We start from the raw sequence: 45,254 nt of genomic DNA on the forward strand, positions 1-45,254 counted from the left end.
AAAGACAAGTTTTTTATTCATTTTCAAAAATAGGGGTTAAAGCCTTATACTATAAGGCTTTAACCCACTTTATAGCAACTATTTTGTCTATTACACCGCAAATTTTTCATTACATCAAAACAGGCGAAACTCAGCGGGGTTCAAAACCAAAGAAGCGGTAAACGCAATGCTGCGGAAAATGCAGATCGCTATTTAGGGCTATTCGCCAACATTTGGTCCGCGTTTTAAATTAAACCCTTTACCGATCATATAAAATTGTCCGCCGGCAACATAATGCACGGTTTTTAATTCATCGGGAGCGTCATCAAAATGCCAATACCCATTACGGAAAATACGATCATCCGCCCACGCAGCCAAGACTTCGCCGATAAATAAATCGTGCTTTTGATGGTTTTCCGGCTCAGGAATCACTTTACAAATGATCCAAGCGGCACAATTTTTTACTAATGGCACATCGAAACCCTGTTGATAAAACAGTTCTACTCTATCTAATTTATTCGGCACATCTTTGCGGCTTTCCCCCATATCCAGCACCAATTCCGCTTGTTGTACGGTAGGCAACTGCACGGCAAAATAGCCGCTTTGTTCAATTAAGCCGCGGGTATATGCCCCTTTATCCACCACAATGGTTAATTTAGCGGTGGGTTGATAATCCAAGGCACAGACCCAAGATGCAGACATCACATTTTCAATGCCATTATGCTTTGCCGAAATCATTGTGGTCGGTCCGTGATTGATTAAACGATAAAATTTTTCTAATGCAACAGGTTGGATTGCCATTTTTTCTGTCCTTATATGCTAAAAGGCGGTTCACGCCGCCTTTGGAATTGATTTAATAATGTGCGTAGAAAATTTTGCTCACGATAGTCCATTTTCCGTTGATTTTCAATAGCTATGGGATTTGCTTATAGAGACAGCAAGAACGAATGGGCGGTAAGATTCGATGAAAAAATCCGTTTGAGCGAATAAAGATGAAATAGAAAAAAGTGCGGTCGTTTTTGCCGTAAAATCTCAAAATTCACGAAAATCCGACCGCACTTTTCAATTTATGCGGCTTTATTCCCCATTTGCACCATCCACACGCCGCCAACCATTAGGGCAATGCCTAGAATTTTCATTAGATTGATTGGCTTTTGAGCTAAAGCGAACAAGCCGAAATGATCGAGCAGTAACGCCATTATTGCCTGCCCTAAGATTATCAACACGGTAAACTGGGCAATGCCGATTTTCGGGGCAAGTACCACTGCTGCCCCAACAAACACTGCGCCACTTAATCCACCAAACCACGCCCACCAAGGCAAACTACCCAGCCCGCTTAAATTCGGCGATGGAGCCTTAAATAGCAGTAATAATGGCAATACCAATAAAATACTGACACTCAATGACACTATTGTCGCCCATAAGGGATGCCCCAAGGATTTGCCTAGCACGGCGTTGATCGGTGCTTGAATCGGCATAACCATACCGATCAGTAGGACAAGAATTAAACTATATTGAAACATCATTGACTCCTGCGTAATGAATTAGAATGGCATTATGCTAATTTATTCATTAAAATAATACTAATTCTTTGTTTTTATAATCTCTATTCGTAAAATGAATAAACTGCGCCAACTTGATTTAAATTTACTTTTAACGCTCCACGTGCTATTACGCGAAAAACATATCAGCAAAACTGCCGAAATGTTGCATAAAAGCCAGCCGGCGATCAGCCACGCCCTTGATAAATTACGCACATTTTTTAATGATCCTTTACTGATGCGGGCAGGCAATAATATGGCATTAACCGCCACCGCTCAAAATTTACAAACGCCATTGGCAGCTGTGCTGGATGAATTAAACTGTCTGCTTGGGGGAAGTGAGTTTAATCCTCAAACCTATGAACACACTTTCCGCCTTGCAATGTCCGATTATGCCAGCAGCGTAATTTTACCGATGATTACCGCGAAATTAAGGCAGATCGCCCCACGGGTTCGTCTGATTATCAGCCAACCGCCAAGCCGTGAAAGCCTGTTGGAAAAATTGGCGAATAGTGAAATTGATTTGGCGTTCGGGGTATTTTCCCACTTGCCGGAAGGTATTTCGGTCAGCCATTTATTTGATGAACAGTTCGTTTGTGTTAGCGACAAGAAAAACGGCTATGAACAGGTGGATTTGGCAACCTGGGCAGCACTGCCCCATATCGCCTTATCCTTGCGACCACAAGCGAATGAAGAAATGGAAAAAGCCTTGTTTTCTCAAGGGTTTAGTTTAAATAAAACCGTTACAATGCCCCATTGGAATGCGTCTTTGGATATGTTGACCGGCACGGACTTAATGCTGACAATATCGGCACGCCTTGCGGACAAATTGCCCCATTACCCCGATTTAGTGCAATTTGCCCCACCGCTTGCCTTACCCCAAATTGAATATTTAATGCTCTGGCAGGAACACAAAACGCGGGATAGCGGTATTTTATGGCTTCGGGAGTTGATTATGGCTTTTTTCAATGAATCGTAGGTGTAGATACCATCTCAACTGTCACGTTACTTGTTTTATGCCTTTGCTACATAATACCGATTAATTATAAAAAAGCACCGCACTTTTTTCCATTTTTGGGAGCAGGATCACAAAAAAGTGCGGTGCTTTTTGATTTTGTTTTTAATCTCATCATAAAATTGCTAGATTAATGAGCCCGAAACCAGTACAATCCACGCTCAATTTTAGTACGGTAATTCTGCCGCAATGTGTAATAACGAGGCATCATAAATGTTAGAACAAACTCAAACAGTTGAAACAGCAACAAACAAAATCAATTTAATGAATTTAACCCGTCAGCAGATGCGTGAATTTTTTACCGAATTGGGCGAAAAACCGTTTCGTGCGGATCAGTTAGTGAAATGGATTTATCATTTTGGCGAAGATAATTTCGACAATATGACCAATATCAATAAAAAACTACGGGAAAAACTTAAAGCCGTGGCGGAGATCAAAGCTCCTGAAGTGGCGGTGGAACAACGTTCCAACGACGGTACGATAAAATGGGCAATGCAGGTGGGCGATCAGCAAGTGGAAACCGTGTATATTCCGGAACCGGATCGAGCAACCTTATGTGTGTCATCGCAAGTAGGCTGTGCTTTGGCTTGCACCTTCTGCTCTACGGCTCAACAAGGTTTTAACCGCAATTTAAGTGTATCGGAAATTATCGGTCAAGTGTGGCGTGCCTCTAAAATTATCGGCAATTTCGGTGTAACCGGCATCCGCCCGATTACCAACGTGGTTATGATGGGAATGGGCGAACCGTTGCTCAATGTAGCAAATGTCGTTCCAGCAATGGAAATTATGCTGGATGATTTTGCTTACGGTTTATCCAAACGCCGCGTAACCCTTTCCACTTCCGGCGTGGTGCCTGCATTGGATAACCTGCGGGAGAAAATTGATGTAGCATTAGCCATTTCATTGCACGCGCCAAACGATGAATTGCGTGATGAAATCGTACCGCTCAATAAAAAATACAATATCAAAATGTTGATTGATTCAGTGAACCGTTATTTATCCGTATCCAACGCCAATCACGGCAAGGTGACCATTGAATATGTGATGTTGGATCACGTGAATGACAGCGTGGAACACGCACATCAGTTGGCTCAAGTGTTGAAAAATACCCCTTGTAAAATCAACCTGATCCCGTGGAATCCGTTCCCGGAAGCCCCTTATGCAAAAAGTTCCAACAGCCGCACTGATCGCTTCCAGAAAACTTTAATGGAATATGGCTTTACGGTAATTGTGCGGAAAACCCGCGGAGACGATATTGATGCCGCTTGCGGACAGTTGGCGGGCGATGTAATTGACCGAACAAAACGTACCGCACAAAAGCGTCAATTCGGACAACATATTGATATCAAAATGCAATAATCAATTTAAAGGATAACATAATGAAAACTCAACAAATTTTGACCGCACTTAGTGTAATATTGTTATCGGCCTGTGTGTCTAAAACCTTATCACCGGAAGATTTAAAAAAACAAGCAGCAGCAAAAGCCCGCGTTGAGTTAGGCATTAGTTATCTCTATCAGGGTGACACAGCACAAGCCAAGTTAAACTTGGATAAAGCACTCGCCCATGCACCGAATTATTATTTGGTTCATTCCGGTTTGGCTTATTATTACCAAGCCCGCGGCGATGTAGAAAAAGCAGAACAAGCATATCAAACCGCCATTAAATTAGATAATACACAGGGGGATACTTACAATAATTACGGTACCTTTTTATGCTCTCAAGGTAAATTCGAGCAATCTTACGCGCAATTCCAACGGGCATTGAAAGCACCGAATTATTATCGTCAAGCGGACACTTTAGAAAACTTTGCAATCTGTGCATTATCCGCAAAAAATACCGCACTTTATGAACAGAATTTGGCAGAGTTAACTAAAGTGGATTCCGCACGTGCCGAAAAATTGAAAAAAACGGTCGCAACAACACAAAAATAACACTAAATCCATCATTCTAAACAATAACAGTTGCAAAACGGCTATAGGAAATTTAAACTTTGCGTTTTAAGTTTAGCTAAAATAACGTTTTTAAAATATGACTGAAAATACCACTGCAACAGAAAGTGCACTAACACTTGGTGCACAATTACGCCAAGCTCGCGAAGCCTTGAATTTAACTATGGATGATGTAGCGGCAAAAATTAATTTGCGTCCGTCAATCCTAACCAAACTTGAAAACAACCAATTTGTTGATCCTAATACGCCGCCTGCCTTTATGCGTGGCTATATTCGTAGCTATTTGAAATTCTTACGTTTACCGGAAAATTTAATCTCCGACTCAGGATTAAATTTCGGCGAAACGCAAAAAAATGATCTTGGCAAAAACGCTCGTGCTAAAAAGGCAGTAAACAGTTATTCTTCCCATAATCGCTGGGTAAGTTGGTTAACATGGTTAATTATATTAGTTGCCATTGCAATGACCGTGCTTTGGTGGTGGGAGAATTATCAGCAATCCAATGCAGAGCGGGATAATTTAGTCGAAAATTATGTCGCGACCAATGTCATTGAGGTAAAATCGGTAGAAAATGCAAATAGCACGGAGATGACACCTGCTTTAACCGTGGTAGAAAATAATAACAGTACAAATACTGAAATTCAACCGACAGTATCCGGTGCTGCCATTCCGGAACAAACTGCGGTACAGGCGGAACCGATAACCGTTTCATCAGTTGAAGCGACAACACAACCTGTTGAAACACCTGTGATTCCAGCAACTAAGACTGAAAATAATGAAACCGAAAATAGTGAAACAAACACAACAAACGCTGCAGAATCCGCGGACTTGCGTATTGAGGTCACCGGTTCGAGCTGTTGGATCAGTGTGAAAGATGCCAATAGTAAAGTTTTAGCCCAAAAAGAATATCGTCAGGGCGAAATATTGACCTTTAATGAAGGTTCGCCATATTCCTTGATTATCGGTGCTCCGGGCAATGTGAAAATCACTTATCAAGGCAATGATTTCCCATTAAAAGTTGACGGTAAAGTGAAAAAATTTAAATTACCGCAATAATTAGATTAGGGCAGAATAATGTTAGAATTACCAAAAATCAAACGTCGTGAATCCACCAAAATCTATGTGGGCAATGTGCCTATCGGTGGTGACGCCCCTATTGCGGTACAATCAATGACTAACACCCGCACTACCGATGTGGAAGCCACGGTGGCACAAATTAAAGCCTTAGAACGTGTCGGGGCGGACATAATTCGTGTTTCCGTCCCCACAATGGAAGCCGCAGAAGCCTTTAAGCTGATTAAACAACAAGCCGGCGTGCCATTAGTAGCCGACATTCACTTCGACTATCGTATCGCCTTAAAAGTGGCGGAATACGGTGTAGATTGTCTGCGTATCAACCCGGGCAATATTGGCCGTGAAGACCGTATTCGTGCGGTGGTAGATTGTGCCAAAGATAAAAATATTCCTATCCGAATCGGGATCAATGCCGGTTCTTTGGAAAAGGATATTCAGGAAAAATACGGTGAACCGACACCGCAGGCTTTACTAGAATCCGCCTTACGCCACGTAGAAATTTTAGATCGTTTCAACTTCGATCAATTTAAAGTGAGCGTGAAGGCATCGGATGTTTTTTTAGCGGTAGAATCTTATCGTTTATTGGCAAAAGCCATTAAACAGCCATTGCACCTAGGTATTACGGAAGCGGGCGGTGCTCGAGCCGGTGCGGTGAAAAGTGCGGTTGGTTTGGGAATGCTTTTATCTGAAGGCATCGGTGATACCTTGCGAGTATCATTAGCCGCCGATCCTGTGGAAGAAATCAAAGTCGGCTTTGATATTCTGAAATCCTTGCGTATTCGTTCCCGCGGCATTAACTTTATCGCCTGCCCGACCTGTTCCCGTCAGGAATTTGATGTCATCGGTACAGTCAATGCCTTAGAACAGCGTTTGGAAGATATTATCACACCAATGGACGTATCTATTATCGGCTGTGTGGTGAACGGCCCTGGTGAAGCCTTGGTATCCGATTTAGGCGTAACCGGTGGCAATAAGAAAAGCGGTTATTATTTAGACGGCGAACGCCAAAAAGAGCGGTTCGATAATGAACAAATTATTGACCAGCTGGAAGCAAAAATTCGTGCTAAAATCGCAATGCAGGATCCGGCAAATCGAATTATTTAAGAATTAATAAAAGGATAAACAGTGGCAAAAACAATTCAAGCAATTCGTGGTATGAATGATTGCCTGCCGACGGAAACCCCGTTGTGGCAGTGGGTGGAAAATAAAGTGCGGTCAGTTTTGGCAGGTTATGGTTATGCGGAAATCCGTATGCCGATAGTGGAAAATACCCCACTCTTTGCCCGTGCTATCGGTGATGAAACCGATGTGGTGAGCAAAGAAATGTTCACCTTTGAAGATCGCGATAAAGAAAGTTTAACCTTACGTCCGGAAGGTACGGCAGGTTGTGTGCGTGCCGGTATCGAACACGGTTTGCTGTATAACCAAGAACAGCGTTTATGGTATATGGGTCCGATGTTCCGTTACGAACGTCCGCAAAAAGGCCGCTATCGCCAATTCCACCAAGTAGGTGTGGAAATTTTCGGTATCCCGAATGCGGAAATTGATGCAGAATTGATTATGCTGACGGCTCGTTTATGGAAAGATCTCGGCATTTTCGAACACGTGACTTTGCAATTAAACTCTATCGGTTCTTTGGAAGCGCGCAAAAATTACCGTCAATCCTTAGTGAATTTTCTACAAAATCACCTTGATGTAATCAATCAAGACGAAGACTGCAAACGCCGTTTGGTGACGAATCCCCTTCGCATTTTAGACAGTAAAAATAAAGCGGCACAAGCTGTCTTAAATAATGCGCCGAAACTGCACGATTACTTAGATGACGAATCCCGTGAGCATTTTGCCAAACTCTGCGGTTTGCTTGATGCCGTCGGTATTAAATATGAAATCAACCAAAAATTAGTACGCGGTTTGGATTACTATAACAAAACCGTGTTTGAATGGGTGACATCGGCATTAGGTGCACAGGGGACGGTGTGCGGCGGCGGTCGTTACGATGGTTTAGTGGAACAATTAGGCGGACACGCAACCAGTGGTGTAGGCTTTGCAATGGGTTTAGAACGTTTGGTATTATTGGTGCAAGAAGTCAATAAAAACATCGAATTAGTGAAACCTGTCGATATCTATATTGTCTATACCGGTGAAGGTACAACCATTCCGGCATTCCAATTAGCGGAAAAACTCCGTTCAGAATTACCGCACTTACGCATAATGACACATTGCAGCGGCGGTACATTCAAGAAACAATTTAAACGTGCTGACAAAAGCGGGGCAAAATTCGCTTTAGTGATCGGCGAAACGGAAGCTCAAGAAAATCAAGTTGTCGTTAAAGACTTATTGAGCGGTGCAGAACAAGTTTCCTTATCGGTTGCTGATGTTGCCGCTTATCTTGAACAGAATATTTAACAGGAGAAAAAAATGGCTTATACAGCAGAAGAAGAACAAGAGATTGAAGACATTAAAAGTTGGTGGCACGAAAACTATAAAGTGATTATCGCAGCTTTAGTGTTAGGCTTCGGAGGTGCTTGGGGCTGGCATTATTGGCAAGGTTACCAAGTTACGCAAACACATAAAGCATCATCGGAATACGAGCAAATCGTGATGATTCAAGATGCCACGCAACGTGACAGCCGCTTGGCAGAATTTGTGAAAAATAACGATAAAACCACTTATGCTGTGTTTGCCTTATTAGATCAAGCCAAAGATGCTGTGGCAACAAAAGATTTTGCTACTGCGGAAAATGCGCTAAAACAAGCAACTGCTCAAGCACAGGATGATGTGTTACTTTCAGTGAGTGCTTTGCGTTTGGCTTCCGTACAATATCAGCAAAAACAATACGATGCCGCACTGGATAGTCTTAAATTGGTAAAAAACAGCAGTTGGGATAATCAAAAGTCTATTTTAACCGGTGATATTCAATTTACCAAAGGCGATAATGCCGCGGCTAAAGCCAGTTATGAACAGGCTCTGGTCAAAGCAACACCGGTCGAACAACAATGGTTACAATTGCGTTTAAATAATCTTTAATTGAAATAACGCCCTGATGATTCAGGGCTTTTTTACATTTAAAAAATCGAAAAGAAGGGCAACGATGAGTATACTGACAGAATTCTCCCTATTACATACACAAGCCTATATTAACGGTGAATTTATTTCTGCTAAAAATGACCGCACTTTTGATGTTATCAACCCGGCTAACGGTAAGGTGATTTGTGCCGTGGCAGATTGCAGTGCAGACGATACGGAAATCGCCATTCAAGCGGCCAAAATTGCTCAGCAACAATGGAAACAATTAACCGCAAAGGCACGATCAATCATTCTAAAAAAATGGTATGAGTTAATTTTAGCAAACCAAGAACAACTGGCTCAATTACTCAGTTTGGAACAAGGTAAACCGCTGGCGGAAAGTCGCGGTGAAATTGCTTATGGTGCCAGTTTTATCGAATGGTTTGCGGAAGAAGCCAAACGTGCTTACGGCGATATTATTCCGCAAGATAAACCACATCGTCGATTGCTCATAATCAAACAGCCTATCGGTGTCGTGGGGGCGATTACCCCGTGGAATTTTCCAAATGCGATGATTACCCGCAAAGCTGCTCCCGCATTGGCTTCCGGCTGTGCTATTGTGATCAAACCCGCACCGGAAACCCCGCTTTCGGCTCTGGCATTGGCGGCTTTGGCAGATCAGGCCGGCTTACCTAAAGGTATCTTTAATGTAGTGCCGTCAATGCAAGCCGCAGAAGTGGGACTTGCACTCACGCAAAGCAACGATGTACAAAAAATTACATTCACCGGTTCAACCCGTGTAGGTAAAATTTTAATGGCACAATCCGCCGATACTGTGAAAAAACTGGCGTTGGAATTAGGCGGTAATGCCCCTACCCTGATTTTCAATGATGCTGATTTGGATAATGCGGTCGATGAAGTGATCGCGTCTAAATATCGTAATTCCGGGCAAACTTGTGTGTGTACCAATCGCATTTACGTGCAATCCGGTGTATATCGTGAGTTTGCTGATAAACTCGCGGCTAAAGTACGGCAATTTGTGGTGGGCGATTATACCAATCCACAATCTGTTATTGGTCCGTTAATCACCGAAAGTGCGGTGCAAAAAATGGAAAAACATATTAATGATGCAGTAAGCCTTGGGGCAAAAATCACCGTGGGCGGACATCGACACGCATTAGGCGGCACATTCTTTGAACCGACAATTTTAGAAAATGTCACTCAAGATATGCTTGTTTGCCACGAAGAAACCTTTGCCCCGCTCGCCCCGTTAATTTCTTTTGACACGGAAGAACAAGGCATCACACTTGCAAACGACAGCGAATTTGGTCTGGCAGCTTATTTATACACTCAAGACATCAGCCGTATTTGGCGAATTTCAGAACAGCTTGAAGTGGGGTTAGTCGGCATTAACGAAGGTGTTGTATCCAACGAAATGGCTCCGTTCGGCGGCGTGAAACAATCGGGCTTAGGCCGGGAAGGATCTCGTTATGGTTTGGAAGAGTTCTTAGAAATTAAATATTTATGTATGCGGGTGTAATTTTCCAGTGTTACCTATGTAATCTTATTTGCAGCAAGGCAAGCGAAATTATTGCCCGACATTCCTAAGCTGCAATGACCGGTATATGCTTATCGCCCGCAACAAACCATCATACCGGCACGCGTAAAACTCGTAATTGATTTATTGGTAGAAATCCTGCAAAGAAAATTTATCTTAACAAATCAATATGTTGCGTTGCATACTCGCTCTATTTTCCGATACAAAACGAACTAAAAATATTGCTTAATAAATCATCGGAAGTAAATTGTCCGGTGATTTCACTGAGTTGATTTTGTACCATTCGCAATTCTTCCGCAAGCAATTCGCCTGCGTGAAATTGGGTGAGTTGGATATAACCGTTATGCAAATGTGCGGCGGCGTGTTCCAACGCCTGTAAATGGCGGCGGCGAGCCAAGAATCCACCTTCGCTGCCGGTTTCAAAACCCATAGATTGTTTTAAATGCTCTCGCAAAAGCTGTACGCCTTCTTGGGTTTTGGCAGATAAACTGATAATCGTGTAGCCGTCTTTTTCGCTGATGCTTTCCGTTTCACCGCTAAGGTCTGCTTTATTGCGAATAATGGTCACTGGCATATTGTGCGGTAATTTTTGCAGAAATTCCGACCGCACTTTATTGAGATCTTGATTATCCGCTTCGGTACTGTCAAGCATTAATAAAATACGATCCGCTTGCTCAATTTCATTCCACGCACGATTAATACCGATACGCTCTACCTCGTCGGTAGCTTCACGCAAACCTGCCGTATCAATAATATGCAACGGCATACCGTCAATATGAATGTGTTCACGCAGCACATCACGGGTTGTGCCCGCAATATCCGTCACAATCGCGGCTTCGCGACCTGCCAACGCATTCAGCAAGCTGGATTTACCCGCATTCGGACGGCCTGCAATTACCACTTTCATCCCTTCACGCAAAATAGAACCTTGCTTAGCTTCCTGACGAACGCGATCTAATTGACTGATAATATCATTCAAATGCCCTTCGATTTTACCGTCTGCCAGAAAATCAATTTCCTCATCAGGGAAATCAATAGCGGCTTCCACATAGGTACGCAGGTAAATCACTTGATCCACCAACTGATTTACTTTATTAGAAAATTCACCCTGCAACAATCTCAAAGCAGAACGAGCCGCTTGTTCGGAACTGGCATCAATTAAATCCGCAATGGCTTCGGCTTGAGCTAAATCCAATTTATCGTTTAGGAACGCTTGTTCGGAAAATTCGCCCGGGCGAGCTAAACGCACGCCGTCCACCTGCAAAATCCGTTTAAGCAACAAATCCAACACCACTTGTCCGCCGTGGCCTTGCAACTCCAAAACATCTTCACCAGTGAAAGAATTCGGCGATTGGAAAAATAATGCAATGCCTTGATCCAACACCGTGCCATCGCTATCTTTGAAAGGCAGATAATTGGCTAAACGGGGTTTTAAGGTTTTGCCCACTACCTGTTCTGCCACGGTTGCAGCCAAAGGGCCGGAAATCCGTAAAATGCCCACCCCGCCACGACCGATTGGTGTAGCTTGAGCAACGATAGTTTCTTTTACTGCAAAACTTTCTTTTGAATCGAACATAAGCTCTCTCGGATAATATTTTGTTGATTTGTGCTATTTTAACGCGTTCCCGACACACAAAAAATCTATTTTTCAACCGCACTTTTGAGAAAAGAGCGGTTAATTTTAATTAAATTTCTTCAATCACAGATTCACCGGATTCGCGGCGACCGTCCAGCCATTGCCAGGCTTCATGCAAGCGAATTTTACCTGACGGCAACACTTCCACTTCACTAATACATTGACCGATACGGTTTTCCATTTGCCGGTTAAGATGTTGATAGGTAATTCGAATGCGGGTCGGTTCAATGAATTTGCCGATTAGCAAACCTTTTTTAATATTACCGCCGGCATACTCGCCCCAAATAACATCGTCTTGTTGAAAATAACGAAATACTGTTTCTGTGCCGGCTTCACCGACTTCAGTGTTGTTTAATAACGCAAATACACGATTATTTAATGATAAAACCATATTGCTTTCCTTATAGATAAAAATAAAATTACAGATAAAAAAGGCATCTTTCGATGCCCTTGTTTCAGTTAATGAATCGGAATTATTTCTTACGGGAATGTAATCCTTTTTTCTCTAATCCGCGATAAATTAATTGTTGTTGGACGATCGTAATTAAGTTCGATACTAACCAATATAATACCAGACCTGCCGGGAACCATAAGAAGAAGAACATAAACATCAATGGCATAAAATTCATGATTTTTTGCTGCATTGGGTCAGCGACCGGGGTCGGTGACATTTTTTGCAACAAGAACATGGAAGCCCCCATTAAAATTGGCAAGATGTAATACGGGTCTTGTGCCGATAAGTCTTGAATCCAACCAAAGAACGGTGCGTGGCGTAATTCCACCGCTTCCATAAAAGTCCAATATAATGCGATGAAAATCGGCATTTGTAATAAGATTGGTAAACAACCGCCTAACGGGTTTACTTTTTCTTCTTTATACAATTTCATCATTTCCTGGCTCATTTTTTGACGGTCGTCACCGAAACGTTCACGCATTTCCTGCATTTTCGGTTGTAACATACGCATTTTCGCCATGGAAGTATATTGTGCTTTGGTGAGCGGATATAAAATCGCTTTTACCACTAAAGTTATGCCGATAATCGCCAAGCCCCAGTTTTGTACGATGCCTTGAATGAAAGTTAATAACCAGAACAACGGTTTTGCAATAAACCACGCCCAACCATAATCTACGGTTAAATCTAAGTTATTGGCCGCTTTTTCCATTTGGTTTTGTAATTTAGGGCCTGTCCATAAAGAACTGGTAATAGTTTGTGTGCTACCCGCCGGAATAGTCGCTACCGGACCGCGATAACCGATAAAACCTAAACCGTTCGCTGTATTAGTATAAAGTTGGTTATCCGCATCCTGATTCGGGATCCAGGCAGACACAAAATAATGTTGTAACACCGCAGCCCAACCTGCTTTGGTATCAATGGAAAGATCCGCTTTTTTCATATCTTCAAAGCTGTATTTTTTATAGTTGGTTTCTGCGGAAGAATAAGCACCGCCGGTATAAGTCGGCATAGCCATATTACCGGAACTTTCCACTAAAGTATGTTTTAACTGACCGTAGGGCTGCACTTCAATAGCATTATCAGTTTGGTTTTGAATTTCAAAATTGACGCCGACATCGTAACTATCGCGTTTTAAGGTGAATACTTTACGATAAATCACACCGTTTTGTTCAACGGTAAACGGCACGACCAATTCGTTTTGACCGTCGGCTAATTTAAAGCTGTCGCCATCTATTTGATAGTTGGCACGGCCGGCTCTGCTATCGATACCGTCTTTACCGATCAAACCGCTTTGTGCAACATAAACATGATTCGCCTGCTCTTTTAATAAAACAAACGGCGTATTGGAATTAAGTTCCGCATCATATTTTAATAATTCAGACTCAACGACATCACCGCCTAAAGTATCAATTTTCAAACGAAGTACATCATTTTCCAGTGTCACTACACGACCTTTGGTTTGTCCGTCCACAGCGGTTAATGCGGCAGATGAACTTGCCGGCGTGTCGGAAGATTGGGAAAGTCCTTGTGTTTGTGCGGCTACTTCCGGCTTCGGCGTATGATAATCCGCTTGCCATTGCAAATACACAAGAAAGGAAACGAGAAATAAAGCAATGACTAATAAACTGCGTCTTGAATCCATTTTGTTGTTCTCTTTGTTGTTAGTTAATTGTTATTCGTATTTTTCGGCGGAACAGGATCGTCGCCACCGGGGTTTAAAGGATGACATTTTAATATACGTTTGACCGTTAGCCAACTGCCTTTTAACGCACCGTGCGTTTTTAATGCTTCAATACCATATTGTGAACAAGTAGGATTAAAACGGCAGTGAGGGCCAAGCAAAGGACTCAGCACAAGTTGATAGAGCCGAATTAATCTGATAAGGATTTTCGAACCAAACGAATATGACGACGCCATAGCTTGTCCAATATACTGTAAAACGTTTCGTTATCAAGTTTATCAATACCTTTTTTCGCCACAATCACAAAATCATTGGTGGGAAGTTCGTGTTGCAACAAGCGAAAACTTTCACGGCATAAACGTTTAACGCGATTACGTTCGTGTGCTCTCTTCAGATTTTTTTTTGCAACAGTTAGACCCAGACGAGGAATATCAAGATTGTTAGGACGGGAAAGGATTGTTATTTCGGGCGTGCTGGCACGCAGCGGCTCTTGAAAGACGAATTTGAATTGATCAGGGGTCAACAAACGTGACCCCCTTGCAAAGTTTAGCTTAACCACACGGAGAATGGTGTAATTAATTAAGCACTTAAACTTTTACGACCTTTAGCACGACGACGAGCTAAAACCTGACGGCCGTTTTTAGTTGCCATACGAGCACGAAAACCGTGAGTACGGCTACGTTTTAATACAGATGGTTGAAATGTACGTTTCATTCTAATCTACCTAATCTAATTTGTTTGTATTCAAACAAGAGTTACTATGGAAATAAGGAACGCAATTTTAACGATAAATCCTGCGTTCGTCAAATAAGAATACGCACTGTCGATCACTTTTTCGTAAGTTTAAATTAAAGTGCGGTTTATTTTCGTCAAAAAACGGTGGAATTATACTCTGTTTAAGGAAAATCTCAAGCATTAAAAGTTGGTAATATGTGCAACAGTATTATTATGGACAGCAAATGTTTCTGGTGTCCAAGCACTGACTACATCAATGATTGCCTCGTATCCTGCTATATCATCAGAAGTGAGATTTAAATACAATAATTTTCATATTTATTCCTCGTGCTCTTCAAAATCATCGGAAAATCACCGCACTTTTTGCAAAGTGCGGTTGAAAATCCGCTTATTTTAAAAAGCCTTGAATATCCGCCACAATTTGTGCGGTGCCGGTGCCGTTTTCTTTTAATAATTCAGCTGCATCATATCTGTCGTGGAAGGCTTTGGCGATACCGTAGTTTTTCACTTTCACTGCGGATGTACCGAAAAAAGCCGCCACTTTTTGTCCGAATCCGCCTTCAATTACACCGTCTTCAAGAGTGACAACCACTTGGTGATCCCTTTCGAGATTTTTCAACAAGGTTTCATCTAACCCCGTGATAAATTTCGGATTGATAACAGTGGCTTGAATGCCTAATTTTGCCAGTTCGTCCGCCACTTCATTGGCTAACCGGAAGAAATTGCCTAAGCCTAAAATTGCAACCACTTTACCTTGGCGAGTAATGTCAAATTTGTTCAATTGACTGTAATCAGTGGTATCTGCCTTGCCGGAGGAAACCAATTCCCCCACAGGCACACGAATCACAACAGGGTGACTGTTTTGTTTCACTGCCCAATCAAGCATCGCAAGGTGTTCTTCTTTGTTGGTCGGGGCGAGATAAACCAAATTCGGAATGTTGGATAACATCGGAATATCGAAAAAGCCTAAGTGCGTGACATCGTTAAAACCATACACGGAAGCGGAATAATTCAAAATTACTGCGCTGTTGTTATTCACGCAAAGGTCTTGCACCAGTTGGTCGTAAGTGCGTTGAATAAAGGTGCTGAACACCGCAAACACAGGTTTGCCTCCACGTTTTGCTACGCCTGATGCCATTGCCACCGCGTGTTCTTCCGCAATACCCACATCAACATATTGTGAACCAGCTTCTGCACGCCACGCCGGATTAAAGCCAAATCCGCCCGGTGTACCTGCATTAATCACCACCACTGAAGGATCCGCTTTAATGGTCTGCATTAAATAATCGGCGGTAATGCCGGTGTAGCTTTCCGCCAGGAATTGCATTTTCACTTCTCCGGTTTCTAAATCGAACGGGAAATTCCAGTGCCAAGGTTCACGGTTTTCTTCCGCTAATTTATAACCTTTGCCTTTTTGGGTTGCTACGTGTAATACAATCGGGTGGTCAATGTCTTTCACTTCTTGCAACACACTAATCAAGGTGGCTAAGTCGTTGCCTTCTTTTACAAAGCGATAATCCAAGCCCATGGCTTTGAAATAATTGTTCGGACTTTCGCCGTTGGTTTCACGCAATTCACGGAAACCTGCGTAAATACCGCCGTGATTTTCCGCAATAGATTGGTCGTTATCGTTGGCGATGATAATCATATTAGAACCGAGTGTAGCGGCATAATCCAAGCCTTCAAAGGCTTCACCGCCTGAAAGCGCACCATCGCCAATCACGGCAATAATGTTTTCTTTTCCGTCCAGCAAATCACGCCCTTTTGCCAAGCCTGAAGCTAAGCTCACGGAAGTCGAGGTATGCCCGATATTGAAGAAATCGTGCTCGCTTTCCGTTGGGTCGGTATAACCCGTTACATCATCATATTTGGCAGGATCAAGGAAGGCATCTTTGCGTCCTGTAAGCATTTTGTGAATATAGCTTTGGTGGGAAACATCAAAAATAATTTTATCTTCCGGGGAATTAAACACATAGTGCAAGGCGATGATCAATTCCGCCGCACCAAGGTTCGGACCGATATGCCCGCCGTGTTCAGATACTTTTTTCAACAATGCCGTACGCGTTTCATCCGCCAAAATGTGCATTTGAGCCAATGATAATTTTTTCAAATCCTGTGGAGAAGAAATAGATTCGAGTAACATAATTTTATCCTTTGCTTGTTCAAAATTGCCTTTATTTTACTGCCTTCAAAAAATGAAATTTTTGACCGCACTTTTACTTCATGAGTCGCTCAATTAACTGCTTTTGGTAATTCGGAATTTGTGAATTGCTGATTCCTTCAAAAGCAAGGGGTGGTAAATAGGTCATTCCGCAGTGCATTGCAGTGGCACGCATCGGCTCGAACAAATCCGCCAAACGCACGCCTACACGCCCTGATTTGCCATAGGTAGAATTGCCCCCGGAAGCTGTGGCTTGAATAAATTCTCTGCGTGTTTTTGCCATTTCAGCCCCCTTTATTGACGTATTTTTGTTCACTATACGCCTATTCGTTATGAAGAAAAAGCAAATTAAACTCACAACACTTGTGAATAAAAGTTGAAAATCAACCGTATTTGGGGCTAAGATACAGGCTTTTGATAACAACGTACTTGTACCTGCAGCACTGAATTTTGTAACATAAAACTATCATTTTTGATTTGGTTTGATTGGAATAATATCAATTTTTACATAGTGTTAAGGTTAATCTATGATGATATCCGGTCTTTTTATCGGCGGGCTTTTGGTCGGTGTGATTTTACAACGCGGACAATTTTGTTTATCCCGTCATTTACGCAATATCATTTTTCAATGAAATCTAACCGCACTTTATTGGAAGTGCGGTTATTTTTTAGAAAATTTAATCAATTATCGTTGAATCAAATAACGTAATTTAGTGCCGTCTTGTTCAACGCTGAGCAAGGTATAACCATGGTTTTTAGTATCCACCGAGATATTATTAATTGATTGTGCACAATCGCTGAGTAACTCAAGGATTTCACCTTCTTTTAATTGAGGCATGGTTTCAAGCATTACGATTGCAGGATACGGACAAGGTTCACCCAATGTGTCCAAGGTATAATCAGGTGTAATATCTTTCGGATCTTTGTCTTTCTTTTGAATAACGGTAAAAGCCATAATATTTTCCTTATTTGTTGATTGAATGTTGATTAAGCTAAATTCACTTGAACCGCTGCAATTTTTGCTTTCGCTTTTGCTAAGAAACGTTTTTCCCACCACACTACGGCAATGAGGGAGAGAATAAGTAAACCATAATTGACGAATAAGCCGCCGACCGGACCGAATTCTTTTAATAAATTAAGTTTTTCATAATCCAGAGCCAATGCCGGAGCAAGATTATCCCACATATAAGCCAATAGTGTTGAACCGATGACATTACCTACACCAACCCACATAAAGTGTACCTGACCTTCCATTGAACGATACATCCAACCGGTTTCACATCCTCCCGCAAGCACAATTCCCAAACCGAATAATAAACCACCGATAATGGCATTTGGACCTGCCCACATAATTTTCGGTGCAACACCTAATTCAATATAACTGAATACGCCGATTGTGCCTGCCAGAATACCGAAAATAATCGCTTTTGCCATATAAGAACGACCACTAACCCAGAGATCACGGAATGCCGAAGTAAAACAAATTTGTGCACGTTCAATCAATAAACCGAAAGCCAAACCGCACAACATGGAAAAGCCTAATTTAAGGGAAAATTGCATGACATAAAGTGAAGCAATAAAGTAGGCTGTAAATATGACCATTCCAATCCAAAAACGGTGAGTCGCCTGTTTAGGATTAGTTTCTTGTAATTTAGCGGCTCCTTTTTTCAATTCAAATTTGATGCGAAACATCGGTAACAAGGTGATTTTTACCCCTAAATATGTCCCAATAGCCGTTGCGAGAGTAAAAAACCACGCGTGAACGGAAAATTGCGGAATACCGGTAAATAATGAAGCAAGGTTACATCCCATAGCCAAACGAGCGCCAAAACCGGCTAATGCCCCGCCAATCAAAGCCTGGACAATACGCTTTTTATGGGGTTGATTACGCCATTTTACATTGTTCGCCCAAAGTGCAGCCGAAATACAGCCGGCAAACATGCCTAAGATCATTACACCGTCGATACGGGTAAAGATCGTGCCGTCCATGCCGATTATTTTGTAATAGCTCCAGTCGGACACATTTACGCCTAGGGCTTGTAAGGCGTGTCCGCCCCAACGGGTAAATTCACCCGTTACCGCCCAATAAGTGCCTGTCACACCGAAATAATAAGCAGAAATTAATCCGGCAGCGATAACCGCAATTATCGGATTCCAATATTTGATTAAATAATCTTGTTTGAATTGTTGCAAAATCTCTTTCATGGAGTTTCCTTTTCTCTAAGTGAAAGATTTCGCAAGTTGAAGGTATATATGATGAGAATACTGAAAACGGGAATTATTCCAGTGATTGTCCATTTCCTACACACAAAACTTGCAATATCAGTAAATGAAATACAGTTCATATTTTATGCGAAAAAATGAATTCGTGCAAAAAGTTTTCAACAATTCTGACAAATGATCTAAATAGAACAAACAAACCGCACTTTATCCAAAGTGCGGTTTGTTTTTTAACAATTTACCCTACCAATTCCAATGCAAGGTTTTTCGCACCTTTGAAATCTGCTTTGCCGCTGGCGAGGGTTGGCAGTTCATCCAATTGGAAAATATAGGACGGCTGCATTATCGAGATTAAATCCGAGCCTTTTAAGCGGCGTTGGATTTCATCTGCGGTTAGTTGGCTTTTCACCAATAGCACAATGGCTTCACCTTTTTTCTCATCAGGTATGTTTACTGCGATAAATGCGGTGTTGCCGTCATTGAGCACTTTGGCAATATTTTCTTCCACCGCTCCCAGACTGATCATCTCGCCGCCGATTTTGGCAAAGCGGGAATAGCGATCTACAATGGTGATAAAGCCTTCGCTATCGATATGGCCTTTGTCGCCGGTTTTGTAATAACGAATGCCGTCGATTTCACAAATCACGTCAGCGGTTTTTTCCGGATCATTGAGATAGCCTTTCATCACTTGTCCGCCGCCGATGACGATCAAGCCGTCTTCGCCCGTCGGCAATTCAGCTAAGGTTTTCGGATCCACGATTTTAATCACCGTACCAGGCAAGGGCAAACCCACCGTACCTAATTTGTTGAAGGTAAGTTCTTTTAAGGTTTCCCGCTCTAAAATATTCGGCATATTCACCGCCGCTACCGGTGCGGTCTCCGTTGCCCCGTAGCCTTCGTAAATTTCAATACCGAATTTCAAACGAAATTCGTCTTTCACTTCCACTTTCAGTTTTTCCGCTCCGGCTACTGCCATACGCACACTTTGGAACATTAACGGATGTAGTTTTTTATTACGCACATACAAACGGAAAAATGTGGATGTGCCGAATAAAATGCTCACATTATGCCGGGCTGCCATTTTGCCAATAGCCGCACCGTCGGTCGGATCTGCCACGCTGACCATTTCAATGCCTTCGCATAGCGGCATTAATACGGTTACGGTGAAACCGAAGGAATGGAAAATCGGTAATGAATTTAACACCACATCATCTTTGCGGAAATTCAGCAAATCACTCACTTGTTTGATATTGGATAATAGGTTTTTATGCGTTAATTCAATGCCTTTCGGTTCGCCTTCGCTACCGCTGCTAAACAAAATCGTTGCCGTATCCTGCAAGCGGGAATGACCGAAATAACGGGCCTGAATCAAACTTGTCGGCATAAAAAGTGCGGTCAATAATGTACGAATTTTTTCGCTTTTAGCGATAGTTTTGCCGACATCTTCGGCAAAAATCGTTTTATCTTGCAATAAATTGTTAAAACTAAATCCTTTGCTTTCTAATTTTTGCAGGAATTTTTCCGATGTAATCACGTGCTTAATATCCGCTTTGTTCAACGCCGCACTCATTGCCTGTTCGCTTAAAGTGTAATTCAGATTAATCGGCACTTTACCTAAAGCCAACAATGCCATATTCACAATAGCACCGGCCGCGGAACTTGGCAGCAACACGCCGATATGTTTTTCCTCTTTCACTAATGCCGTGAGTTTTTTCATAAACAGCAAGACACCGGTGATAAAACTCAGATTGTTTAATCTTGTTCCTTGGCTGTCGGAAAGACAAGGCTTCAACAAGTTACTTTTTGCCGTGTTAAGCCATTGATTAGCAATAGGTTCTTGGCGGTTGATAAAGCTTTCCCAAGATGAAAAACTAAGTTCCACCACTTTTTGTTTCATCGCCACACGATCAATCGGTTCATAAATCGGTTTGCCGAAAGCCACCAAAATATCCCGTTTGCCGCTACGTTTGGTGAGTTCTTTATAATAGGTGTCGGCACGCGAAAAAGTGGAACCCCATAAACCACGCAAATAAAACGGTACTATGGCGACATTTTCCAAATCTTGCATAATCAGCTCGAATCCCCGTTGAAATTCATTGATTTGACCGTTATAGCTGATATGCCCTTCCGGGAATAAAGCGACCACTTCACCACGCGCCAAACATTCACGCACCACTAAAATCGATTCTTTGCTTGAACCTTTGCCGATAGGAATGATTTTAAAGAATTTGAAAATCCAAGTGAGATACCATTTTTCATAAATCCCGCGATACATCACAAATTTGATACCGCGCGGGCTGGCCACTTGTAACACCAGCCAGTCAATCCAACTGATATGGTTACCCAATAGCAATACGCCGCCGGTTTGCGGCAGGTTTTTCAGGCCTTCCACATTAAAACGATAGCCGGTTTTCAGGAACGGCAGCAATAAAATACGAGTGAATAAATGCGGTAGCTGCAAAATGGAATATAAACTGCCCGCAAAGCACACTACCGCGGCAAAAATAAACAAGCCGACGGTGGACACGTTAAAATGAACTAAAGCAATGCTGACAAGTAGGAATAAGGTCATTGCAATATTTTGTACGAAATTATTCCCCGCCATAATTTTACCCGTGTCTTTTTCCGGTGCTAAGAATTGGATGGTGGCATTCAGCGGTACAATGAACATCCCGCCGAAAAAGCCAAAAGCAAAGGAACTTATGGTGACTACGGTAAAATTCGATGTGCTGCCAAAGGTCAGCACAGCCAAGAACATCCCTAATGCACCGATAGGTACAATACCGTGTTCGATATGCACTTTCGACATCGTACCGGCTACATAAGAACCGGCGATAATCCCGATGGCACTCATCGCTAAAATTGCTTGAATAGACAGCGCGTTATCATCGTTAAATATCGCTTTATAATGTGCCGGAAATGCGGCAACAATGACTTGCGAAATTCCCCAGAAAATACTTAATCCGATAATACTCAGCCAAATATTGCGGTTTGCTTTCAAAAGCTGCATATTTTCCCGCAGATAGTGTAAGTTCAAGTATTTTTTCATCTCAAATTTAAGATTTCCATCATCTTTTGATGGCGCGAAATACGGCAGTTTATAAGTGCATAATGCTTCCGCTAAACTTAACACCACCAGCAAAATTCCGATAGGGTACATCACCGAAATAATGTCTGACGGTGCTTTGGCTCCGGCATACAGACTTTCAAATACATAAGAAAACACAAAAGAACTGGTAAGAATGGCGACAATAGTCAACGCCTGAATAATCCCGTTTGCCGTACCGAGTTTTTCCACGCCCACAATTTGTTTGATAATCCCATATTTTGCCGGCGAATAGACCGCACTTTGAGCGGCTAAAATAAAGGTAAGTGCAAAGGCAATTTCAAACTGTCCCAATAAATACGCCCCCAATACCGCCGCACTAATGGCCACACCGCACCATGCGGCAATACGGATGATTTTGGTTTTGGCATATTTGTCATTGAGAAATCCGGATGGGGAAAATAAAAAGATAAACGGCAGCAATATCATAACATTGATCAGTGCAGTGAACGTCACCAGCATATCGCCGTCAAAACTTTTTACCAATACATTCTGAATTGTAATTTTATGTGCCAAATCCACTGATGCATTTAAAAACGCTATGGCTAAATAGGCTAAAAATCCCGGTACAGCAAATAACTTATTCATATTATTCCTTAAATTTAAATTAGGATTTTGGCATTATAACAAAATGTGGGGGGACAATATCAACACTTCCCATAAAATTAAAAGGTTGCGGTATACAATAAGTTCATTCGCAATATTTGAACTTGGTCTTTGAGAACTAAAAAATAGTATTAATACGAGATGTTTTCCGCGTTCTTTATTCAAGCGCCCTTAACTCTCTTGGACATATTTGAAATTCTTGTTTGAAACAAGTAGAAAAATAGGCACTGTCATTAAAACCACTGTTATATGCGATATCTGTAATCGAATGATCTGTATAACGAATTTGATAATAAGCATAAGATAAACGCAATCTATTCAGATAGTTCTGTGGCGTTTCACCTGTTTGCTCTTTGATATAACGATGGAGGCTACGAAGTGATAATGAAAATTGTGCGGCAAGCCGTTCCCAATCAACAGGCTCATTAAAATTATGGGCAAGATAGCGTAATAATTGCGTACATTTTTCTGCGACCGTGCCGATACCTTGATCACTAAATTGGTTTTGATGTAGCAAAGATAATAATTGAAAAAAGTGACTTTCCTGTTCCAAGCTATTATTTGAAGAATCAGATAAGGCATCAATCAAGGGTAAGGCATTAGTGAGTTGCTTTTTATTAATAACCTGATAGTTTGATTTTTCAGGTTTAATTGATGTAAGTAACGGATTAATGTTGTGTAAAAACTGAAAATTATCCACCGAGCGAAATAAAATATTCGTTAAATGTAAGTCGTTAACATTTTCATATAAATGATAATCTTTTGCCTCCACATATAAAATCATACCCGCATATAATTCTTGTGGGTAACCGTTAAAAATATGACGCCCCTTACCATTAGTAACAATCACAATTTCATCAAAATCGTGATGTGTATGCTCAGGAAAATTATCTTGCGGCGCACGAGGTTCAATGCTAAGTGGTTGTGCACTTTGATGAAAAAATTCTTTTGCATATAATTTCATTATCATTACTGCCTCCCGACAAATTAGCCTGATTTACATCCTTGTGATGAATTATGACATTATCCACCTACTGCTCAAACTCATTTTACGGTTAATGTTAGAGTAATTTTCAAATTTGTGATCCTCTGCACACCGACTTTTAATATTTTGCCAAAGTTTCTTAAACTTGGCAGTCACATTAATGTTCATAAATTCCTCTTTATCTAAACTGCTTACCCTATCAACAAGGAGGAATACATGCCGAATTTAAATATTGCCGCTATTGATTTGGGGGCTTCAAGCGGACGAGTGATGCTTGCCACCTATCAAATAGAAAATCAACAAATCAGTTTGCAAGAAATTCACCGTTTTAAAAATCCGCTTCATCATAGAAATGGACACGAATGCTGGGATTTGGCTTATTTAGAAAACGAAATTATCACCGGACTAAATAAAATTATTGCCGAAAGTACCGCACTTCATAGCGTTGGCATTGATACCTGGGGTGTCGATTATGTATTACTTAATAAAGAAGGTGAAATTCTTGGTGATAGCTATTCATATAGAGACGCAAGAACCGAAGGCGTTATGCAACAAGTTCAACAGGATTTAACCAAAGAACAAATTTATCGCAAAACCGGCATTCAATTTCTGAGTTTTAATACACTTTATCAACTTAAAGCAATGATGAATGAAAAACCGGACTGGTTAAATGATGTCACCGATTTTGTCATGATTCCGGATTATTTGAATTATCGTTTAACGGGTGTGCTTAATCGAGAATATACCAATGCGACAACGACACAATTAATCAATGTAAATACTGATAGTTGGGATACCGAACTGTTAAATTATCTTGGTATTCCGGTAAGTTGGTTTGGTCAAATTCGTCACCCCGGTCATAAAGTTGGCGACTGGAGCCAAGTAAATCAGCGTGTATCGGTTATGTCTGTTGCAAGTCACGATACCGCCAGTGCAGTAATCGCGAGCCCCTTATCAGATGAATATAGCGCTTATCTTTGTTCCGGAACCTGGTCATTAATGGGATTGGATCGCAAACAAGTGCGTAATGATGCAACTGCAATGAATGCGAATATTACCAATGAAGGGGGAATTGATGGACATTACCGTATTTTAAAAAATATTATGGGTTTATGGTTATTCCAACGTCTATGTGCTGAACGTCAAATTACCGACATTCCGGAATTAATTCAACAAGCCGGCCAGGAAGAAGCCTTTAGAAGTTTAATTAATCCAAATAATGAAGCATTTTTAAATCCCGCTTCAATGGTGGAAGCGATTCAACAATATTGTCAATCACATAATCAACCCATTCCTACCACTACCTCGCAATTGGCACGTTGTATTTTTGATAGTTTAGCAATGTTATATCGTCAAGTTGCCGAACAATTATCCGAATTGCAACATCACCCAATTTCATATTTACACATCGTAGGTGGCGGCAGTCAAAATGAATTTTTAAATCAACTATGTGCAAATCTTTGTGGCGTAGATGTGATAGCAGGGCCTATTGAGGCTTCCGTTTTGGGCAATGTAGGCTGTCAATTAATGGCATTAGATCAACTTCATACCGCACAGGAGTTTCGTCAAATTGTGGCGAAAAATTTCCCACTAAAACATTTCAAATTTCAACCGCACTTTGCTGATTCCGATTTAGTGAAAAGCAAATGGCAAGAATTTTCTCAACTTAATTAACAAGAGGGTTTTATGATGAGTATTCAACAAGCATATGAATTAGCCAAACAACAATTTGCTGATCTTAGCGTAGATACAGAAGCGGCAATGAAATTATTAGATCAATTGCCGGTTTCTATTCATTGCTGGCAAGGTGATGACGTTGGCGGTTTTGAAAAACAAAGCGGTGATCTAACCGGTGGTATTCAGGCAACGGGGAACTATCCCGGTAAAGCGACGACACCGGAACAATTACGCGCCGATTTAGATTTAGCCATCAGTCTTATTCCCGGCGCAAAACGTTTGAATTTACACGCTTCTTACCTGGAAGCCGATCACAAAGTAGAACGTAATGAAGTGAAACCCGAACACTTTAAAAATTGGGTTGAATGGGCGAAAAAAAATCAAATGGGCTTAGATTTTAATCCAACTTATTTCTCACATCCATTAAGTGCGGAAGCGACGCTCTCTCACGCCAATAAAGAAATCCGTGATTTCTGGATTGAACACGGTAAAGCGAGCCGTAAAGTCTCTGAATATTTTGGTAAAGCGCTTGGCACTACATCTGTAATGAATATTTGGATTCCGGACGGCAGCAAAGATCTTGTGGTGGATAAAGCGGCTCCTCGTCAACGTTTAGTTGAATCATTAGATGAAATCATCAGTGAAAAAATTGATCCGAAATATCATTTAGATGCCGTTGAAAGCAAATTATTCGGTATCGGTTTGGAATCTTATACCGTAGGTTCAAATGAGTTTTATGTGGCGTATGCGACTTCTCGTAAAACCGCACTTTGTTTGGATGCCGGTCACTATCATCCGACAGAAGTGATTTCCGATAAAATTTCTGCCGTAATGCCCTTTGTCGAACATTTATTATTGCACGTAAGCCGCCCCGTTCGTTGGGATAGTGACCACGTAGTGTTACTTGATGATGAAACTCAAGCTATCGCGAATGAAATTATTCGTAATGAATTATTTAACCGCGTACACATCGGTTTAGACTTCTTTGATGCTTCCATTAACCGTATCGCAGCTTGGGTTATCGGTACCCGCAATATGAAAAAAGCACTATTGAGAGCGTTATTAGAACCGATTACAGCACTTCGTCAAGCAGAAGAAAAACGCGATTTCACAACACGTTTGGCATTGCTTGAAGAAGAAAAATCACTTCCTTGGCAAGCCGTATGGAATATGTATTGTGAACGTCACAATGTACCGGTAGGCGGTCGCTGGTTGGATGATGTTCGTCATTATGAAGACACCGTGTTAAGCCAACGTTAATTAGGGAGAAAAAGATTATGCAAAATATTCTCTCATCTTGGTTTGTGCAAGGAATGATCAAAGCCACCAATGATATGTGGCTAAAAGGTTGGGATGAACGTAATGGCGGTAATGTAAGTTTGCGTTTACTCAATAGTGATGTGGAACCTTATAAATCCGAATTTAATGCAGCACCACGGTACATTCCGTTAACGCAAGATGTGTCTGCTCTGGCAGGACAATATTTTATCGTGACCGGTTCCGGTAAATTTTTCCGCAATGTGATTTTAGATCCTGCGGATAATCTTGCGCTGGTTCGCGTAGATGAACAAGGCAAAGGCTATTATGTTGAATGGGGTTTAGTCAATGGCGGCGTTGCAACCTCAGAACTTGCCGCACACCTACAATCGCATATTGTTAGGATTCAGAAAACAGGCGGAAAAGACCGTGTAGTAATGCATTGTCACGCCACCAACCTCATTGCGCTAACCTATGTATTACCGCTTGATGCAAAAGTATTTACACACGAATTATGGCAAATGAGTACCGAATGTTTAGTCGTATTCCCGGATGGCGTAGGTGTATTGCCTTGGTTTGTGCCTGGTAAAGATGAAATTGGTTATGCCACGGCGGATCAAATGAAATCACATTCTTTGGTGCTTTGGGCATTCCACGGTGTATTTGGTACCGGACCGACCTTAGACGAAGCATTTGGTTTAATTGATACGGCTGAAAAATCAGCGGAGATTCTAGTTAAAGTAATGTCAATGGGTGGGCGTAAACAAGGTATTACAAATAATGAATTTAAGCTATTAGCCGAACGATTCGGTGTAACGCCAATGGACGGCGTACTGTAAATCTTTTCTAAAATTAACCGCACTTTAATGAGGCTATTCTCAAGTGCGGTACAAAATCAGACTCTTTTGAGGAGAAATCGTATGGGTAGTTCAATTTTATTAGGTATCTTTTGGCACTTTATCGGCGCAACTTCAGCGGCTTGCTTCTATGCCCCTTTAAAAAAAGTGACTAATTGGTCTTGGGAAACCATGTGGGCGGTTGCCGGTTTGTTTTCTTGGATCATTTTGCCTTGGAGCATTAGTTATTGGTTATTACCGGATTTTTCAGCTTACTATACATCATTTGGTGCGAATATATTGGTGCCGGTGTTCTTATTTGGTGCAATGTGGGGGATTGGTAATATCGGTTACGGTTTAACAATGCGTTATCTTGGAATGTCTATGGGAATCGGTATCGCCATTGGTATTACGTTGATTTTTGGTACGTTAATGACCCCTATTTTACAAGGTCGCTTCGGTGAATTGTTAGCTTCTACCGGTGGACAAATGACATTATTAGGTGTTGTTGTCGCCTTAGTCGGGGTTGCAATTGTTTCCTATGCCGGTTTATTAAAAGAACGCGTAAGCGGCATTACAGCGGAGGAATTCAATTTGAAAAAAGGCTTAGCATTAGCAGTAATGTGCGGTATTTTTTCTGCCGGTATGTCCTTTGCAATGGCTGCCGCCGTGCCAATGCACGAATCCGCCGCTCAATTAGGCGTGGATCCGCTTTATGTTGCTTTACCAAGCTATGTTGTCATTATGGGTGGCGGTGCAATTATTAATTTAGGCTACTGTATTATCCGTCTGATTATCAAACCTGAATTATCTTTCCGTAAAGATATGGGGATTACGAAAGGTTTATTAATCAGTAATGTCTTATTTGCCGCTCTCGGCGGTATTATGTGGTATTTCCAATTCTTTTTCTATGCTTGGGGGCATGCCAATATTCCAGCGGATTATGGTTTTATGAGTTGGATGTTACATATGAGTTTCTACGTGCTTTGTGGTGGTATTGTCGGATTAATTCTCAAAGAATGGAAAAACACCGGTACCAAACCTGTTCGAGTGCTATGTATCGGCTGCTTGGTGATTGTATTAGCCGCCAACATCGTAGGTTTAGGTATGGCAAATTAACGGATATTAACGCTCTATTGGTTAAGAGGTAAATTATGATTAGAAAAGGTGTATTAATGCAGGTTAATCCTGATTGTCACGCGGAATATAAAAAACGTCACGATGAGATTTTTCCTGAATTGGTAAAAGAGTTAAAAGCACAGGGTTCGCATAATTATTCTATTTTTCTTGATAAAAAACGCAATTTATTGTTCGGTTATGTGGAAATAGAATCGGAGGAACGCTGGAATCAAATTGCTCAAACCGCGGCTTGTCAAAAATGGTGGTCGTTTATGAAAGATATTATGCCTTCCAATCCGGATAACAGTCCGATTTCAGAGGAATTAGAGCAAGTATTCTATCTTAAATAACAATTCATTCTGACTCTAAAACTGTATTTAAAAGTCTGTTCAGTCTATTAAGTACGGTTTTTCTTATTTTAAATGAGCCTCTCAATAAAATGCTAACCCACTTTTTAGTTAGTGAGAAACCACCAATAAGCTGTTATAATCAGCCGTTAATTATTTTGAGATTAGAGAACAAAAACTATGGCCCGCCAGAAAAAAACACGTAAAATCAGCGATATTATGCCTATCCGCAAAACGGATAAACGGCCGGAAGCCCCGAAAAGCCGTAAGGGTAAGAAATTAACCCGCTACGAATTGGATGCCAAGGCACGTGAAGATAAGAAAAAACGCAAGCATAAAGGCTTGGCTTCGGGTTCCCGTCATAGTGCGGCGGATGCCGATCAGGCAAATCAAAGTGCGGTGAAAAAAGATCCGAGAATCGGCAGCCGTAAGAAAGTGCCGTTGGTGGTGGAATTTGTGAATAAACCGGAAAAAGGCCAATTTATCGAACCGGTGCAAGCAAAACCAAAAGTCACGAAATTAGATCCGGCGATAGAATTAGAGCGTTTGGAAAACAACGAAATTTTGAACGAATTATTGGATCAATTAGAAGCAGGTAAAACGTTAAGCAAAGAAGATCAGAAATTCCTTGATGATTGTTTGGCCCGTATCGAAGAACTAATGGAAGAATTAGGCCTTGAAGATGAAGAAGAAAACGACGACGATTTATACCGCACTTTTGAGAAAATCGATATTAACCAATTCCGTTAACGGTTCCGATACCTGATGATAACTTATATTTTATTGTTAGTAGGCGGTGTGATTGTGGCGGCAATGGCAGGTTATGCCGGTTGGTTATTACTCGCATTGCAAAAACAGAAAAAAGCCTTGGCAAATGCCCGCCAAGCCCGTGTGGAACGTTTGAAAGAGAGCATTATCATTATTGCCAAAGCAATGCAGACCGGTGAATGCAATCATTCCGAAGGAGTGATCCGTTTGCGGATGTTGCTCGATCCGCTTGGCAAGCGATTGCGTGCTTATTCTGCCATGTGGGAATTATATGAAGTGGTGCAAAATATGCCCACTCATGAAGCCCGCGGCAATCAACCGAAACAAGAGCGGATGAAGCAAGATCTGACACGAATGAAATCAGAAACAAAATTAGAAGCCAAAATAAAATTAGAACTACATCAATTATTAAACGATATTGAAATGCTTTAAACAGATTTTTCGGGGGAAAAATGTCAGCAATTAATGAAGTAAAATGGGATTTAGCGTTAATCCAAAAATACAATCATTCGGGACCGCGTTATACATCCTACCCGACGGCATTGGAATTTAACGAAAATTATACCGATGCTGATTTCAAACTGGCGGCAGAACGTTATCCGAACCGCCCCCTTTCCCTGTATGTGCATATTCCCTTTTGTCACAAATTGTGTTACTTCTGCGGCTGCAATAAAGTGATCACTCGACATCAGCATAAAGCGGATATCTATTTGGATTATCTGGAAAAAGAAGTAAAAGTGCGGTCGGAATTATTTAAAAATCGTACAGTCACGCAAATTCACTGGGGCGGTGGCACACCGACTTATTTGACCGAAGCACAATCTGCCCGTTTGATGGCAATGCTGCATGCTCATTTCCGTATTTCCCCTGACGCGGAAATCAGTATCGAAATGGATCCGCGGGAAATCGAATTGTCCATGCTGGCACATTTACGCCAAATTGGGTTTAACCGAATCAGTATGGGCGTGCAGGACTTCAATAAAGACGTGCAACAAGCCATTAACCGCGAGCAGAACGAAGCTTTTATTTTCGCTTTGATGAAACGGGCGAGAGAGCTGGGCTTTGTGTCCACCAATATCGATTTGATCTACGGCTTACCATTACAAAATGTGGACAGTTTTATGTTCACATTACAAAAAGTCATTGAGTTAAATCCGGATCGAATGAGTGTGTTCAACTATGCTCATTTGCCAAGTCGTTTTGCCGGACAACATAAAATCAAAGACGATATGCTACCTGCACCGGAAACTAAACTAACGATTTTACAAAAAACCATTGAAGTATTAGGTAATGCAAATTATCACTTTATCGGAATGGATCACTTTGCCAAACCCACAGACGAGCTGGCTATCGCACAACAAAACGGCGTGCTACACCGCAATTTTCAAGGTTACACCACCCAAGAAGAAGCGGATTTATTAGGACTTGGCGTGTCATCCATTAGCTTGTTGGGCGATACTTACGCTCAAAACCAAAAAGAGTTAAAACTGTATTACGCAGATGTGGAAAGTCGTGGCATCGCGTTGCATAAAGGCTTGGTGTTAAGTAATGAGGATTGCTTGCGTCGTGATGTGATTAAGCAGTTGATTTGTAATTTCAAATTAGATTTTGCAACCATTGAACAGCAATACCAGATTGATTTCAAAACACATTTTGCCGAGGATTTAGATTTATTGAAACCATTGATTGCCGACGGCTTAATTGATTACACGGTAAACGGTCTACAGGTTTCACCACAGGGACGCTTGCTGATCCGCAATATTTGTATGTGTTTCGACACCTATTCCAGACAGCAGGCACGCAGACAACAATTCTCACGGATAATTTAAGCGGAGGGACGATTATGTCTATCGCCTATTTGGTTATCGCATTTTGTGCCGGTATCGCCCTTGCCACCCAAGCGGCGATCAATAGCCAACTGAGTAATTCTTTAGTGGGGCAGCCGGTAGTTGCCGCCTTTATTTCCTTTGCCACCGGTGCAATTACGCTGTTTTTCATTACGTGGTGGAAAACGGATTTATTTGAAGTGTGGCATCAGCTGCCAAAACAATCCTGGTGGAAGCTTATCGGTGGTCCGTTGGGTGCATTAGTGGTATTTACTACAGTATTTCTCGCCCCTAAAGTTGGGGTCACTAATATGCTGTTCTTTATTATTATCGGGCAACTACTCACTGCAATGGTCATCGATCATTTCGGTTTATTAGGAATGGCTGAACGCCCTGTGCAAATTTGGCAATTTATCGGAATGTTGGTGATTTTCAGCGGATTAGCCTTGTTCTTTTTCGGTAAAAAATGGTTTGGTTAATTTGATTAAAATGAAAAATTTTTCTAATTTGCACCGCACTTTGCTCATTTTTTGCAATGGAAAATAAGCCGACACCACAACAATCTCGCCCTCAATACAGCCGTAACCTGATTATTTATTACAATACGGAAATCGGTAGCAAACCGTGATCAAATAATGCAGTTACAGTAAAGATCTAAAAAGTGCGGTGGAATTTTTTAAAATTTCCACCGCACTTTTCATTTCAACTTATTTGAATTTTGCTTTCGCTTCCGCAATAGCTTCCGCCACACGCAACGGCGATACTCCGCCTTTGGCACAGCGTTTGTCTAAGCAGGATTGCAATGACAAGATTTCGTACACATCATCGCCCACTACATCGCTAAACTGACGGAATTCCGGAATAGTCAAGCCTTCTAAGGCTTTGCCTTGTTTGATGGCATATACCACGGTTTCACCCACAATATGATGAGAATCGCGAAACGGTACGCCTTTTGCCACCAAGTAGTCTGCTAATTCCGTGGCGTTGGAATAGCCTTTCAAGGCTGAATTGCGGGTGCGTTCTACGTTAACTTTGATGTCTTCCAACACCAACGTTGCCATATCCAAACAATCGTGCCAAGTGTCCAGTGCATCAAAAATACCTTCTTTATCCTCCTGCATATCTTTATTGTAAGCAAGCGGCAAGCCTTTGACTGTCACCAACATACCTTGCAATGCACCGATCACTCGTCCCGCTTTACCGCGGATTAATTCACAGGCATCCGGATTTTTCTTTTGCGGCATTAACGACGAACCGGATGTCACTCGATCTGATAACTCCACGAAATTCGCTTCACCGCTGTTGAAAATAATCATATCTTCCGCAAAACGAGAAAGATGAGTCATACTCAAAGCTGCTATTGAAAGCAACTCAATAATGTGATCGCGATCGGATACACTGTCCAAGCTGTTACGGGTGGCAAAAGAAAAACCTAAATCTTTGGCTAATTGCTCACGATCTACTGCATATGCTGTACCTGCCAATGCACCGCTGCCCAACGGGCAAGAATTCATACGGTTGTAAGCATCATTCAGGCGGCTGTAATCACGATCTAGCATTTCCACATAAGCCATACACCAATGAGCAAAGGTAATCGGTTGGGCACGCTGTAAGTGCGTATAACCCGGCATTACGGATTCTTGGTTGCTTTCGGCCGTTTCCACTAATTTAATTTGCAGCTGACGTACGGATTTTTGCAATTCAGTGACTTGCTTTTTGCACCATAATTTAATGTCTAACGCCACTTGGTCGTTACGGCTGCGGCCGGTATGTAGTTTTTTGCCCAGATTACCGACTTTGTCGATAAGTTTACTTTCCACCCAACTGTGAATATCTTCCGCATCATCTTGCAAAATCGCTTCCGGATTTTCCAGTACTTCTGCTTTTAATTCGTTCAGTGCTTGCTCTAATTGCTGTTGTTCGTCCGCCGTTAATACACCTACGCTCACCAACGCTTTCGACCACCCTACCGAACCGTCAATATCCTGCTCGGCTAAACGATAGTCAAAACGTAATGAATCATTAAAATCTTTAAAACGTTGATCCGCTGCTTGCGTAAAACGTCCGCCCCAAAGTGCCATATTTTTCTCTCTTAAAATCTGTTGTTTCTCAGTCGGTGCAAATTTGTAACTTGCACCATTTTACAAATAGTTAAGGCACAAGTTACAAACTTGCACCATCAATGTTAATTTTTTAAATTACGGATTAATTCTTGTACCGATTATCTCACCGGCAAAAAGTGCGGTCAATTTTTCCGGATATTTCCAGCTGGCAATATCCACACCACGGTTGAGTATTTTTGCGGCATCTAAAGCGGCGTTGACTTTGACGATCATGCCGTCGGTGATAACGCCGTCTTGAATTAACTGCTCGATTTGTTGAGTGTTTAACTGTGATAATAATTCTTTATTATCGTCTAACACGCCGTTCACATCGGACAACATCACCAAATCCGCATTGATTAAGGCTGCAATCGCTGTGGCTGCCTGGTCGGCATTAACGTTCATCAGCAACCCGTGATTATCCACTGCGATAGAGCTGATAATCGGTAGGAAACCGCCGCTTAATAAGGTGTCAAGCAAGACAGGATTTTTTGCCGTCACCATTGCCACGTGACCCAGTTCGGGATCAAACTGTGTCGCTTCCGTCATATTACCGTCGGCCAAACTAAGTCCCACCGGATTGAGCTTGAATTTCGCCGCTTGAGCCACGAGAATTTTATTTGCCGTTCCTGCCAGAGCCCCTACGATCACGTCAATTTGTGAACTTGGCGTTACACGCAAACCGTTTTTCTTTTGCACCGACAAGTTCAAACGCTTCATTAAATTATCCACCAAACAACCGCCGCCGTGTACAATCAAAAAAGGGCGATCATAATTTTTTTGATAATTCGCCAATGCTGTGAACAGATTTTCCATTGCTTCCGGTGTGTCAAGTAAGACCCCACCGAGTTTAATCACTAAAGGTTTCATTAAATTAATCCTGCTGTTTCATTAAATCCGTAACGAATATTGGCACATTGCACCGCCTGCGAAGCCGCTCCTTTGAGCAGATTGTCTTCTGCCCCAACGATAATAATATGCCCGTTTTTGGTGGCAAAACCGATATCACAATAAGGTGTAAATTCCACTGCTTTAATGCTCGGTAAGCCTTGTTCATATACTCGCACCAGCGGTTTATCGGCATAATATTGCTGATAGGCTGATTTGATTTGCTCGTTGGTAACGCCCCTTTGCAATTTTGCGGTGATAGTTGCCAAAATGCCCCGTTTGAAATTACCCAAGTGCGGTGTGAAAATCACTTCCGTGCCTAAGTGTGTGGCAATTTCCGGTTGATGTCGATGGTTAAACACGCCATAGGCATTTAAGCTCACTTCGCAAAAACTGCTGGTCAGCGATGCTTTACGTCCTGCCCCACTCACGCCACTCACCGCGTTGATAATCGGCAACTGATTGAGATCTAACAAATCATTTTCAATTAATGGTTTTAAACTCAATTGCGAAACTGTCGGATAACAACCTGCCACTGCCACTAAATCCGTTTGTTTAATCTGTTCAAAATTCCATTCCGCCAAACCATACGCGGCAAGGTCTAATAATTGTGGGAATTTGTGTTCAAAACCATAAAATTCGGTGTAAAATTCTGCTTTATTAACACGATACGCACCAGATAAATCAAACACTTTGCAACTATTTTCCAAGAAAATCAGTGCAAGATCGTGACTGACTTCGTGAGCCGTGGCCAAAAACACGGTATCAGCTGATTTTGCCAAGTCCGTTAAATTTTCCGGCAAAGGTTGCAACTGCAAATCGACTATTTGCTTTAATTGCGGATATAATAAAGAAATAGGCTTGTTCGCGTCAGCACTGTTGGTTGATACATAAAGCCCCTTCAATTCAAAATGTGGGTGCAAAGTCAAAATACGGGCTAATTCCGCCCCAGTATAACCGCTCGCCCCGACTATAATCGCTTTTTGCATAGATGATCCAGTTTTAATATGATTATTTATGCTAATATTTTGCATAAATATTTAATTAAATGCAATGATTATTTGTCAGTAGATATTTTATATTATTTTTCAAAAAATAATTAAGGAAAAAAATGAAATTTAAACTTATCACGTTACTCGCAAGCCTGTTTCTACTTTCCGCCTGTGATGGTGGAGAAAACATTTCAACCTGCGTCGTAAAAGTTATCCGAAACACAGCTTCTGCTGAATGTCAGCAACAATTTATCAAATATTTTTATGCGAGTAAAAAAGAACAAAAAAGAGACTATTCTAAATTTGAGAGTAGTGCACTTCGTTTTTCACTTAGTTTTTATCCGAAAGATCATTACTTTACAATCGCCGGGCATTATCCTCAAGAAAGGCTTGGTCTCATCAAAGACGATAAAATTCAAGTCATTCCAGCGAGTTTAGCAGAATATTTCAGCAAAATTGATCGATATAAATCAGAAAAATACGATGGTTTTATTCTCAAACAAGCTAAAGATGAGAAAGTGGGATTTATTGATCGTAATGGCGAGCTAATTTTGCCTTTTGAGTATGATTCCATTGAGCCTGACAAAGAAAAACCGGATCTTTTTATTGTAAGAAAAAATGACAAAATGGCATTGCTGGATGAGAATCTTAATGCACTAATTCCTTTCCAAGATGGTAGCCTTTATCGCGATAAAATAGGATCAGAATCTTATTTTAAATCATCTGTATATTATAATGATAGTTTTACATATAATCTGTATAACGAAAATGGAAAACTGCTGATTGAAAACTACGACAGTATCAGTCAATTTCACAATGAAAGGTATTCTCATTTATGGAAAGTCTACCGAAAAGCACCAGGATACACATCCTATATCGCAATTTTTGATAATCAGGGCAATGTGATTCTTGATTTTATCAAGGGCTATATTGAACTGCATACTTTTACCGATCCAAATAATGGAAAAATAAACGGCTTTTTTGAAGTAAGTATGCAAAATAAACATAAAATATTTGGAATAGATGGTAAAGAAATCAATGGTGTTTTATACGATAAAATTCGGCCCCAAAGTAATGGCCTCATTAATTATAGACTCAATGATAAAGAAGGAATTATCGATGCCACCGGTAAAGCAATCACAAACATTGATTATGATAAGATCACTGCGGTCGGAATGAAAAACAGCACCCTTTATTTGGTACAAAAAAACAATAAATTTGGGATATTGGATGTAAATGGAAAAAAATTGACTAAATTACAATATGATGGGATTGATCGCTTTACTGATACACTATTAGATGTACAAAAAAACGGCAAATTCGGATTATTAGATATGCAAGGTCATATTGTTGTGCCAATCAAATATGACAATATAGCTCAATACTCGGACGGTATGATTGCCGTAAAATCTAATAATAAATGGGGAATTCTCGATCATACTGGCAAAAAACTTATTACCCCACAATATGAAAACTTGGCTGCTTATAACTATGATATACAGCTGAGCGATCATATTGTTTTTTATCAAAATGGAAAATTGGGAATAGTCAACCAGCAAAATAAGGTTGTACTTCCCGCTATTTATGATGATATTCGCTACTTTGACCGAAAAAAAGCAACCGTCTGTAAAAACGGACAAGGTTGCGGGATGATTGATATCAATGGCTCAGTATTAGTTGATCTGAAATATCAGGATACTAAAAATTACAATGACGGATTGCTAACCGCACAATTAGGCGATAAATGGGGACTGATTGATATCGCAAATAATGAAATTCTGCTTGATTTTGAATACGATAAACCTCTTAATTTTAATGAATCCGGTACTGCCTATGTGAAACAATATGGGGACTCATTTGATATCAATCGTCAAGGCGAACGCCTAGAGCCCAACGAAACCTATGTTGAAATGCAAAAGCTGAACAAAGACGAATTTAAGCTAGAACCGGTATCTAAAGCCCGTATCACACCACAAGTTGACAATACTGCAACGCTAGAGTATCAGAAATTCATTGGCTGGATTACGCCTAAAATAACAAGCTATCAGAACTCATTATTTAAAGCCGTTGAACAAATACCGGATAATTATAATATTAGGGACTTTTCACCAATTTATGAACATATTACAGAGCCATTAATCAAAGAATGGGAAAGTTATTATCAGTTTTTAGAACAAACCGTCCCTGAACTGGAACAGCTTAATTTACAAACACCGGAAATCAAATATTTTGCCTATAAATATTTGGAATACTGTATTATGAATGAGCGATTTTTGCAGGTGATCTTTGAAAATGCCACGATTGAAAATCCAATAAACGGTGAAAGTGTATTAAGAACATTTCAAACATACGGTACTGCACTTGGAAAAAACAAATTGATGCAACGCTATGAACAATATCTCTATAATCGTTTGTCTGTTGGAACAATCCACAAAATGCTGAAATCAAGCAAAGACGAGTTTGAGTTTTTATTGCAACGAATGAATGACAAATATAGCGGAAAATAACACACTAAAAACAGTAAAAGGCACTTATTATGAAAAAAGTACCCGATTTTTTAACAATGTATTCCCAACTTATCGCAATGCCGACCATCAGCGATATTTATGAAAAAAACGATTTATCTAACCGCACTTTAATTGAAGTGATGGCACAATGGTTGCAGGATCTCGGCTTTAAAACAGAAATTCTGCCGGTGAAAGGCGGGCGGGATAAATATAATTTATTAGCCACCTACGGCGAAGGAGAAGGCGGGTTGTTGCTGTCCGGACATACGGACACAGTGCCTTTTGATGAAGGCCGTTGGACGTTCGATCCGTTCAAACTCACGGAAAAAGACGGTAAATTCTACGGCTTAGGCACGGCGGATATGAAAGGCTTTTTTGCTTTTGTGATTGATACGCTCGCCCAATTAGATCTCAGCAAACTCACTAAACCGCTGCGGATTTTAGCCACGGCGGATGAAGAAACCACGATGCTCGGTGTACGGACTTTTGCTCAGCACACGCATATCCGCCCCGATTGCGCCATTATCGGCGAACCTACATCACTCAAAGCGGTACGGGCTCATAAAGGGCATATGGGAAACAGTTTGCGGATTGTGGGCAAATCCGGTCATTCCAGCAATCCGGAGAAAGGCATCAATGCCATTGAATTAATGCACGAAGCCACTGGCTATTTGATGAATTTACGCAATCAATTGAAAAATAAATATCATCACGATGCCTTTGAGATCCCTTATCCTACAATGAACTTTGGGGCGATTCACGGTGGTGACGCGGTAAACCGCATTTGCGGTTGCTGCGAATTGCATTTTGATATTCGTCCGTTACCGAAAATGCGGTTGGAAGATTTAGATGAAATGGTGCGAGAAGCTCTTGCGCCGATGTTTGCACGCTGGGGCGACCGCATTGAACTCTTTAATCTGCACGCCCCAACACCGGGTTATGAATGCGAACATTCTGCTCAAATCGTACAAGTGGTGGAAAAATTAATCGGCGAAAAATGTGAAGTGGTAAACTATTGCACGGAAGCCCCGTTTATCCAACAACTTTGTCCGACCTTAGTGCTCGGTCCCGGCTCTATCGAACAGGCACATCAACCGGACGAATTTTTATCCGCTGATTTTATCAAACCTACTAAGGAACTGTTATCAAAATTGATTGTCCATTTTTGTGGATGAAATAATTTATCCCTCGTCCGCTTGCGGAAGAGAGAAAATATCCGAAAAAACATACAACAGAAAAAATGAAAAAAACGACCGCACTTTTGCTGATGCTGTTTAGCACAATGGCATCAGCCGCCGATTTAGAACAACAACGTGAAACCTATCAAAAAATTTCACAGTTGTTGGCGATTTCCGGCAGCCGGCCAACTCTGGATTTGGTTAACGCTATGAAGGGGGAACTGAAGGATTATCCCTTGCTGCCTTATGTGGAATATCGCATCACCAAAGTCCCCGGCAATTTAACGCTGCAAAACATTCGGGCGTTTCAACAACAATATCCGCATTTTCCCTTTAACGGGGATTTGAATAAACAATGGCAGGAGCAATTTGCACAGCCCAAACCGCCGCAATCGGATAACCGTTCGGCAGAAATTCGCGATTTGGTTCAAAATCCGCAAAATTTGCCAATATTTGCAGCGAATGCAGCGGTAACAGCGGAAAACACTCAAGCGGTAATTAATACGTTTCCGGCTTTTGTGAAAAGTTTGAAAGAAACCTCGGTGGATGCAAAGGATCCTTTTGGAATTTATCAGCAATGGGCGGATAAATTCCGGCTGAATCAAACACAAATCACTCAATGGCGTTCTGCATTGACATGGCAGTTATTTGACAGCAAAATCCGTGCACTGCAAATCTGGCGGGATAATCAAATCAAAACGTTGAAAGAAGATCGTCAAACAGAACGGCGTTTACGCATTGCAATTCGCGAGCAAAAATCCTTGAAAGAATGGTTGGATTTACTCACCACCGAAGCCAAGCAAAAAGACGAATGGCAATATTGGATGGCCAAAGATTTGGCAAAAAGCAAAGAAGAGAAAAAATCTCGTCAAATATTGACCGCACTTGCAAAAAACCGCGGCTTTTATGCAATGCTTGCCTGTCAGGAATTAGGCGTTGAATATCGTCCGGAAATGGCTCAAGTTGCCGTATCGACACCAATAGTGACTCAAAGCAACAAACAAACCGCTCAATCAGCATCACAGTCGCCACCCAAGCCAAAGGCTAAATCCACCGTAGCTGAACGTTTTCACGGCGAGCTTGCCCGCATTGTAGAATTGCGTTATTTAGGCGAAACAGTAAACGTAAACCGGGAATGGAAAGCCTTGCTGGATCGCGTTGATTTTAATGATAAATTGGCTTTATCCCAATATGCTCAAGATCAACAATGGTTTGATTTAGGCGTGGAAGCCACCATTCAGGCTAAAGCCTGGGATTATATCAGCCTGCGTTTGCCGAATGCTTATCTGAACTGGTTTGATTTGCATTTAAAAAATACAAAAATCAACCGCACTTTTGCTATGGCTATTGCCCGCCAGGAAAGTGCCTGGCGACCTGCTGTAACATCATCAGCCAACGCCCGCGGGTTAATGCAGTTATTGCCGAGCACGGCAAAAGACACCGCTCAAAAATTCCAACTGCCTTATAATCGTGAAAGCCAACTGCTTGAACCTTTTAATAATATTATGCTCGGCACTGCTCACTTGCAGGAACTGTATGAACAATATGGTGACAACCGTATTTTAATTGCTTCAGCCTATAATGCAGGCCCGCATCGGGTGAAACAATGGCTGGCACGTGCTGGCGGAAAACTCTCTATGGCAGAATTTGTGGCAACAATTCCTTTTTATGAAACAAGGAATTATGTGCAAAATGTGCTGACTTATGACTATTATTATCAAATTTTACAAAATAAATCCTTGCAAAAGTTCACTAAAGCGGAATATGATCGGATGTACTAGTTAAATAGTTCAGTATTATAATGGTGGAGTTATGTATATCAGCAAAAATATGGAACAATGGAACGCCTTTATTGCAACCTTACGCACGGCATTTGAGCAGGGTAAAGAAAATGAATTTTTGACCTTATTACTCACCGCCGACGAACGGGATGCCGTGGGTTTACGATTACAAATAGTGAAGCAACTGCAAGAGAAAGTGTCGCAGCGGGAAATTCAGCAGAATCTGAATACCAGTGCCGCCACCATTACTCGCGGTTCCAATATGATCAAAACCATGCCGCCGGAATTTATGGATTGGATTAAAACGCAACTTGATGAACAAGCTCATTAGGGTATTAAAAAAATCAAAGCCTTATCGTCAATTAAAACGTTATGGCTGGCAGGTTTTAGGCGGATTTTTCACCGCACTTTTGATAAGCACATTACTGTTTCGTTTTGTGCCAATTCCTTTTTCCGCTTATATGGCACAGCAAAGTGTGGGCAATTTATTACAAGGCAATTTTAAATACGATACCCGCTATCAATGGGTGAATTTAGATAAAATTTCATCATCAATGCAGCTCGCCGTAATTGCTGCGGAAGATCAAAAATTTCCAAACCACTACGGTTTTGATTGGGATGCGATTCAAAGTGCGGTGAAATTTAACCAAAAATCCAAACGCACCCGCGGCGGTTCCACCATTTCTCAACAAACTGTCAAAAATCTTTATTTATGGCATGGTCAAAGCTGGCTTCGCAAAGGTATTGAAGTACCGATGACCTTCATACTGGAAATATTATGGCCAAAAGAACGGATCTTGGAGGTCTATTTAAACATCGCTCAATTTGGCGACGGCATTTTTGGCGTGGAAGCGGCCAGCCGGCATTATTTCAAAAAATCAGCGGCAAAACTTACCCAATCAGAAGCAGCATTATTAGCCGCGGTACTGCCGAATCCTATTATCTACAAAGTCAATAAACCCAGCACTTATGTACGCCATAAACAGCAATGGATTATGCGACAAATGAACCAACTTGGTCGTGATTATTTGCAAAAATTGTGATCACCATCACGCTATATTTTGTGACAAAATGTTAATCTAACGCTAGTTAAATATCATCAAAATTAAGGAGATTCCTATGGCCATTTTAGTAACAGGGGCATCAGCGGGATTTGGTAAAGCCATTTGCACTGCGTTTATAGAAGCCGAATTTCGCGTTATCGGGGCCGCACGCCGTTTAGACAAACTGGAAGCATTACACCAGGAATTTGGCAATCAATTCTATCCGCTGCAAATGGATGTGTCAGAAACAGATAAAATTGACACCGCACTTGCAAGTTTGCCGCCCGACTGGCAAGAAATTGATTTGTTGGTGAACAATGCCGGTTTGGCATTAGGTTTAGAGCCGGCTTATCAAGCCAACTTCAATGATTGGCATACGATGATCAATACTAATATCATCGGTCTCACCTATCTTACCCGTCAAGTGTTGCCGCAAATGGTGGAACGTAAACGCGGGCATATTATCAATTTAGGTTCTATTGCGGGCACTTATCCTTACCCAGGCGGTAATGTCTATGGAGCGACTAAAGCCTTTGTGGAACAGTTCAGTTTGAATTTACGGGCTGATTTGGCCGGTACGCGTGTGCGTGTCACCAACGTAGAACCGGGTTTATGCGGCGGCACGGAATTTTCCAACGTTCGTTTCAAAGGTGATGATGCCAAAGCGGCAAAACTTTACGAACGCGTAGAATATATTCAGCCGGAAGATATCGCCAATACGATTTTGTGGATTTACCAACAACCGCAGCATGTAAATATCAACCGCATTGAAATTATGCCGGTAGCACAGAGTTTTTCAGCTTTAGCAGTAGCGAGAAATTGATAAAATCTACCGCACTTGACATAAGTGCGGTAGATTTTAACTGATTTTCTCTAAATTCACTCGTTTCAGGGAAATCGAACAAACATAACGATCTGCCGGATGTACCGATACTGTGGTTTCAAATACTTTTCCAAATCTATCCATATAATAACGAATAATTTTCAACGCTGCACTGCCTACCGGAGCATTCAAAATATGACTTTGTTCTTCAGAAAGCAAAATTGCAGTAATAATTTGCCGTACTTCCGTACTTCGTCGTCCATATTTTTGTTCAATAAGATCGCTAATCAAAGCAAGAGGATATTGTTGCACGAGTTTGCCAATTTCAGAATAAGCCAAATTTACATAGCTGCTTGTTAGACATACCGGTGATGATTTGTCGTTGCTATTTTCTCGAATACTCACAATATGTAGCCATTTGGAACCTGGTTCGCAACCGATAGTTTCTGCTAATAGCTGATCTGCCACTATTTCTTCAATATTTTTTACCACACGCACATGAGTTTGTGCCAATGCATTGAGATCTTCCAGAAATGCCATGGAATGTTCTGCACTGGTGAGATTTTGTTTTTCTTCCACACGCGTACCAGCTCGTTTTTTGCGGGAGACTAAACCAGCTTCAGATAATTCTCTCAAGGCTTCTCGAATGGTATGACGACTGGCTTGATAGGCTTCGCACAGCTCCATTTCGGTAGGTAATAAATCCCCCACGGTAAATTCACCGCTTGCAATACGTTGTGCTAGTTCTCGAGCAATGGTGGCATATAGAGGTTCTTTGATGGTTGTCATAAGTGCTATTTCATTGATTTTCCGGTGGTGACAATTTTATCAGATCTTTCTTGACATGGATCAACAAAAAAATAGTATTTTATAGTTGCAATAAATATGTCCGAACATTATTATATGTACGAACATATTAACCACATTTTATAATCATTATTAAGGAGCATACTATGGCATCTAATGTTCTTGATTCAGTGTTATTCCGTGATTCTTTCGGTACACCGGCAATGCGTGCGGTATTTGACGATAAAGAATTAATTCGTAAATATGTAGAAGTTGAAATCGCTTTAGCGAAAGCAGAAGCAAAATGTGGCGTGATCCCACAAGCTGCAGCTGATGAAATTGCCGCTACCTGCAATGCCGATACACTAGACTTTGATCTGCTACGTCATGAAACCGAAATTGTTGGCTACCCAATTTTGCCGTTAGTTCATCAAATTTCAAAACAAGCCGGTGAGTCAGGCGGTTATGTTCACTGGGGTGCAACTACACAAGATATTATGGATTCTGCCGTTGTGCTGCAAGTACGTGATGGATTAGCCATTATCGAGCAAGATATTAAAGAACTTAGAAAAATTTTAGCAGACTTATCTAAGCGTTATCGTGATACCGCTATGGCAGGTCGCACCCATTTACAGCAAGCATTGCCAGTTACTTTTGGTTATAAAACCGCAATTTGGTTGGATATATTTGACCGCCATGCAGAACGGTTAGAACAATTAAAACCGCGTGTATTAGTCGGTGAATTTGCTGGTGCAGCAGGAACTTTAGCCTCTCTTGGCGATAAAGGCTTAGATGTACAAAAAGCCATGATGGATGTACTAGGTTTAGGTGTGCCGGTTTCCACTTGGCACGTTGCACGTGATGGTTTTGCCGAAGCGGTAAACTTCTTAGCGTTAGTCACAGGTTCTTTGGGTAAAATTGCTTATGATGTGATGTTAATGGCATCAAATGAGTTTGGTGAATTGTATGAACCTTTTGTTAAAGGACGTGGAGCGAGTAGTACAATGCCACAAAAACGTAATCCGATTTCCAGTGAATTAATGCTCGCTTGTGCCAAAGGGGTGCGTCAACAAGCAGGACTTATGCTAGATGCTATGGTACAAGATCTAGAACGTGCCACAGGTCCATGGCATGCAGAATGGATTGCTATTCCAGAAAGCTTCGTATTAGCAGCCGGAGCATTACACCAAGCGAAATTTATGTTGGGCGGTTTAATTGTTGATGAACAAGTGATGGCTCGTAATTTGGATATGACTAAAGGTCTAATTGTGGCGGAAGCCGTAATGATGGGTTTGGCTCCGCACATTGGTCGTCAAGATGCGCATGATGTGGTGTACGATGCATGTCGTATTGTAAACGAACAGGGCGGTCGTTTGGCTGATATATTAAATGCAATGCCAAGCGTTTCCAGCCGTTTAGATCCTGAATTAATTGAACGTTTAACAGATCCAAGAAACTACCTTGGTATCGCACCGATGATGGTGGATCAAGTGTTGGCAAGTTCCGCTAAACGTGGCTAATTTGTAGAAGATCAGACTTGATCTGACAAATCACTATAAAAAGTGAGAGTTTCCCGTTTAGAATATGAGTGTCAAAATTCAATCTAAACAAAAAAGG

The 45,254-nt window shown here is 41.4% G+C and carries 42 protein-coding genes; 24 read left to right on the plus strand and 18 right to left on the minus strand.

Annotated elements, in window-relative coordinates; translation table 11 throughout:
* Positions 1–198: 198 nt before the first annotated feature.
* A complete protein-coding gene (locus EDC44_RS08915) occupies positions 199–780 on the minus strand; it encodes a flavin reductase family protein (RefSeq protein ID WP_131977639.1) in 582 nt (193 codons plus the stop codon).
* A 266-nt stretch (positions 781–1,046) separates the two neighbouring features.
* The gene (locus EDC44_RS08920; RefSeq protein ID WP_131977642.1) at positions 1,047–1,505 is read right to left on the minus strand and encodes a DMT family transporter; all 459 of its coding nucleotides are present in this window, start codon (positions 1,503–1,505) and stop codon (positions 1,047–1,049) included.
* Positions 1,506–1,596: 91 nt separating this feature from the next.
* Here EDC44_RS08920 and EDC44_RS08925 point away from each other — a divergent pair, with 91 nt between their 5' ends.
* The 8 genes from EDC44_RS08925 (at position 1,597) to EDC44_RS08960 (ending at position 10,105) form a co-directional block, all read left to right on the plus strand.
* Positions 1,597–2,499, plus strand: a complete 903-nt coding sequence (locus EDC44_RS08925; protein WP_131977645.1) for a LysR family transcriptional regulator — start codon at positions 1,597–1,599, stop codon at positions 2,497–2,499.
* A gap of 249 nt (positions 2,500–2,748) precedes the next feature.
* A complete protein-coding gene (gene rlmN, locus EDC44_RS08930) occupies positions 2,749–3,894 on the plus strand; it encodes a dual-specificity RNA methyltransferase RlmN (RefSeq protein WP_131977648.1) in 1,146 nt (381 codons plus the stop codon).
* Positions 3,895–3,911: 17 nt separating this feature from the next.
* Positions 3,912–4,469: a type IV pilus biogenesis/stability protein PilW gene (gene pilW / locus EDC44_RS08935; RefSeq protein ID WP_424276106.1), complete on the plus strand. Its 558-nt coding sequence runs from the start codon at positions 3,912–3,914 to the stop codon at positions 4,467–4,469.
* A 97-nt stretch (positions 4,470–4,566) separates the two neighbouring features.
* Positions 4,567–5,541: a RodZ domain-containing protein gene (locus EDC44_RS08940; RefSeq protein ID WP_131977654.1), complete on the plus strand. Its 975-nt coding sequence runs from the start codon at positions 4,567–4,569 to the stop codon at positions 5,539–5,541.
* 18 nt (positions 5,542–5,559) lie between these two features.
* Positions 5,560–6,663: a flavodoxin-dependent (E)-4-hydroxy-3-methylbut-2-enyl-diphosphate synthase gene (gene ispG, locus EDC44_RS08945; protein ID WP_131977657.1), complete on the plus strand. Its 1,104-nt coding sequence runs from the start codon at positions 5,560–5,562 to the stop codon at positions 6,661–6,663.
* Positions 6,664–6,684: 21 nt separating this feature from the next.
* Positions 6,685–7,965, plus strand: a complete 1,281-nt coding sequence (gene hisS / locus EDC44_RS08950) for a histidine--tRNA ligase (protein ID WP_131977660.1) — start codon at positions 6,685–6,687, stop codon at positions 7,963–7,965.
* Positions 7,966–7,977: 12 nt separating this feature from the next.
* Positions 7,978–8,586 (plus strand): YfgM family protein, encoded by a 609-nt coding sequence (locus EDC44_RS08955; protein WP_131977662.1) that lies wholly within the window; start codon positions 7,978–7,980, stop codon positions 8,584–8,586.
* A 73-nt stretch (positions 8,587–8,659) separates the two neighbouring features.
* Positions 8,660–10,105, plus strand: coding sequence for an NAD-dependent succinate-semialdehyde dehydrogenase (locus EDC44_RS08960; RefSeq protein ID WP_243647927.1), 1,446 nt, complete (start codon positions 8,660–8,662; stop codon positions 10,103–10,105).
* Positions 10,106–10,313: 208 nt separating this feature from the next.
* On the opposite strand, the gene mnmE is transcribed toward EDC44_RS08960, so the two are convergent.
* The 12 genes from mnmE to rhaS form a co-directional block, all read right to left on the minus strand.
* Entirely contained in the window at positions 10,314–11,699 is a 1,386-nt protein-coding gene (gene mnmE / locus EDC44_RS08965; RefSeq protein WP_131977668.1) for a tRNA uridine-5-carboxymethylaminomethyl(34) synthesis GTPase MnmE, read from the minus strand.
* A 109-nt stretch (positions 11,700–11,808) separates the two neighbouring features.
* On the minus strand, positions 11,809–12,150 hold the full coding sequence (locus tag EDC44_RS08970) for an avidin-fold protein (RefSeq protein ID WP_131977672.1): 342 nt from the start codon (positions 12,148–12,150) through the stop codon (positions 11,809–11,811).
* A gap of 82 nt (positions 12,151–12,232) precedes the next feature.
* Positions 12,233–13,855, minus strand: coding sequence for a membrane protein insertase YidC (gene yidC / locus EDC44_RS08975; RefSeq protein WP_131977675.1), 1,623 nt, complete (start codon positions 13,853–13,855; stop codon positions 12,233–12,235).
* Between the two features lie 23 nt (positions 13,856–13,878).
* On the minus strand, positions 13,879–14,130 hold the full coding sequence (gene yidD, locus EDC44_RS08980; protein ID WP_131977678.1) for a membrane protein insertion efficiency factor YidD: 252 nt from the start codon (positions 14,128–14,130) through the stop codon (positions 13,879–13,881).
* A complete protein-coding gene (rnpA, locus tag EDC44_RS08985; RefSeq protein ID WP_131977681.1) occupies positions 14,085–14,453 on the minus strand; it encodes a ribonuclease P protein component in 369 nt (122 codons plus the stop codon). Before rnpA ends, yidD begins: the two co-directional genes overlap by 46 nt.
* A 20-nt stretch (positions 14,454–14,473) precedes the next feature.
* Positions 14,474–14,608 (minus strand): 50S ribosomal protein L34, encoded by a 135-nt coding sequence (rpmH, locus tag EDC44_RS08990; protein WP_005539760.1) that lies wholly within the window; start codon positions 14,606–14,608, stop codon positions 14,474–14,476.
* Positions 14,609–15,017: 409 nt separating this feature from the next.
* Positions 15,018–16,772, minus strand: a complete 1,755-nt coding sequence (locus EDC44_RS08995) for a 1-deoxy-D-xylulose-5-phosphate synthase (RefSeq protein WP_131977684.1) — start codon at positions 16,770–16,772, stop codon at positions 15,018–15,020.
* A 73-nt stretch (positions 16,773–16,845) separates the two neighbouring features.
* Positions 16,846–17,073: an NAD(P)H-dependent oxidoreductase gene (locus EDC44_RS09000; RefSeq protein WP_131977687.1), complete on the minus strand. Its 228-nt coding sequence runs from the start codon at positions 17,071–17,073 to the stop codon at positions 16,846–16,848.
* 402 nt (positions 17,074–17,475) lie between these two features.
* On the minus strand, positions 17,476–17,745 hold the full coding sequence (gene yedF / locus EDC44_RS09005; RefSeq protein ID WP_131977690.1) for a sulfurtransferase-like selenium metabolism protein YedF: 270 nt from the start codon (positions 17,743–17,745) through the stop codon (positions 17,476–17,478).
* Positions 17,746–17,777: 32 nt separating this feature from the next.
* Complete coding sequence (gene yedE / locus EDC44_RS09010) at positions 17,778–18,995, minus strand: selenium metabolism membrane protein YedE/FdhT (RefSeq protein ID WP_131977693.1); 1,218 nt, start codon at positions 18,993–18,995, stop codon at positions 17,778–17,780.
* Between the two features lie 253 nt (positions 18,996–19,248).
* Positions 19,249–22,704 carry an acyl-[ACP]--phospholipid O-acyltransferase gene (locus tag EDC44_RS09015; protein ID WP_131977696.1) on the minus strand — a complete coding sequence of 1,152 codons (3,456 nt, stop codon included), beginning with the start codon at positions 22,702–22,704 and terminating at the stop codon, positions 19,249–19,251.
* A gap of 175 nt (positions 22,705–22,879) precedes the next feature.
* Positions 22,880–23,686, minus strand: a complete 807-nt coding sequence (gene rhaS, locus EDC44_RS09020) for an HTH-type transcriptional activator RhaS (RefSeq protein WP_131977699.1) — start codon at positions 23,684–23,686, stop codon at positions 22,880–22,882.
* A gap of 237 nt (positions 23,687–23,923) precedes the next feature.
* Between rhaS and rhaB the strand changes: the two genes are divergently transcribed.
* The 9 genes from rhaB (at position 23,924) to EDC44_RS09065 (ending at position 32,016) form a co-directional block, all read left to right on the plus strand.
* Positions 23,924–25,381: a rhamnulokinase gene (gene rhaB / locus EDC44_RS09025; RefSeq protein WP_131977702.1), complete on the plus strand. Its 1,458-nt coding sequence runs from the start codon at positions 23,924–23,926 to the stop codon at positions 25,379–25,381.
* 12 nt (positions 25,382–25,393) lie between these two features.
* The gene (locus tag EDC44_RS09030) at positions 25,394–26,644 is read left to right on the plus strand and encodes an L-rhamnose isomerase (protein ID WP_131977705.1); all 1,251 of its coding nucleotides are present in this window, start codon (positions 25,394–25,396) and stop codon (positions 26,642–26,644) included.
* Between the two features lie 17 nt (positions 26,645–26,661).
* Positions 26,662–27,480, plus strand: a complete 819-nt coding sequence (rhaD, locus tag EDC44_RS09035; protein ID WP_131977708.1) for a rhamnulose-1-phosphate aldolase — start codon at positions 26,662–26,664, stop codon at positions 27,478–27,480.
* 81 nt (positions 27,481–27,561) lie between these two features.
* Positions 27,562–28,596 (plus strand): L-rhamnose/proton symporter RhaT, encoded by a 1,035-nt coding sequence (rhaT, locus tag EDC44_RS09040; RefSeq protein WP_131977711.1) that lies wholly within the window; start codon positions 27,562–27,564, stop codon positions 28,594–28,596.
* A 35-nt stretch (positions 28,597–28,631) separates the two neighbouring features.
* Positions 28,632–28,946: an L-rhamnose mutarotase gene (gene rhaM / locus EDC44_RS09045; protein WP_131977713.1), complete on the plus strand. Its 315-nt coding sequence runs from the start codon at positions 28,632–28,634 to the stop codon at positions 28,944–28,946.
* A gap of 177 nt (positions 28,947–29,123) precedes the next feature.
* Complete coding sequence (gene yihI / locus EDC44_RS09050) at positions 29,124–29,693, plus strand: Der GTPase-activating protein YihI (protein ID WP_131977716.1); 570 nt, start codon at positions 29,124–29,126, stop codon at positions 29,691–29,693.
* Positions 29,694–29,708: 15 nt separating this feature from the next.
* On the plus strand, positions 29,709–30,143 hold the full coding sequence (locus EDC44_RS09055) for a DUF2489 domain-containing protein (RefSeq protein ID WP_131977719.1): 435 nt from the start codon (positions 29,709–29,711) through the stop codon (positions 30,141–30,143).
* A gap of 29 nt (positions 30,144–30,172) precedes the next feature.
* Entirely contained in the window at positions 30,173–31,540 is a 1,368-nt protein-coding gene (hemN, locus tag EDC44_RS09060) for an oxygen-independent coproporphyrinogen III oxidase (RefSeq protein ID WP_131977755.1), read from the plus strand.
* A gap of 14 nt (positions 31,541–31,554) precedes the next feature.
* The gene (locus tag EDC44_RS09065) at positions 31,555–32,016 is read left to right on the plus strand and encodes a DMT family transporter (RefSeq protein ID WP_131977722.1); all 462 of its coding nucleotides are present in this window, start codon (positions 31,555–31,557) and stop codon (positions 32,014–32,016) included.
* A gap of 228 nt (positions 32,017–32,244) precedes the next feature.
* Here the strand turns inward: EDC44_RS09065 and argH are convergent, their stop codons facing one another.
* The 3 genes from argH to argC all read right to left on the minus strand — a co-directional run bounded on the left by argH (position 32,245) and on the right by argC (position 35,516).
* A complete protein-coding gene (gene argH / locus EDC44_RS09070) occupies positions 32,245–33,618 on the minus strand; it encodes an argininosuccinate lyase (protein ID WP_131977725.1) in 1,374 nt (457 codons plus the stop codon).
* Between the two features lie 117 nt (positions 33,619–33,735).
* On the minus strand, positions 33,736–34,509 hold the full coding sequence (gene argB, locus EDC44_RS09075) for an acetylglutamate kinase (protein ID WP_131977728.1): 774 nt from the start codon (positions 34,507–34,509) through the stop codon (positions 33,736–33,738).
* Positions 34,509–35,516 carry an N-acetyl-gamma-glutamyl-phosphate reductase gene (gene argC / locus EDC44_RS09080; RefSeq protein WP_131977731.1) on the minus strand — a complete coding sequence of 336 codons (1,008 nt, stop codon included), beginning with the start codon at positions 35,514–35,516 and terminating at the stop codon, positions 34,509–34,511. Before argC ends, argB begins: the two co-directional genes overlap by 1 nt.
* A gap of 122 nt (positions 35,517–35,638) precedes the next feature.
* Here argC and EDC44_RS09085 point away from each other — a divergent pair, with 122 nt between their 5' ends.
* The 6 genes from EDC44_RS09085 to EDC44_RS09110 all read left to right on the plus strand — a co-directional run bounded on the left by EDC44_RS09085 (position 35,639) and on the right by EDC44_RS09110 (position 42,851).
* Entirely contained in the window at positions 35,639–38,026 is a 2,388-nt protein-coding gene (locus tag EDC44_RS09085) for a WG repeat-containing protein (protein WP_131977734.1), read from the plus strand.
* A 29-nt stretch (positions 38,027–38,055) separates the two neighbouring features.
* On the plus strand, positions 38,056–39,201 hold the full coding sequence (gene argE / locus EDC44_RS09090) for an acetylornithine deacetylase (RefSeq protein ID WP_131977737.1): 1,146 nt from the start codon (positions 38,056–38,058) through the stop codon (positions 39,199–39,201).
* Between the two features lie 65 nt (positions 39,202–39,266).
* A complete protein-coding gene (locus tag EDC44_RS09095; RefSeq protein WP_131977740.1) occupies positions 39,267–40,985 on the plus strand; it encodes a transglycosylase SLT domain-containing protein in 1,719 nt (572 codons plus the stop codon).
* A 31-nt stretch (positions 40,986–41,016) separates the two neighbouring features.
* Entirely contained in the window at positions 41,017–41,316 is a 300-nt protein-coding gene (trpR, locus tag EDC44_RS09100) for a trp operon repressor (RefSeq protein ID WP_131977743.1), read from the plus strand.
* Positions 41,300–42,028 (plus strand): monofunctional biosynthetic peptidoglycan transglycosylase, encoded by a 729-nt coding sequence (gene mtgA, locus EDC44_RS09105; protein WP_131977746.1) that lies wholly within the window; start codon positions 41,300–41,302, stop codon positions 42,026–42,028. Before trpR ends, mtgA begins: the two co-directional genes overlap by 17 nt.
* 76 nt (positions 42,029–42,104) lie before the next feature.
* Positions 42,105–42,851 (plus strand): SDR family oxidoreductase, encoded by a 747-nt coding sequence (locus tag EDC44_RS09110; protein WP_131977749.1) that lies wholly within the window; start codon positions 42,105–42,107, stop codon positions 42,849–42,851.
* 36 nt (positions 42,852–42,887) lie between these two features.
* Here EDC44_RS09110 and EDC44_RS09115 read toward each other — a convergent pair whose 3' ends face one another.
* Positions 42,888–43,640 (minus strand): GntR family transcriptional regulator, encoded by a 753-nt coding sequence (locus tag EDC44_RS09115; protein ID WP_207896756.1) that lies wholly within the window; start codon positions 43,638–43,640, stop codon positions 42,888–42,890.
* A 164-nt stretch (positions 43,641–43,804) separates the two neighbouring features.
* Between EDC44_RS09115 and EDC44_RS09120 the strand changes: the two genes are divergently transcribed.
* Positions 43,805–45,157: a class-II fumarase/aspartase family protein gene (locus tag EDC44_RS09120; protein WP_131977752.1), complete on the plus strand. Its 1,353-nt coding sequence runs from the start codon at positions 43,805–43,807 to the stop codon at positions 45,155–45,157.
* Positions 45,158–45,254: the final 97 nt, after the last annotated feature.

This window comes from Cricetibacter osteomyelitidis (genome assembly GCF_004340985.1).
GTDB lineage: Bacteria > Pseudomonadota > Gammaproteobacteria > Enterobacterales > Pasteurellaceae > Cricetibacter > Cricetibacter osteomyelitidis.

What these genes read in the sequence shown, in the direction of transcription:
- EDC44_RS09015 (WP_131977696.1), bottom strand. Translation starts at nt 22,704, where the DNA reads ATGAATAAGTTATTTGCTGTACCGGGATTTTTAGCCTATTTAGCCATA.
- yidC (WP_131977675.1), bottom strand. Translation starts at nt 13,855, where the DNA reads ATGGATTCAAGACGCAGTTTATTAGTCATTGCTTTATTTCTCGTTTCC.
- ispG (WP_131977657.1), top strand. Translation starts at nt 5,560, where the DNA reads ATGTTAGAATTACCAAAAATCAAACGTCGTGAATCCACCAAAATCTAT.
- rhaB (WP_131977702.1), top strand. Translation starts at nt 23,924, where the DNA reads ATGCCGAATTTAAATATTGCCGCTATTGATTTGGGGGCTTCAAGCGGA.
- argE (WP_131977737.1), top strand. Translation starts at nt 38,056, where the DNA reads ATGAAAAAAGTACCCGATTTTTTAACAATGTATTCCCAACTTATCGCA.
- EDC44_RS09110 (WP_131977749.1), top strand. Translation starts at nt 42,105, where the DNA reads ATGGCCATTTTAGTAACAGGGGCATCAGCGGGATTTGGTAAAGCCATT.
- EDC44_RS08920 (WP_131977642.1), bottom strand. Translation starts at nt 1,505, where the DNA reads ATGATGTTTCAATATAGTTTAATTCTTGTCCTACTGATCGGTATGGTT.
- mtgA (WP_131977746.1), top strand. Translation starts at nt 41,300, where the DNA reads ATGAACAAGCTCATTAGGGTATTAAAAAAATCAAAGCCTTATCGTCAA.
- argC (WP_131977731.1), bottom strand. Translation starts at nt 35,516, where the DNA reads ATGCAAAAAGCGATTATAGTCGGGGCGAGCGGTTATACTGGGGCGGAA.
- EDC44_RS09115 (WP_207896756.1), bottom strand. Translation starts at nt 43,640, where the DNA reads ATGACAACCATCAAAGAACCTCTATATGCCACCATTGCTCGAGAACTA.
- EDC44_RS08940 (WP_131977654.1), top strand. Translation starts at nt 4,567, where the DNA reads ATGACTGAAAATACCACTGCAACAGAAAGTGCACTAACACTTGGTGCA.
- yedE (WP_131977693.1), bottom strand. Translation starts at nt 18,995, where the DNA reads ATGAAAGAGATTTTGCAACAATTCAAACAAGATTATTTAATCAAATAT.
- EDC44_RS09095 (WP_131977740.1), top strand. Translation starts at nt 39,267, where the DNA reads ATGAAAAAAACGACCGCACTTTTGCTGATGCTGTTTAGCACAATGGCA.
- EDC44_RS08955 (WP_131977662.1), top strand. Translation starts at nt 7,978, where the DNA reads ATGGCTTATACAGCAGAAGAAGAACAAGAGATTGAAGACATTAAAAGT.
- yidD (WP_131977678.1), bottom strand. Translation starts at nt 14,130, where the DNA reads ATGGCGTCGTCATATTCGTTTGGTTCGAAAATCCTTATCAGATTAATT.
- trpR (WP_131977743.1), top strand. Translation starts at nt 41,017, where the DNA reads ATGTATATCAGCAAAAATATGGAACAATGGAACGCCTTTATTGCAACC.
- argH (WP_131977725.1), bottom strand. Translation starts at nt 33,618, where the DNA reads ATGGCACTTTGGGGCGGACGTTTTACGCAAGCAGCGGATCAACGTTTT.
- argB (WP_131977728.1), bottom strand. Translation starts at nt 34,509, where the DNA reads ATGAAACCTTTAGTGATTAAACTCGGTGGGGTCTTACTTGACACACCG.
- rpmH (WP_005539760.1), bottom strand. Translation starts at nt 14,608, where the DNA reads ATGAAACGTACATTTCAACCATCTGTATTAAAACGTAGCCGTACTCAC.
- EDC44_RS09055 (WP_131977719.1), top strand. Translation starts at nt 29,709, where the DNA reads ATGATAACTTATATTTTATTGTTAGTAGGCGGTGTGATTGTGGCGGCA.
- rhaM (WP_131977713.1), top strand. Translation starts at nt 28,632, where the DNA reads ATGATTAGAAAAGGTGTATTAATGCAGGTTAATCCTGATTGTCACGCG.
- EDC44_RS08925 (WP_131977645.1), top strand. Translation starts at nt 1,597, where the DNA reads ATGAATAAACTGCGCCAACTTGATTTAAATTTACTTTTAACGCTCCAC.
- yihI (WP_131977716.1), top strand. Translation starts at nt 29,124, where the DNA reads ATGGCCCGCCAGAAAAAAACACGTAAAATCAGCGATATTATGCCTATC.
- EDC44_RS09065 (WP_131977722.1), top strand. Translation starts at nt 31,555, where the DNA reads ATGTCTATCGCCTATTTGGTTATCGCATTTTGTGCCGGTATCGCCCTT.
- EDC44_RS08915 (WP_131977639.1), bottom strand. Translation starts at nt 780, where the DNA reads ATGGCAATCCAACCTGTTGCATTAGAAAAATTTTATCGTTTAATCAAT.
- rhaT (WP_131977711.1), top strand. Translation starts at nt 27,562, where the DNA reads ATGGGTAGTTCAATTTTATTAGGTATCTTTTGGCACTTTATCGGCGCA.
- rhaD (WP_131977708.1), top strand. Translation starts at nt 26,662, where the DNA reads ATGCAAAATATTCTCTCATCTTGGTTTGTGCAAGGAATGATCAAAGCC.
- EDC44_RS09120 (WP_131977752.1), top strand. Translation starts at nt 43,805, where the DNA reads ATGGCATCTAATGTTCTTGATTCAGTGTTATTCCGTGATTCTTTCGGT.
- rhaS (WP_131977699.1), bottom strand. Translation starts at nt 23,686, where the DNA reads ATGAAATTATATGCAAAAGAATTTTTTCATCAAAGTGCACAACCACTT.
- EDC44_RS08970 (WP_131977672.1), bottom strand. Translation starts at nt 12,150, where the DNA reads ATGGTTTTATCATTAAATAATCGTGTATTTGCGTTATTAAACAACACT.
- EDC44_RS08995 (WP_131977684.1), bottom strand. Translation starts at nt 16,772, where the DNA reads ATGTTACTCGAATCTATTTCTTCTCCACAGGATTTGAAAAAATTATCA.
- EDC44_RS09085 (WP_131977734.1), top strand. Translation starts at nt 35,639, where the DNA reads ATGAAATTTAAACTTATCACGTTACTCGCAAGCCTGTTTCTACTTTCC.
- rlmN (WP_131977648.1), top strand. Translation starts at nt 2,749, where the DNA reads ATGTTAGAACAAACTCAAACAGTTGAAACAGCAACAAACAAAATCAAT.
- EDC44_RS09030 (WP_131977705.1), top strand. Translation starts at nt 25,394, where the DNA reads ATGATGAGTATTCAACAAGCATATGAATTAGCCAAACAACAATTTGCT.
- mnmE (WP_131977668.1), bottom strand. Translation starts at nt 11,699, where the DNA reads ATGTTCGATTCAAAAGAAAGTTTTGCAGTAAAAGAAACTATCGTTGCT.
- yedF (WP_131977690.1), bottom strand. Translation starts at nt 17,745, where the DNA reads ATGGCTTTTACCGTTATTCAAAAGAAAGACAAAGATCCGAAAGATATT.
- EDC44_RS09000 (WP_131977687.1), bottom strand. Translation starts at nt 17,073, where the DNA reads ATGGCAAAAACACGCAGAGAATTTATTCAAGCCACAGCTTCCGGGGGC.